Origin of the sequence: Burkholderia sp. MSMB1588 (assembly GCF_001546925.1) — a bacterium.
In the GTDB taxonomy this organism is placed as follows: domain Bacteria; phylum Pseudomonadota; class Gammaproteobacteria; order Burkholderiales; family Burkholderiaceae; genus Burkholderia; species Burkholderia humptydooensis.
The window spans coordinates 687674-745344 of sequence record NZ_CM003770.1; the positions used below are offsets into that span (position 1 = coordinate 687674).

Consider the following 57671-nt stretch of genomic DNA (forward strand, 5'->3'; position numbering starts at 1 on the left):
CGCATCGGGTTGACGTTCGAGCGCGTCGGCCGCGCGCTCCGTTCTTTTACGGCGCAATCGTATGAAGTATAGAAACAATCGCGGGCGCTGAGGGAAACCTTGATGCGGACGGGGAAATCCGCGATGCGAGGGCGCGTGCGGCGGGCGGCCGCCCGCGCGATCGTCGCGTCGCGCTTCGCGAACCGCACGCCGCGAATCGAACATCGCGAATCGCACACCGCGCGAGCCGGATCAGAACTTGTGCCGAATCCCGACGATCGCGAGCTCCTGCGAATCGGTGCCCGAGTTCGCGCCATACGAGCCGACGGACGCCTGCGCGTCGATCACCGAGCCGTTCGCGCCGAGCGTGTGGCCGCTCGCCTTCTGATAGCCGAACAGCGCATAGAGATCGGTGCGCTTCGACAGTGCGTAGCCCGCGCCGAGGTTCACCTGGTGATAGTGCGCGGAAGCCGGCCCGGTCAGCGACGTGTAGTTGTAGCCGACGCCCGCGCGCAGCGCCGGCGAGAACTGATAGTTGAAGAACGCGGAGCCGCTGTTGAATTTCGCGGTGTCGTTGAACGCCGACAGCGAATCGCGGCCGTACTGCGTGTTCGAATACGCGAGGCCGAACGTCGCCGAGCCGAGCGCATACTGGCCGCCGACGCGCACGATCTGAACCGACTTCGCGCTCGCGAAGCCCTGGTTGATCACCGTGTTGAACAGCGTATCGGAGCTGCCCGTCCAAGTGCGCACGCCGTTCGTCGCGGTGGCGCCGCCGTCGGCGTACAGGTAGCCGGCGCCGAGCGACAGCGGCCCGTTCGCGTAGCTCGCCGCGAAGCTGTACGTGCGGCCGCTGCCCGTCGCGCCCGCGACGCCGCCGAAACCGTACAGCGCCTCGAACTGGAAGCCGGACAGCACGGGGCTCGTGTACTTCACCGAGTTGCTGACGCGCAGGCTGTTGTCGTAGTTGTCGAGATCGCCCGGCGTCGCGAACACGCCGCCGAAGTAGTTGTCCTCGGTGAGCCCTTGCACGAGGTCGACGACCGGATCGTACTGGCGGCCGAGCGTAATGGTGCCCCACGTGTTGCTCGCGAGGCCGACGATCGCCTTGCGGCCGAACTCGCGATTGCCGTTCTGCACGCCGGTGCCGAGATTGAAGCCGTTTTCGAGCTGGAACAGCGCGGCGAGGCCGCCGCCCAGATCCTCGGTGCCTTTCAGGCCCCAGCGGCTGCCGGACAGATTGCCGCTGCTGAACTTGAAGAGCGACGACTGATTGCGGCCGTCGGTTCCCTGGACGTTGTGCACGTACGCGATGCCCGCATCGACGATCCCGTACAGCGTGACGCTGCTTTGCGCGTGCGCGCCGGCGGACAGCAGGAGGCCTGCCGGCACGGCGAGCGCCGCGAGATGCTTCGTTTGCTTCATGTGGTGGTTTTCCTCGTAGTCGACTTGTTGTTCGAATCGCTGAACGATACGGACAGGACGACGAATCGAAAACCAATTAATTCTGCGATGGTTATGATGGGCGAACGCGCGGCAGAAACGAACGACAGGACTGGTTCCTCACTCACGGTTTGCACCGAGCTCAGCACGCCGAGCGTGTGAAGGAACCGACGTCGTTTCACTCTTGTACGTCCTGTTCTCGTGATGCGGCCGCGCGCCCGCCGGCGTCCGCACGCTCATTCATTCGCCGCGACGCCACGCTCGCGCGGCTCGCGCCCCGGCTCGGCGGCCCGTCGCCCGAGCGACGCGACCGCCTGAAACGCGATCGGCGCGAACGCGAGCCCGAACAGCGTCGCGGCGAGCACGCCGCCGAACGCGCCCGTGCCGATCGAGCGGCGGCTCTCGGCGCCCGCGCCCGTCGCGGTCACGAGCGGCACGACGCCGAGCACGAACGCCATCGACGTCATCACGATCGGCCTGAAGCGCGCCGCGGCCGCGTCGATCACCGCCTCGCGCAGCGCGACGCCGCGCGCATGCTGATCGCGCGCGAACTGCACGATCAGGATCGCGTTCTTCGCCGACAGCCCGATCACCGTGATCATCGCGACCTTGAAATACACGTCGTTCGGCATCCCGCGCAACTGCACGGCCGCCACCGCGCCGATCACGCCGAGCGGCACGACGGTCAGCACCGACAGCGGAATCGTCCAGCTCTCGTACAGCGCGGCGAGCGCCATGAACACCGCGAGCGCCGACAGCCCGATCAGGAGCGGCGTCTGCCGCGCGGCGACGGTTTCCTCGCGCGCCGCGTCCACCCAGTCGTAGCCGACGCCCGTCGGCAGGCTCGCGGCGAGCCGCTCCAGGTCGGCCATCGCCGCGCCGAGGCTGTATCCGTTCGCCGGACGGCCGGCGATATCGAGCGACGGATAGCCGTCGAAGCGGCTCAGCGCGACGGGCCCGACGCTCCAGCGCCGCGACGCGATCGCCGACAGCGGCACCATGTCGCCCGTCCTGTTCGGCACGGCGAGCGCCATCAACTGATCGTCGGAGCTGCGCGCGCCGGCGTCCGCCTCGATGATCACGCGCCGCATCCGCCCCGCCGCCGGAAAATCGTCGACGTAGTTCGAGCCGAACAACCCGCCGAGCAGGCCCGCGATCCGCTCGAACGGCACGCCGAACGCGTACGCCTTCGCGCGGTCGACGTCGAGCTCGACGCGCGGCGCGTCCGGCAGATCCTCGGCGTGCACGGACGCAAGCGCCGGATCGGCCTTCGCCGCATCGGCGAGGCGCTCGCGCGCCGCCTTCAGCGCGTCGATGCCGATGCCGCCGCGATCCTCGAGCCGCAGCGTGAAGCCGTCCGCATGCCCGATGCCGGGCACCGACGGCGGCAGCGACGCATCGACGTCGCCGTCGCGAATCCGCGCGAACGCGCCGTTCAGCCGGTCGCGCAGCGCGGCGGCGTCGATGCCGCGCTGCGCCCAGTCCTTCAGCTCGACGAACGCCATCGCGACGTTCTGCCCGCTGCCCGCGAAGCTCCAGCCGATCACGCTCGTCACGTTCGCGACGGCGGGCTGCGCGTGCAGGATCGCCTCGACCCGCTCGACGACCGCCATCGTGCGCGCCTGCGTCGCGCCCGCCGGTAGCTGGATCATCACCTGCAGTTGCCCCTGATCCTCGGTGGGCAGGAAGCCGTTCGGCATCGCCCAGTAAAGCAGCGCGCCGCCGGCGAGCAGCACCGCGTAGATCGCGGCCATCGGGCCGATGCGCGCGACCGTGCGCGCGGTGAGCGAGCGATAGCCCGCCGACGCGCGCGCGAAGCCCGCCGCGAAGCGGTCCGCGGCCCACGCGCCGAGCCCGCGCACGCCGCGCGGCCGCCCGATCCGCGCCGGCGCGCCGCCGGGCGGCAGCGGCTTGAGCAGGTTCGCGCACAGCGCGGGCGTGAGCGACAGCGCCATGAACGACGACACGAGCATCGACGCGATCATCGCAACGGAGAACTGCCGATAGATCCCGCCGACGCCGCCCGGAAAGAACGCCATCGGCACGAACACCGCGGTCAGCACCGCCGTCACGCCGACGATCGCGCCGACGATGCGCTTCATCGCGCGGCGCGTCGCCTCGCGCGGCGGCACGCGCTCCTCCTCCATCACGCGATGCACGCTCTCGACGACGACGATCGCATCGTCGACCAGAATGCCGATCGCGAGCACGAGGCCGAACATCGTGAACACGTTGATCGACAGCCCGAACGCCCACATCGCGACGAACGCGCCCATCAGCGTGACGGGAATCACGATCGTCGGCACGAGCGTGCAGCGCAGGTCGCGCAGGAACAGCCACATCACGAAGAACACGAGGACGATCGCCTCGACGAGCGTGAGCACCACTTCGTCGATCGCGATCCGGACGAAATGCGCGCCGTCGAACGGGATGTCGACCGCGATGCCGGGCGGCAGCCGCTTCGACAATTCGGCGAGGCGCGCGCGGATCGCGTTCGACGTTTCGAGCGCGTTGCCGCGCGGGCCGAGCTGGATGCCGACCGTCGCGGCCGTCTTGCCGTTCAGCCGCGACGAGAACGAATAGTCGTCGCGGCCGAGCTCGACGCGCGCGACGTCCGCGAGCCGCACGACGGAGCCGTCCGGCTTCGACTTCAGCACGATCTGGCCGAACTCGGCGGGCGACGCGAGCTGGCCTTTCACGATCACCGCCGCGCTCGTCTGCTGTCCGGCCGCGAACGGCGCATCGCCGATCGCGCCCGCCGTCACCGCCGCGTTCTGCGCGGCGACGGCCGCGATCACGTCGTCGGCGCCGAGCCCGTACTCGCGCAGCTTCACCGGATCGAGCCAGATCCGCAGCGCCTCGTCGGCGTCCCACAACTGCGCGGAGCCGACGCCCGGCGCGCGCTTGAGCTCGCGCAGCACGTAGCGGCTCAGGTAGTCGCTCAATTGCGCGGAATCGCGCGTGCCGTCGGTCGACGTCAGCGCGACGAGCATCAGGAACGTGTTCGCCGCCTTGAACACGCCGATGCCCTGCTGGACGACCTGCTGCGGCAGCCGCGGCTCGACCTGCTTGAGCCGGTTCTGCACGTCGACGAGCGCGAGGTCCGGATCGGTGCCGGGCGCGAACGTCACGTCGATTTCGAGGTCGCCGTGGCCGTCGCTGCTGGTTTCGTCATAGAGCAGGCCGTCCGCGCCGTCGAGGCTCTCCTCGATGATGCTGCCGACGTCGCCGTCGACCGTCTCCGTCGATGCGCCGGGATACGTCGCGTTGATCACGATCCGCGGCGGCGCGAGGCGCGGATACTGCGCGACCGGCAGTTGCGGGATCGCGAGCAAGCCCGCGACGACGATCGCGAGCGCGACGATCCACGCGAAGACGGGGCGGTCGATGAAGAACGACGGCATGCGCGCGGCCCCGTCAGCGCGACGCGAACGGCGGCGCGTCGGCAAGCGGCGCCATGTGCGGCACGTCCGCCACTTCGCCGCCGCGGATCGCGTAGCCGCGCGAGCGGCCCTCTTCGACGAAGCCGAAGCGGCGATACGGTGCGATCGCGCGCTCCATCGCCCTACAGCGTCAGCTCGAACGACCGGACAAGCAGGCCCGGCAGCTTCGCGCCGCCCGTCGGGCGCTCGCTCCACGACTGATCGTTCAGCAGCAGTTCAGGCGCCGCGCCGAGTTGCTCGAGCTCGGCGCCGAGCAGGCGGTACACGCTGTCGTCGAAGCGCATCGCATCGACCGGCGCGACGATCCTGCCGCGCTCGACCCAGAACGTCGCGAAGCGCGTCATCCCGGTGATCCGTCCGTTCATCTTGTCCGAGAAATTCAGATACCAGAGATTGCCGATGTAGAGGCCCGTGTCGAGCGCCGCGAGCACGTCGGCATCGGCGAGCGCGCCGCCCGCGAGCGCGAGCGTCTCCGGCATTTCGTCCGCGGCCGCGCCGTTCGGGCTCAGGCCGTGCTCGCGCGCGGTGCGCGCGCTGACGAGCCGCCCGACGCTGCGCCCTTCGGCGACGAGCGGCACGCTGTCGCGCCGATAGCCGTCCGCGTTGAACGCGGGCGCCACGCCCAGCGAAAAATCCTCGGCGATCGTCACGCGCGGATCGAGCGCCGCCTCGCCCGCGTGCAGCCGATGCAGGCTGCTGCGCGCGCTCGCGTTCGCGCGCGCGGAAAAACCGTCCCAGCCGAGCAGCCCGACGATCTCGGCCACCGCGGCCGGCGCGAGATACGCGCGATAGCGGCCGGGCGCGAGCGCCTTCGGCGCGCGGCCGAGCACCGGCAAGCGCGCGGCGGCCTCTTCGATCTTGTGCGCGAACGCCGCGTCGCTCCACGCGTCGCCCGCGTGGACGGTCTTGATCGCGCGGCCGCTCGCGTCGTACAGCGACCAGCGGAAATCGAAATTCTCGACCTCGTACCAGCCGCGGCTGCCCGTCGACGACGCGAAGCCGCGCACGAGCGAGCCGCCCGCGTAGAAGCCGACGAAATCGAGCCCGCGCGCGGCATCGGCGACGACGTGCGCGAGCGAGTCGGGGGCCGGCAGGCGGCCGCTGCGGCGAACCGATTGCCGCCACGCCGACGTGTCGAACAACAGATGCGGATCGTCGGGCGCGCCGCGCAGGCTCTCGCGCAGCGTCGCGAGCGCTTCGGCGAGCTCGGGCGCGTCCGTCGCCGGATCGCCGCTCGCCGTCTGCGTGAACGACGCCTGCCGCGCGCCCGCCACGAGCCGCACGCCGAGCTTGCCCTGCACGACGCGCCCCGTCTGGCGAATCCTGCCCGCGTTGAAGCGGATGAAATCGGACGTCTCGCCGGCGAACCACAGCAGCACCGTCTCGCCCGGCTGCTTCAGCCGCTCGGCCTCGTCGGCGAGCCGCGCGAAATGCGCATGCCAATCGATCGGGGCCGCGCGCCCCCGCTTCGCGAAGTCGGTCATCACGCGCCTCCGAACACGTCGACGTCGGCGAACACGCACGCGGGCGACGCGTGGCCGACACGGATAATCTGCGCCGGCTCGCCCTTGCCGCAATACGGCGTGCCATGCACGCCGAACGTGCTCTCGTCGCCGACCGCGCGCAGGCTGCGCCAGAAGCTCGCGGAAATGCCGCGGTAGTTCGGCCGCTTGACGACCTGCGTCAGCTCGCCGTTCTCGATCAGTTGTCCGAACTCGCAGCCGAACTGGAATTTGTTGCGATTGTCGTCGATCGACCACGACGTGTTCGTGCGCATCAGGATGCCGCGCTCGATGCCCGCGACGAGCTCGCCGAACGCGTGCGCGCCGGGCTCGACATTCAGGTTCGCCATCCGGTCGATCGGCGGCCGGTTCCAGCTCGACGCGCGCGCGTTCGCGACGCCCGGCAACCCCGCGCGCGCCTGCGACAGCGCGCCGCCGAGCGGCCGCTCGAGCACGCCGCCGCGGATCAGGTATTGTTTGCGCGCGGCGCTGCCGTCGTCGTCGAACGCATACGATGCCGCCTCGCCGGGCAGCGCGGGATCGAACGTCACGTTCAGCAGCGGCGAGCCGTACTGGTACGAGCCGAACATCTCCGGCTTCACGAAGCTCCAGCCGGCGAAGTTGCGCTCGTCGCCGAGAATGCGGTCGAGCTCGAGCGGATGGCCGATCGATTCGTGGATCTGCAGCATCATCTGGTCCGGCATCAGCAGCAGATCGCGGCGGCCGGTCGGGCAGTTCGGCGCGGCGAGCAGTTGCAGCGCCTCGTCGGCGACGCGCGCGCCCGCGCCTTCGAAGCCGTAGCGCGCGAGCACGTCGACGCCGCCCTGCGCGAGCGTGCCCGCGTTGCCGAGCGTGCGCACCTGCGTGTCGCCGCGCGCGTGCGCGACGACGCTCAATTGCGGCATCACGTGGCGAAAGCGCTGCTCGATGCGCACGCCGTCGCTCGTCATGTAGAGCTGGTCGGTCTGCACGAGCATCACGGCGGCGGTGCGCTCGACGATCCGCGCGTCGACGGCCGCCGCCGCGCATTCGCGTGCGAGGCGCTCGATCCATTCGGCGCGGGCCGGCAACGCATCGTCCGCATGCGGCGACACGTAGCCGCCGCTCGCGTCCGGCCGCGCAACGGCGCGATGGTCGATCAGCGACAGCGCCGCGCTCGCCTTCGCGCGCGCGGCGGCCGCGTCGAGCGCCGCCTGCAGGCCAGCCGGCGACAGATCGGCCGTCGCCGCGTAACCCGCGCCCGCGCCGGACCACGCGATCAGCATCGCGCCGCGATCGCGCGCGCTCGAAAGCGGCTGCGCGACATCGTTGCGCACCGCATGCTCGTCGATCCGTTCGTCGACGACGCGCAGCGACCAGAATCCGGCGTCGCTGCGCAAGTGTCGGGCGGCCTGCGCCCAGCGTTCGTCAATCATCTGCCCTCTCCCGCGGGCTGCGCCGCGCCGTCATCATCGAAGACGCAAGCAGCGATCGCGTGTACGGATGCGACGGCGCGTCCAGCACGTCCAGCGTGTCGCCCGCCTCGACCACGCGCCCCTCCTTCATCACGAGCACCCGATGGGCCATCGCCCGCATCACCGCCAGGTCGTGCGTGATGAACAGGTAGCTGAGTTTGTACTTTTTTTGCAGATTCGTCAGCAGATTCAACACCTGTTTCTGGATCGACACGTCGAGCGCGCTCGTCGGCTCGTCGAGCACGAGCAGCTCCGGCTCGACCGCGAGCGCGCGCGCGATCGCGATCCGCTGCCGCTGGCCGCCGGAAAACTCGTGCGGATAGCGCAGCATCGCGTCGCCCGGCAGACCGACTTCCTGCAACAGCCCGGCGATCCGCGCGCGCCTCGCCTCGCCGGCGATCTCCGGCCGATGCACGGCAAGCCCCTCGCCGACGATCTGCTCGATCGTCATCCGCGGCGACAGCGAGCCGAACGGGTCCTGGAACACGACCTGCATTCGCCGGTACAGATCGCGCCGGCCGCGCGCCGTGCGCAGCGCATCGAGCGGCCGCCCGTCGATCTCGATCCCGCCCGCCGCCGGCCGCTGCAGCCCGAGCACGGCCGACGCGAGCGTCGACTTGCCCGACCCCGATTCGCCGACGATGCCGATCGTCTCGCCGCGGCGCAGCGCGAACTGCGCATCGTGCACCGCGCGAAACGTCGTCTTGCCGAACAGCGCGCGCCAGCCCTTCGGCGCGATCCGGTAATCGACCGCGAGCGACCTGACGTCGAGGATCGTCCGCGCGGCCGGCGCGACGGCTTCGATCGCGCGCCGCGGCTCGCTGTCGAGCAGCCGCTGCGTGTACGGATGCTGCGGATTCGCGAACAGCGCGCCGGTGTCGCCCGTCTCGACGAGCACGCCGTGCTCCATCACGGCGACGCGCTGCGCGAAGCGCCGCACGAGGTTCAGATCGTGCGTGATGAGGAGCACCGCCATGCCGCGCGCCGCCGCCTCCTGCTCCTGCAGCGCGATCAGCAGATCGACGATCTGCTCGCGCACCGTCACGTCGAGCGCGGTCGTGGGCTCGTCGGCGAGCAGCAGGCGCGGCCGGCACGCGAGCGCCATCGCGATCATCGCGCGCTGCCGCTGGCCGCCCGATAGCTGATGCGGAAAACTGTCGATCCTTCGTTCGGGCTCCGGAATGCCGGTGCGCGTCAGCAGCTCGATGCCGCGCGCGCGCGCCTCGCCCGGCCGCAGCCCTTCGTGCAGCCGCAGGCTCTCGGCGATCTGCTTGCCGATCGTGTAGAGCGGATTGAGCGCCGTCATCGGCTCCTGGAACACCATCGCGATGTCCGCGCCGCGGATGCCGCGCATCTGCTGCTCGGTCTTCGTCAACAGGTCTTCGCCGTCGAACAGCATCCGGCCGGACAGCGTCGCGTGCTGCACGAGCCGCAGGATCGACAGCGCGGTGACGCTCTTGCCCGAACCCGATTCGCCGACGAGCGCGACCCGCTCGCCGCGCGCGATCGACAGGCTCAGCTCGCGCACCGCGATCTTCTCGCCGAACGCCGCGCAGAAGCGATCGATTTCGAGGAGCGGCCGGGTCATCGCGGGCCTCCGCCGAACGCCGAGCCGCGCGTGCGCGTATCGAGCGCGTTGCGCAGCGCGTCGCCCATGAACGTGAGCAGCAGCAGCGTGACGACGAGCGCCGCGAACGCCGACATCGAGATCCACCATGCGTCGAGATTGTTCTTGCCCTGCTGCAGCAGCTCGCCGAGGCTCGGCGTGGGCGGCGGCACGCCGAGGCCGAGGAAATCGAGGCTCGTCAGCGACAGGATCGCCGCGCTCATCCGGAACGGCAGGAACGTGATGACGGGCGTCAGGCTGTTCGGCAGCACGTGACGCCAGATGATCTGCCCGTTCGTGAGCCCCATCGTGCGCGCGGCCCTCACGTAGTCGAGCGCGCGGTTGCGCAGGAACTCGGCGCGCACGTAATCGGACAGCACGAGCCAGCCGAACATCGACAGCAGGATGAACAGCAGCCACAGCGTCGGCTCGAAGATCGCCGCGAAGATGATCAGCAGGTACAAGTCGGGCAGCGCGCTCCAGATCTCGATCAGGCGCTGCCCGATCAGATCGGTGCGGCCGCCGTAGAAGCCCTGCAGCGCGCCCGTCAGCACGCCGATCGCGACGCCCGACACCGTCAGCGCGATCGCCATCAGCACCGACAGCCTGAAGCCGTACAGCAGCCTCGACAGCACGTCGCGGCCGAACTGGTCGGTGCCGAGCCAGTTGCTCGCCGACGGCGGCGCCGGATACGGGCGCGACGCGAAATAATCGATCGTGTCGTAGCGGTAGCGGTTCGGCGGATAGATCGCGAAATTGCCGTTCGATTCGATCTTCGCGCGGATGTACGGATCGAGATAGTTCGTCTTCGCCGGGAAATCGCCGCCGAAGCGCGTCTCCGGGTAGTCCTTCACGATCGGAAAATAGTAGCGCCCCGCGTAGCGGACGACGAGCGGGCGATCGTTGGACAGCACGTCGGCGAACAGGCTGACCGCGAACAGCGCGGCGAAGATCACGAGGCTCCAGTAGCCGAGCCGCTGGCTGCGAAACCGCAGCCACGTGCGCCGCCACGGCGACGGCGACGCCGCGCACGCGGCGCACGCGGGATCAGCGGTCCACGCTGTGGAATTGGATGCGGGGGTCGACGAGGACATAGCAGACGTCAGCGATGAGTTTGGTGACGAGACCGATCAGCGTGAACAGGAACAGCGAGCCGAGCACGACCGGATAGTCGCGGCGGATCACCGAGTCGTAAGACAGTTGCCCCATGCCGTCGAGCGAGAACAGCGTCTCGATCAGCAGGTTGCCGTTCAGGAACGCACCGACGAACGCGGCGGGCAGGCCGGTGACGAGCGGAATCGCCGCGTTGCGCAGCACGTGCTTCCAGAGCACGTCGCGCTCGGGCGCGCCCTTCGCGCGCGCGGTCAGCACGTATTGCCGGCCGATCTCTTCGAGGAACGTGTTCTTCGTCAGGATCGTGACGATCGCGAAATTGCCGACCACCGACGCGGTGACGGGCAGCACGATGTGCCACAGATAATCGAGCGCCTTGCCGAGCGCGGTGAGCTCGTCGAAGTTGTCCGACGTGAGGCCGCGCATCGGAAACACCTGCCAGAACGTGCCGCCGCCGAACAGCATCAGCAGCAGCACGCCGAGCACGAAGCCGGGAATCGCGTAGCCGGCGAGCACGAGCACGCTCGTCACGGTATCGAAGCGCGAGCCGTTGCGCACGGCCTTCGCGATGCCGAGCGGCACCGAGATCAGATACGTGAGGATCACCGTCCAGAGCCCGAGCGTGATCGACACGGGCAGCTTCGAGCGGATCACGTCCCACACGCTCGCATGCGCGTAGTACGACTGACCGAGATCGAACGTCGCGTAGCTCTCGAGCATCAGCGCGTAGCGCGTGAGCGGCGGCTTGTCGAAGCCGAACTGCTTCTTGATCTGCTCGATCTGCTGCGGATCGACGCCCTGGCTGCCGTGATAGCCGCCGCCCGCGCCGCCCGCCTCGCCGCCGCGCGCGGTGCCGTGGCGCAGTTGCGTCAGCACCTGCTCGACCGGGCCGCCCGGCACGAACTGCGTGACGACGAACGTGATCGTCACGACCCCGACGAGCGTCGGCACCATCAACAGCAATCGTCTGACTATGTAAGCAAGCATCGTCGCTCCCCGCTACGCGGCCGGGCCCGGCTTCGACGCGGCTGCGCCGCTCGCCGGCTGCTTCCGGAACCAGTAGTCGATGATCCAGTCCTCGTATTGATAGGATGCCGGAATGACGGACGGATGCCCGTACGTCGTCTTGTAGGCGATCCGCGCGTTCGGCAGGTAGTACTGCGGCACGAGGATGTACAGGTTGATCAGCACGCGGTCGAGCGCGTGCGTCGCCGTTTGCAGATCGTCGAGCGTATCCGCCGCGAGCGCCGCGCGAATCAGCGCGTCGACCGCCTTCGAGCGCACGCCCGGATAATTCTCGGAGCCGACTTCTGACGCCGCCGCGCTGCCGAAGCGGCGCACGAGCTCCGCGCCGGGAATCGTGACGGGCGGATAGATGAACGTCGTCATGTCGTACTGGAAGTTGTCGAGGCGCTTCTGATACAGCGCGCTGTCGATCTCGTGCATGTACGCGCGGATGCCGAGCATGCCGAGCGCCTGGATGTACGGCAGGATCAGCCGGTCCATGCCGGGCTCGTCGTCCATGATCTCGATCGTCATCGGCGCGCCGCTCGCGTCGCGCAGCGCGCCGTCGCGATAATGCCAGCCGGCCTGCGCGAGCAGATCACGCGCCAGCTTCAGGTTCGCGCGCAGCGAGCCGGGCGGCAGCGTCGTCGGCTGCCTGACCATCGGGCCGAACACTTCGGGCGGCAGCTCCGCGCGGAACGGCTCCAGCAGCGCGCGCTCCTTGTCGCTCGGCAACCCGGACGCGCCGAACGGGCTCGCTTCCCAGAAGCTGTTCGTGCGGCGGTACTGGCCGTAGAACATCATCCGGTTCATCCAGTCGTAGTCGAACGCGAGCGCGAGTGCGTGACGCACGCGCACGTCGCGGAACTTCGGCTCGCGCATGTTGATGAGGAAACCCTGCATCTGCGCGGGGCCGTCCGCGAACTCGCCCTTCTTCAGCATGCCGTTGCGGAAGTTCTTGCCGACGTAGCGGCGCGCCCACTGCGTCGAGCTGTATTCCATCCGCACGTCGACGTCGCCCGCCTTGAACGCCTCGAGCATCGTGTATTGATCGAGGTACAGCTTGAACGACACGCGCGCGAAGCGGAACATCCCGCGCCGCGCCGGCAGATCGGCCGCCCAGTATTGCGGATCGCGCGCATAGACGATCTGCTTGTCGTTCTTGCGCTGCTCGATCCGGTACGCGCCGCTTGCGATCGGCGGAACGTTCACGATCTGGTCGAACGGCGGCCGCGTGCCGTCCGGCCGCTGCCCCCATTTCGGCGAGAACACCGGCAGATCGCCCGCGATCAGCGGCGCCGCGCGCTCGGGGCGCTTGAAATCGAAGCGGACCGTCAGCCGGTCGATCACCGTCGCGCGCTTGATGATCGCGAATTGCGCGTTGACGAGCGGCGACGCCTGCGGGCTCGTCAGCGTATCGAACGAATACTTGACGTCGGCCGCCGTGATCGGATCGCCGTTCGAGAAGCGTGCGGCCGGATTGATGTGGAACGTCGCCGAGCCGCGGTCGGGCGCGACGTCCACGTTGTCCGCGATCAGCGGATATTCGGAGGCGAGCTCGTCCCAGCTACGCTGCATCAGCGTGTCGAACATCAGGTTCTGGATGTCCGGCGCGGGCGAGCCGCGCACGAGGAACGGGTTCAGCGAATCGTAGCTCTGCGCTTCGTTGTAGTTCTCGAAATTCAGCACGCCGCCGTTCGGCGCGTCGGGGGCCGCATAGTCGAAGTGCGTGAAGCCCGGCGGATACTTCGGCTCGCCGTATTGCGCGAGCGCCGTCGCGGCAACCGCGCTCGACGGCGCAGCGGCGCAGGCGGCGAACGCCGCGCACACGACGGCCGCGATTCGCGCGGTCGCCCGCACGCGCGTCGCGAAGCGCGCGACGGTCGGCAAACGCAACTTCATGGGTCTCATCGTCACCTGCGTATGATCGCATCGGCATCGCGCCGATGCGGAGTCAATTCGAGCGGCGCGCACGGCGCAAGGCGCGCTTCGCGGCTGACGCCGCGCGTGCGGTTCGCATCATCGCGATTCATGGCCAAGCCGTCGCCGCCCGGCATCGGGCAAAAAGAGGCCGCTCCAAAGGGGTGGTTAGGGAAGCGGAGCGGCCCGTCGAATGCCGAAGGACGATGCGGGGCGGCGTCAGAACCGGTACGTCGCGCCGACCTGGATCACGCGGCCGTAGTACATGTACAGCGACTGGTCGTAGCCGTTCTGGTTGAGCGCGTTTTGCCAGACCGGATCGAACGGCGGCGCACGGTCGAAGATGTTGTTGATCCCGCCGTACAGCGTCCAGTTCTTGAAGCCGGTGTAGCTCGCGTACAGGTTGAACTGGCTGTACGACCCGACGTGATCCGCCGCCTGCGTCGGCGCGGCTACGCCGAGCGCCTGCGCGTACGGCCCCGTGAATTCCCAGCTCAGCGTCGCATTCCACTTGCGATACGCCCAGTTCAGCGACGTATTGCCCTTCCAGCGCGGAATGCTCGCGCCGAACGGCTGCGTGATCGCGAAGTTGTTGCCCGCCGAATCGACGGTCGCCGCGCCCGGAAAGCCGATGTTGAAGTGATGCACATACGCCCAGTCCGCCGACAGCGTGAACGTGCCGTACTTCGTCGGCAGCGCCTGGCGGAACGTCATCTCGAAGCCGTCGGTTTCGAGCGTGCCGAGGTTCTGGTACGGCAGCACGACGTACGTGATCTGCCCCGTCACCGGATCGCGCACGACCTGCGACGGGTTGTTGGCCGCGACGACCGAGTTCAGGCTCGCCTGGCCGATCACGTTGTCGATGAAGATCTTGTAGAAATCGAAGCCGAAGTCCGTGTAGCGCGTGGGCGAAGCCTGGAAGCCGATGTTGATGTTGCGCGTGCGCTCGGGCTGCAGGCTCGTGTTGCCGGTCTGCAGCGTGTTGATGAGCGAGTTGCCGTACGTTTGCAGGCCGATGTTCTGCGAAGGCGTGTTCTCGACGAACGTCGGCGCGCGGAAGCCGCGATTGTACGAGCCGTACATCGTGAATTCCTTGATCGGCTGATAGCGCAGCGCGAAGCGGGGCGAGAACGCGCCGCCGAAGTCGCTGTAATGGTCGTAGCGGCCCGACTGGCTGAACGTCAGGTTCTTGATGATCGGGATGTCGAACTGATAGTAGACCGCCGCGACGTTGCGCGAACCGCTCACCGATTGGGTGAGCGGATTCAGGACCTGCCCGCTCAATGCCTCGGAACCCTGGCCGATGAACTCGCTTTCATGCAGGAACTGCGCACCGAGGCCGAAGCCGACGTCGCCCGTGGGCAGCTTGAACAGGTTCGGCGTCGACAGCGTCGCGTCGAGCGCATCGAGCTTCGATACGCCCAGGTTGCTCGTCTTCATGTACAGGCCGTTGAACGCGTTCGGCGTCGCCGACGGATTCGCGAAGTTGAGCGTGCCGTTCTGATAGATGTCGTTGACGACGGATGCGTTCAGCACGTTGTTGAACGTGTTGGACACGACGCTCTGCGAGTGCGTGTACGCGGCCGACCAATCCCAGTCGCCGTACGGCAGCGCGAACGAACCCTTGACGCCCGTCGCGGCGCGCCAGAAGTTCGAGCTCGTCCGGTCGGACGCCGCTGCCGGGAACGTATACGCAAGCGGCGTGTCGACGCCGAACGGGTTGTACGGATTGCTCGCCGGCACGACCGAATTGAACTGGCTCAGCTTGCCGGTCGCCGGATTGAGCACGAGGCTCGGCGTCGTCGGGCTGCCCACCGTCAGCACGCCGTTGTTCTGCACCGTCGTGTTGTTGCTTTCCCACAGATCGGCGAACGCGGTCGTCTTGTCGTCGATCTTGAAATCAGCATGCACCTTCGCGCTCAGGCGCTCGGTCCACGGCGCGATCGACGTCGACTCCGCCGAGTTGAAGCCGCACACCGTGCCGCCCATGCCGGCGCCCGCGCTCAGATAGTTGCTCGCGGCGGGTCGCACGGCGCCGCCGAACGGGCAATTGCTCAGCGCCTGCGCGGTCGCGCCGCCGTTGGTCTGCCAGAACGAAGGCGCGAGCAGCGACAGGCCGCCCGCGCGGTTCGTGAAGTCCTGGTTCTTCGTCGTGTCGCGATCGGCGATCGTGAAGCCGTTCGACTTGTAGTAGCTCGCGGCCGCCGTGATGTTGAAGCGGTCCGAGTTCAGATTGCCGAAGCCGCCGAGAATGCTGAACTTCGTCGTGCCGTCGCCGCCTTGCGTCGCGCCGGAGTAGCTGCCGTCGAGTTGCAGCCCCTGGTAATTGTGCTTCGTGATGATGTTGACGACGCCCGCGATCGCGTCCGAGCCGTACTGCGATACGGCGCCCGTCTTCACGATCTCGATGCGGTCGATGATGTTCAGGGGGAGCGTGTTGAGGTCGAAGAACGTATCGGTGCCGTTCGACGCGAACGCGTACGGCGCGACGCGCTGGCCGTCGACCATCACGAGCGAATATTTTTCGCTCAGGCCGCGCAGCGCGATGCCCGCGCCGCCCGCCGCGAAGCCGTTCGTCTGCCCTTCGCTCCAGCTACTCGCGGAGTTCGCCGACACGCCGCGCAGGAAGTCCGCAACGTTCGTGTAGCCGCTGTCCTGAATGTCCTTCGCGGTGACGGTCTGGACTTGCTGGAAGCCGACCTTGTCGGCGCTTCGAATCAGCGAGCCCGTCACTTCGAAGCGCTTGATCTGTGCGACGCCCGGCTGCGCTTCCGGCGCGGCGGGCGGCGTGCCCGTCGCGGCCGCGCCGGAAGCGGGCACGGGCGCGGCCGCGGCAGGCGCGGAGACGGCCCCCGTCGCGCTCGCCGCGCTCGCCGCGCCCGTCGCGCCAGTCGCCGCGTCCGCCTGAGCGAGCGCGATGCCCGAGCCCTGTGCAGGCGCCGCGGCGGCGCCCGGCGCCGGCTGGCTCTGCGCGAACGCGGGCGCCGCCAGCGTGGCAGTCAGCGCCAGTTCGGCCCAGACGATCCGCTTGATCGCCGACGCCAATATTCTTTGCTTCATCTTTCCCCTCTCACTCGTCAGTAAGACCCCACCCGTTGCGCGCGGCAATCTCTTGAACTCCGCGCCCGACTCGCGGCGCTCGCGCGCCGCCCCCGCTGCTGCCCGACTGCCCGCCGGACGCCGCCAACCGATCGACGCGCCTGCGTCGTCACGATCTTTTCGCTTCTTTTCAATTTGTTAGGTTCCCGAAATTTCCACGATGAATGAAACCGCTTTGCATCGGCGTTTCCTTTCATCACGACATCAGGAATCCATCCGTATTGCTTCGGGAACCGCCCGGCACGCTCAGAACAACCGGGGCGTCCCCACCCAAACCACCAGCGCCTCGCTGTCGCCGCCGTTGCGCCATGCATGCGGCGTCGTCGATTCGTAATGCGCGGTATCGCCCGCCGCCAGCGTGAACGTCGCGCGCTCGAGCGTCAGCTCGACGAGGCCGCTCACCACATACAGGAACTCCTCGCCCGCATGCGTCGTGACCTCCGAAACCGGCTGCCCGGCCGGCATCCGGACGAGAATCGCATCGAGCTGCCGGCCGTCGACGAGGTTCGTCAGACGCGCGAACGCGTTCGTCGAATTCGCGAGGCTGAAGTACCGGAGCGCCTCGTTGCGGCATACCGATCGCGCCTCCGTCGGCGCATCGACGAAGTACTGCATCGTCACGCCGAGCGCGCGAGCGATGCCGACGAGCGACGTGATCGACGGCGTCGCGCGTCCGCGCTCGACCTGCGACAGAAACGGCTTCGATAGGCCGGCCGCCGCCGCTGCTTCGTCGAGCGTGAGCCCGAGCCGCTGCCGCAGCGCCCGCATCTTGTTGCCGATCGAGGCTGCGACTACTGCCGATTCGTCGAGTGGCAAAACCATGACAAGGCACAATCCCGCGATCAAGAATCGTTTGTGTTGAGGAAGCCGGCGCCTGCAACGCGCACGCGCCACGCGATACGACACCGTTCGTTTCGCCGATCAGCAAAGCCGCTCCTTTCCCGTGATTCATCGACAGCCGCCATTTCCCGCGCTTCGCGAGGCAGCACGCGCGCGGCCGCTACCTCGACGCGACGAGCGCCCACAATCGCGCGAGATCCGCCGAACCGTCGCTGCCTCGCACGCTGCGGAAAGTCTGCACGGCGCGCGCCTTGTCGCCCGCGACGTAATACGCCTCGCCGAGCCGCAGCCGCGCTTCGTCGACGTGCTCGATGCCGCCCTTCGCAAGCGCTGCCTCCATCGCCGCGATGCCTTGCTTCGTCTGCCCGGCGAACACGAGATTCATCCCTGCGTCGATCGGTGCGACGGGATTCGCGCTGTCGGCCGGCGACTGCGCGCGCTTCGCCGCGAGCGCCTGCAGCCGCTTCTCGCGATCCGCGCCCGCATCGCGCCCGAGCACGCCGGACGCAAAGCCCTGGTCGATCACCTGCTTCGCTTCCGCCGCCGCGCCCGCGACGAGCGCGAGCTGCGTCATCTCCATGTACGCGTCGGCGCCGTTCAACACGCCCGTCGCGCGCCGCAAGCGGTACATGTCGAGGTCGAGCGACGACAGATAGCCGGGCTTGTCGCGAATCGAACGGAACAGTTCGTCCCAATACGCCGGATTCGGGTGATACGCTACGAGCTTTTCGAGCGACGCCCGATAGGCCGCCCCGTCCTTCATCTTCTGCGCGCACGTGCCGAGCATCTGCAACTGCGCTTCGTCGGGCGCGCGCCCGGCGCGCGCCTGCGCCTCGACGCCCGGCTTGAGCTGGCCCACCACCGCCGCGCAGTCGTTCGACAGGTAGTACGACTGAACGAGCAGCGTGCGCATGTCGGGATCGCCGCCCCCCGCCTTCAGATAGCGCTGCGCGATCCTGATCGCCTGCGGGTAGTTCCGCTGCTGGAAGTAGACGCCTGCGAGCGCCGCCGTCGTGCGCTGCTCGTCGTCCTTCGACAGCCGCCCGGAACCGAGCACCGCCTCGTACGCCTGGATCGCCGCGCCGGCATCGCCCGCCGCCATCGCGGCCGCGCCGCGCATCTGCTCGACCATGTAGGTCTCGTATGGCGTCTTGTTCGGCACCGCCGCGGCCTGCGCGATCTTGCCGAGCGCGTCGCGGTACTTGTGCGCGCGATACAGGTCCTGCGCGGCACTGAGCGGCCGCGCGACGTCCGGGCGCAGCGATTCGGCGGCCGCCGCCGCGCCGAACGGCGCGGCAAGGACGCAGCAGCCTCCGAGCGCGGCCGCCAGCACGGCGCACTTCAACCATCGTTGGATCATGGGAAACGCTCGCTTCGTTATTGCATGTACTGCTCGTTGCCGATCAGCCCGATCTTCGTCGCCCCGATGCGCTGCGCGGACGCGAGCACCGCGGCGACGTCCCTGTACGGCACGAGCTTGTTCGGCCGCAGATGGATCTCCGCCTGCACCGGCTCGGCCGCGACCTGCGCGAGCTTCGCCTCGAGCGCCGCACGGTTCGGCACGAGCGCGCCGTTCCAGGTCGTCGTGCCGTCGAAATCGATGTCGATCTGCACGATCTCGGGCTGCGTCGCAGGCGGCGGCGGATTGCCGATCGGCAGATTCATCTTGATCGAATGCATCTGGATCGGGATCGTGATGATCAACATGATCAGCAGCACGAGCATCACGTCGATGAGCGGCGTCGTGTTGATGTCGACCATCACGTCCGGCTCGCCGCCGCCACCGCCTGAAGATACGTTCATTCCCATCGTCGCCTCCTAGCCGCCGCGCGCGGGCGGTTCCGTGATGAACGAGACTTTCGCGATGCCGGCCCGCTCGCACGCGGTGATCACGCGGCCGATGAACTCGTAGCGCGTGCTCTGATCGCCGCGCACGTGCACGTCCGGCTGAGGATTGATTGCCGACACCGTCTTCAGCTTCGACAGCAGCGTCGGCGCATCGACGAGCGTCTCGTTCCAGAAGACGTCGCCGTCGCGATTGACCGCGATCTCGACGCTCTTCGGGGTGGTCTGCAGCGGCTGGATCGCCTCCTTCGGCAACTGCAGTTGGATCGTGTGCGTGACGACCGGAATCGTGATCAGGAAGATGATCAGCAGCACCAGCATCACGTCGACGAGCGGCGTCGTGTTGATATTGGAGATCACTTCGTCGTTATCGTCCTGCCCGACGCTCATGGCCATGGCGCACCTCGCTTCAGCGGACGAGCGACGCGGCCTGCACGTTCGCGCGCGGCAAGCGCTTGCCGCCTGCGAGCAGCACCGTGTGCAGTTGCGCGCCGAAGTTGCGCACGCGCTCCATCACCGACTTGTTGCGACGCACGAGGAAGTTGTAGCCGAGCACCGCGGGCACCGCGACCGCCAGGCCGATCGCGGTCATGATCAGCGCCTCGCCCACCGGCCCGGCGACCTTGTCGATCGACGCCTGGCCCGCGATGCCGATTGCCGTCAGCGCGTGATAGATGCCCCACACGGTGCCGAACAGCCCGACGAACGGCGCCGTCGAGCCCACCGTGCCGAGAAACGCGAGTCCGTCCTGCAAGCGATTCGATACGTTCGTGATCGCGCGCTCGACCGACACGTCGATCCACGTATTGCGGTCGACCGCTTCGAGCAGCGCTTCGTCGTGATGCTCGCCCGCCTCGATCGCGGTTTCGGCGATGAAGCGGAACGGCGACGCCTCGTCGAGCCGCTTCGCGCCTTCGGCGAGCGACGGCGCGCTCCACAGCTGCTCGTCGGCGACCTTCGCGCGGCGGTACGCGCGCAGTTGCTCGAGGAACTTGGTGATCATGATGTACCAGCTACCCATCGACATCACGACGAGCAGCAACAGCACGAAGCGCGCGACGAAATCGCCGTTCTTCCACAGCGCGCCGAGGCCGTACGGATTCTCGACTGCTTCGGTCGCGGCCGGCGCGGGCGGCGGCGCCGGCTGCTCCGCGCCGCTCGCCGTCTGCGGCGCCGCTGCCGCGGACACCGCGGCCGCCGCGCCGCTCGCCTGCGCGAAAGCCTGCTGCGGCGCGACAAGCGCGTCAGCCGCGGCGACGGAGATCAACATGCTTGCCGCCAGAGCGGCCAGTGAACGCTTGGTCATACCCCACTCCAAATTTTTTCGTTGAACTGACTAACAAGGTTCGAACCTGATTCCGGCCGGCCCGCGCACGGGCTCAGTTCAGGTTGAACGAGAATGGAACCTGCACGCGCACCGGCTGCCCCTGCGCCAAGCACTTGAACTGCCTGACCGCATTGAACGCCGCACGATCGAGCACCGGGTCCGCCGATTGCGCGACGCGTTCATTCGTGATGTGACCTTGCGCGTCGACGACGAATTCGATCGTCACGTCGCCCGTGACGTTGTTTTCCTGGGCTTCCTTCGGATACTGCATCGACGCGCGAATCTGGTCCGAATTCGGGCACACGACGCCCACTTCATGGCTGACGGCCTTCGCGGGCGCCGGCGGCGCGGCCACGGGCGCCTGGACGGCGGGCGCGGACGGCACGGGCGCCGCCTGATGCGTGATCGTCGGCTGGGGCGGCGCCTGCACCGGCACTTCCGGCGGCGGCACGAACGGCGGAGGCGGCGGCGCGAACTTCGGCGGCGGCAGCTTGACGGTCGGCATGGGCGGCGGGGGCGGCGGCTTCACCGGCTCGATGATGCGCGTCTCGATCGGATGCTGGATGACCTGCACGACCTTCGTCGCGAGGCCGTTGAGGAGCGCATAGACCAGCACGACGTGCAGCGCGAGCACGATCGCGAGGCCGCCGAAGCGCCGGGCGGGGTTCTGCTGCTTGTTGCCGAATTCGCGCACGCGACCGAGCCGGGCGAGTCCGTCGTTTGAAACAGCCAAGCCATCGTCGACTTTCATACCCACTTCCCCCAAAGCACGATTCGTCCGGCCATCCGGCCGCGGCGCAGCGCACCGGATCCGTCATTCGCCCTTTACCCGAAATCTTTCAATTTGCTTTGGAATCCAAATTATCAGATTCGGTATGCGGCGCGAATTCGATCGATATGACGCTATTGATTTATTCCCTGTCAGCCGGATGCCCGATTTCGCTGTTTCAGCACCACCTTTCAGACAGCCTTGCGTCAACCGGATGCTTGCACACCATTCGTCAGACAAAATGCACGGTCTTCACCTTCTTCAGGCAGCCTGTCTGCAAAGGTCTGTCTTGGGTGCAGAAGATAGCAAGGAAAAAATTTTGCCGTCAAACTTTATTTGATGTGCCCACACAAAATTTGGAGCATTTATTCGAAATACAATTTAGTAAGCCATTTGAATTGAAACCGTCGACAAAGTAATTGTTTTGTATGGCGATGATATTCGATTATCTGATAAGCAGCGCTATTCGCTTGTTTGGTGCACTGCAAAGCGAATCTTCCTTTTTTGGTGCATCTCTGCATTTCGATCATTTCCCGTGCGATTGCAACGCCTCGCCTGTCTTTCATCTCTTCAAGTTGATTCGTATCTCTAATCAATTCATCGAGGCAGGCGGCCCGGAAGATCTGCGTCGCCCGTTCGAACCGCCGTCACGCACGCGCCGCGCGCCGTCAAATCGACTGGACGATTCTTCCGCTAGAATGCGCTCGGCGACATGCGCGGCGCCCCAACGACAACCACGAGCCGCCCGCCGACATGAGCCAATCCCGGCGATGGAAACCAGATGAGACTCGCGCGCGACATCATTGCAGGCGGCGCGCCGCCGACCGCACAGACAACCGACGCCGCGCACGCGCGCGCGCCCCGTCGCGCCTGCGCGACGCGCGCACCGATGAGCGGACGCCTGCCGCGATGAGACTGAAAATCAAGATCTTCCTGCTCGCGATCGTGCCCTTCCTCGTGACGATCGCGGCGATCGGCCTCGGCGTGCGGCAGCAGGCAACCGTGCTCGCGCGCACGCAGCACGCGACGATCGAAGCCGCGTATCTGTCGAGCAAGGAAATCGAACTCAGGCATTACGTCGACCTCGCGACGAGCGCCATTGCCCCGCTGTACGAAGCGGGCCGCGCGAACGCGCGCGACGACGCGCTGCTGCGCCAGCAAGCGCTCGCGATGCTGCAAAGAATGGAATTCGGCCCCGACGGCTACTTCTTCGTGTACGACCTGCACGGCAATTCGCTGATGCATCCGCGCGAGCCCGAGCGGGTCGGACACAATTACTGGACGCTGCGCGATCCGCAGGGCTCGCTGACGATTCAGCAGTTGATTGCGGCCGCGTCGCGCGGCGGCGGCTACGTGCGCTATGTCTGGCAGCGCCCGTCGACGGGCAAGCTCGCGCCGAAGCTCGGCTACGTCGTTTCGCTGCCGCGCTGGGGCTGGATGGTCGGCACCGGCATCTATCTCGACGATGTCGGCACCGCGCTCGCGCGGGTCGACGCGCGCGCGTCGGCGAACATCGAGCGCACGATGACGTGGCTGAGCGCGATCGCGCTCGCGGGCGCCGCGGTCATCGCGCTGTGCGCGCTCGTGCTGAACGTGAGCGAGTCGCGCAGCGCCGACGCGAAGCTCAAGCGCCTCGCGCAACAGGTCGTCGAATCGCAGGAGCAGGAGCGCGCGCGTCTTGCACGCGAGCTGCACGACGGGATCAGCCAGATGATGGTGTCGGCGAAGCTGATGTTCGAATCGGCGCTCGAGCGCTTCGCACGCCTGCCGGCGCGCGAGAACGCGGCGGAAGCCGCGCTGTCGAAAGGCATTGCGCGGCTCGGCGACACGCTGCGCGAAGTGCGCCGCATCTCGCACGCGCTGCGTCCGACGATGCTCGACGATCTTGGCCTCGCGGCCGCGCTCGATCAACTGGTGCGTGAGCTCGGCGCGGAAACCGGCGTCGAGCTCGGCTTCACGCAGGTCGAGCACAGCGGCGCGCCGCCGCTGCCCGCGCCCGTGAAAACGGCGCTCTTTCGCATCGCGCAGGAAGCGCTGACGAACATCCTGCGCCACGCGCACGCAACGCGCGCGGCCGTCACGCTCGAACTCTCGTCGCGCGAAGCCGCGCTGACGATCGCCGACAACGGCTGCGGCTTCGACGCCGGGCGCGCGCAAGCGGACGCGCGCGGCGGCGTCGGCCTGCGCAACATGCGCGAGCGGCTCGACGCGCTCGGCGGCACGCTCGCGATCAGCTCGCAGGTGGGCCATACCGTCGTCGCCGCGCGCGTGCCGCTGTCCGGCGCAGACTCAACAGGAACCACGCGATGACCACTGCCTCTTCCACGCCCCGCACCGCGCGCCTCTTGCTCGTCGACGATCATCCGCTCGTGCGCGACGGCCTGAAGATGCGCCTCGAGGCGGCGCCCGGCCTCGCCGTCGTCGGCGAAGCGGGCAATGCGGACGAGGCGCTCGCGCTCGCCGAATCGCTCACGCCCGATCTCGCGCTGATGGATATCGGCATGCAGGGCATGAACGGAATCGCGCTCGCCGGCGTCTTTCACGCGCGCTTTCCGGCGATTCGCGTGCTGATGCTGTCGATGCACGACAACGTCGAATACGTAACGCAGGCGGTGCGCGCGGGCGCGAGCGGCTATCTGCTGAAGGATTCGCCCGCGACCGAGATCGTGCGCGCGATCGGCGCGGTGCTCGCCGGACAGACGTTCTTCAGCGAGGGAATTGCCGCCAGAATGATTCATGCGCGCGCGGAAGCATCGCCGCTCGATCGGCTCACGCCGCGCGAGCGCGACATCCTCGATGCGCTCGCGCAAGGGTTGTCGAGCAAGCAGATCGCGCAGCGCAACGGCCTGTCGGTACGCACGGTCGAGACGCATCGGCTGAACCTGAAGCGCAAGCTCGACATCGAGGGGCAGGCGGAACTGATCAAGTTCGCGGTCGAGCATCGCAGGCGGTAGACGCCGCGCCGCAACGCAAAAGGGCGCCGAGGCGCCCTTTTGCATGACGAATGCGCAACCCGCCGGCGCGCTCAGTTCGCGCGCGCGTTGTGCTTCGTCAGGAATGCGATCAGGCCGTCGATGCCGCCCTGAGAGAGCTGCGCCTTGAACTGCCCCTGGTAGACCTGGATCAGCCACGCGCCCGACATGTCGATGTCGTAGATCCTCCAGTCGTTGCCGATCTTGCCGAGCCGGTAGCCGACCGACTGGCTGTCGCCCGGCGTCGTCACCGTCGAGCGAACGAGCGCGTCGGCGCCGCCCGCGCCCGCCGCCTTGAACGTGAACTTCGCGTCCTGGCTGCCGAGCTGCGCAAGCGATGCCGCGTACGTGCGCGTCATCAGAATCCGGAATTGCTTGTACAGCTCCTGCTGCTGCTGCGGGCTCGCCTGCTTCCATGCGTCGCCGACGGCGATGCGCGTCGTGCGCTCGAAATTCGTCGCGGGCAGGAAACGCGCTTCGACGATCTGCGTGATCTTCGCCATATCGCCGCTGCGCGCGACGGGATCCGCCCTCATCGCGCCGACGGTGCCCTCGACGGCGTTCTTGACCACCTCGACGGGCGCAGTTTGGGCGAATGCCGAAACGGACACGACGGCCGCGGCCACAAAAGCAAACAGATGACGTTTCATGCGTGTATCGAACCAGGAGGAAAACATGCCGGACGCGGCGAGGCGCCGGCGCAGACAGAACAGTATACCGAGCTTGGCGCGCTCGCGCGGCGCCGTGACGGTCTGTTACCGAATAGTCGAAATATTTACGATGCAGCGGGCGGACCGCGACGCGCACTCGCCTTGCCGTCGCCGGCCGGGCACCCCTTCGCCAGGCGACGACGCGCGAGACTCACGCGTCGAGGCAGCAGGACAGGCTCATCTCGAAGTAGCGGAAACTGCGCTCGATGCCGGCCGCGACGTCGCGCACCTGCTCCGTGCTCGGCGATTGACCGAGAATCGTCGCGACGATGTCGAGCGCTTCCCACGGATGCTTGTCGTCGTAGCTCGAATGCAGCTTCAGCCAGCGCATCGCGCGGCCGCGCACCGCTTCGGGAAAGCCCATCTCGTAGACGTCCGAGCGGCACAGGTCCGCGCTCCATTCGCCCGTCACGCCTTCGATCGCATAGTTGGTCGCCGCGACGCTCGCCGCGAGCGTATCCGCGCTGCTGCTCTTCCAGCACCAGTGGCTGAGCGCGAGCGCGGCGGGCGGACTGCCGCCGTCGATCAGTTGCCGGCGCGGCACGCCGCTCGCTTCCGCCCAGTTCACCCAGTGCTCGACGTGATTCAGCTCGACACGGATGTTGCGGATCAGATAGCGGCGCGCCTTCTCTTCGCCGGACGAGTTCGTGCCGTTCGCCTTCAGCAGGTTCATCGACATGTACTTCGGAAACTGCTCGACGACGGGCCAGCCGTTCACGAAGAACGCGGCGAGCTGCCGCGGCGCGAGGCGGCCGTCGCGCATCAGCGAGAATACTTCGTGAAAGCGCACGCGGTCGCGCGCCGCGCGCACCGTGCCGACCACGTCCTGTAGCCAGTGCGGATAGCTCCCGATATCCATCAACTCGCCGTCGCGTTCAAAAGGGATATGCAATTTCCTCTCCTTGGATAAAGTCATCGGACCACGTCAATAGCCGCCCTCGCGCCACGGCGAAGGCTGTGCAAAGAAATATCCCTGGCAGAAGTCGATGCCGAGCTCGCGCAACATCCCGAGCTCGGCCTCGGACTCGACATGCTCGGCGACGGTGCTGCAACGCATCGAGTGCGCGACTTCGTTGATCGCGCTGACGACGCCGTAGCTCACCCGGTCCGACATCATGTTCGACACGAACTCGCCGTCGATCTTCAGATAATCGATCGGCAAGCTGCGCAGATAGCGAAACGACGACATGCCCGCGCCGAAATCGTCGAGCGCGAAGCGGCAGCCGATCGCGCGCAGCTCGCCCATGAAGCGCGACGCGAGCTCGAGATTCTTCACGGCGATCGTTTCGGTGATCTCGAAGCAGATCACCGAAGGCTCGAGACCGGAGCTCACCAGCTCGGCGATCACGAATTCGAGAAAGCGCTCGTCGGAGATCGACGCCCCCGACAGGTTCACGTTGTACTCGTGGTACTCGCGCGCGGGCAGCGCGCTCAGCTTGCGGAACACCGTGCGGATCACCCAGCGGTCGATGAGCCCCATCAGCCCGTAGCGCTCGGCGGCCGGCAGGAACGCGGCGGGCGAGATGTCGCGGCCCGCGTTGTCCGTCATCCGCAGCAGCACCTCCGCGCGCCCGGGCGTCTGCGAATCCGGGCATGTGTGGACGATCGGCTGCAGGTACAGGCGGAAGCCGTCGGCTTCGAGCGCGGTCTTGATCCGGCGGCTCCACTGCACGTCGCCGACGTGGCGCGCCTGCTGCAGATCGCTCGGGTCCGCGAGCTGGATGCGGTTGCGCCCGCGCTCCTTCGCGATGTAGCACGCGATGTCGGCGAGCTTGACGGCCATCTCGAGACTGCACGGCGCGCGGCAGAGCTCGAGCACGCCGATGCTGACGCTCACCGTGAAGCGCTCGCCTTCCCACAGGAACACGAAATCCTCGAGGCTGCGGCGCAGCCGCTCCGCCTTGTTCTTCGACGGCCACGAACCCGCGCCGCGCGGCAGCAGCACGCCGAACTCGTCGCCGCCAAGCCGCGCGAGCACGTCGTCGTCGTCGAGGCAGCTCTGGAAGCGCTGCGTGACTTCGCGCAGCATCGCGTCGCCCGCCGCGTGGCCGCAGGTATCGTTGATCTCCTTGAAGCGGTCGAGATCGAGCATCAGCAGCATCGAGTCGGCGCGGTCCTTGCCGGACGTCGTGTCGGCGAGCGCGATCTCGAGCCGCCGCTCGAACTCGACGCGGTTCACGAGCCCCGTCAGCACGTCGTGCGTCGCCTGCCACGCGAGGCTTTCGAGGAACTGCTGCTCGCGCGTCATGTTGCGCAGGATCAGCACGTAGCCGATGTGGCCGTGCATGCGGTCGCCCATCTCCGAAATCGTTGTCTGCACAACGATCTTGGAATGATCGCGGCGCAGCAGATGCACCTCGCGCTTGATCGGCGTGCGCTCGTCGCGCGCCCAGAATTCGTCGACGATGTCGACCGCCTGCCCAGTCTCCTTGTCGAGCAGCATCAGCACGCTCGACACCGGCGCGCCGACGCACGCGGCGGCCGAATAGCCGAGCAGTTGCTCGGCCGCGTTGTTGATGAAATCGACGTTCTTCGCGAGCCCGACCGTGATCACCGCCTCCGCGACCGAGCTCAGCGCCGCCTCGGCGAACGCCTCGCTGCGATCGAGCGCGTACTGGATCGACAGCCGCTGCAACGCGGCCTTGCGCGCCCAGACGAGCGCGAGATACATCAGGAACATCGACGCGACGAAGTAGCAGACGAGCAGCAGCGCGACGCTCGAGCGGAATTCGTCGCTGAACGCCTTCGAGAAGCGGTCGGGCAGGCCGGACACGCGCTCGTTGATTTCCCACGCGCGGTATTCGAGCGCCTTCACACGCGGATCGCCGCGATGGCCGCTGCTGACGAGCGCGTGCAACTGGCTCGCGACGTTGCGGAACTCGGCGAGCTCGACGTCCGCCTGCATCCAGCACTGCAGCGCATAGTTGATCTTCGCGACCCAACTGAGCGCGGGCAGCAGCAGCGCGGCCGCCGTCGCGTCGGCCGGGTCGATGCCGCTCGCGATGATCGCCTCGCGCGCGCTCGCGCGATCGGGCGGCTTGCGCTGCAACGCGGTGCGCGCGATGCTCAGGCGATACGGCTTGTCGATCGCGGCTTCGTAGAGCTTGTACGCGCGCTCGTCGCCCGTCTCGGCGTAGCGGATCAGATAGATGACCGCATCCTTCTGCGATTTCGACCACGTGCTCTCGCCGCCGATGTAGACCCTGAGGAACGACACCACGGCGAGACTCACGATCACGACGCACACGAGCACCGACACCATCAGCAGGATCGGCCAGACGTCGAGCGCCGGCCTCAGTTCGGCCGCCTGGCCACCCCCGTCGTTCAAGCCGAGCACCTGTTCGCGCATGCTGGAAGTCCCATTCATCGTCCACCTTGCCTGAGCCCCGCCGCCGCGCCGCTTCGTCGCGGCGGTCTCGTATTCCCCCGGCGCGCGCAAACGCCGGAAACGAACCGGCGGCGGCCCGTTGCCGGCCCGCCGCCAGATGCTCGAAGCGTGGCCTGTCACGCTGTCGCTCGTATGGATCGTGCGTAGACTGGCCATTTTGCGCGCATTCGTCTGCTCGTCGCGTTACATATGAAGCGTTTGCTTCATGAATGCGCGTGCGCCGCCGCCCGCGCAAGCGGCGGCGCAATCGTCGGACAATCATACGACGCGCGGCGCGCCGCCGCTCAACCTTCTTTCAAACGCCCTGCAATTTCAGCCGGTTCGCATGCGTGCGCAGCACCGCGACCGGATCGGCCGCATACGCGCCCCGGATGCCGAGCAACTGATTGATCTCGTCGAAGTGGTTCCACTTGTAATCGGTCGAGATCACCGTTCCGTACAACGAACTGCAGGTCGACGTGAAGCCGTCGTTCAGCCCCGCCTGCCTGAGCGCCATGACGTTGCCGGCCGTCAGGAACACGAGCGTCGACGGGTCGAGCACGTTGGCCGGATCGATGAGCGGGACCGTGCTCCTGTCGAGCGCGCCCGTCGTCAGGCCGAGCACCGTGATCGGCTGGTACGCGCTGCCGCTCCACGAATACAGCAGGTGCACGTTGCCGCCGACCGTCTCGCTCGGCGCGCCCGTCGCGCATGCGCCCGGCGCGCCGAGGCCCGCGCTCGGGAACTGCGCGTTGAACTGCGTCGCATACGGCGTGCTGAGCGCGTTCAGCGCGGCGATCGCGTCCTGATTCGTGTTGTGCGTGTGGCTCGTCAGGATTCCGAAGATGTTCAGCAACTGGCCGAAGATCGGCGTCGCCAGGCCGGTCGGGTCGAGACTCAGCGCGCCGAGCACGAAGTCGGCGAACGGCGAGCCGCGATGCGGCGTCGCGATCGACGTCACCGATGCGACGAGATCCGGCGCAACCGCCGCGACGTAGCGCGACGTCAGTCCGCCCTGGCTGTGGCCGATCAGGTTCACCTTCTGCGCGCCGGTGACGGCGAGCACCTGCTTCACGTACGCGAGCAGTTGCTCGCCGCGCCCGTTCGGGCCGAGGTCGCTCTGGAACCCGGACAGATCGGCGACGAACACGGTCGCGCCATGCCGCTGCAGGTCGGACTGCATTCCGTACCAGTACGGGACGACGCCGAAGTAATCGTCAGTGCCCGTCAGCCCGTGGACGAGAATGATCGGGTAGCGCGTCGCCGCGTAGTCGTCGACCGCGCCCGTCGCGGCATCCGCGTGCGCCGCCGGCGCGCCGAACGCGCACATCGCGGCGACGATCGCGGCCGCCCATGCATTTGCCAGTTTCTTCGCTGCGACCCGCGCCGTCGCCGCGGCGCATCTCGACATCGACTTCATACCGATTCCCCTGTGTATTGCGTTACTCGAACGATGCCGCCCGCCCGTGCGCGTCGATCGCCGCGATCGCGACGCCGAACGAACCGCCCGGCGGCTCACCACCCCAAACAGAATCCGCGCACGTCCGCGCCCCGATCCTCCATCGCGATCGCGGCGCGCCATCCCGCGCCGAGCGCGATGTCGGCAACCGCCCAGCGCACGCCGTCGCTCACGCATTCGTCGCGCGCGGCCCGCCGCGCGGGCCAAGGCATCTCCAGCTCCCGCGGATCGCGCCGCAGGCCCGCGCCGTGCGCCTTCAGCAGCGCCTCCTTGCGCGTCCAGAGCTGCAACAGCAGCCGCATTTGCGCATGCTTCGGCGTGCGCGCGAACACGTCGCGCTCGCGTTCGCCGAGACTGGCCGCCGCGAGCGCGTCGGCGTCGAGCTTACGGCCGAGCGATTCGAGATCGCAGCCGACCCGCTTCTTCGCGACCGCCATCAGCACTGCGCCGCTCGCGTGGCTTACGCTGAATTCGAGATCGCGGCCGAACAGCACCGGCTTGCCGCCCGGCTCGACGTCGAACACGAGCCGCGCCGGATCGGCATCCAGGTACTCGCCGAGCACGACCCGCAGCATCGCCCGCGCGAACACGAACAGCTCGCGATGCGCGCCGTACCTGAGCCTCGCCGCGCGCTCGCGTTCGCTGAACGACAGGCAATCGCGCTTCAGGTACGACCCCGCTTCGTCCGCGCGGGCGCGCCACACGTGCACCTCGCCGCGCATCAGCCGCTCCGTGAGCGCCGCCGACGGCCGCGCGACGCTGAACCGCAGCGCCGCCGTATCGTCGCGCGGCATCGCGTGCGGCAATCCTTCCACCCTCATTTGTCAGTCAACCTAAGTGTTTCAAACGCTCGCCGGCCACGCCGGCCGCATGCCCCGCCCCGCGCCGTCCCGCGCCGCTCGTCAGGCAGCCGCCGCCGCGACGCGGCTTTGCCACCAGATGAACAGCGGCGCGCCGACGATCTCGAGTACGGTAAAGCCGATGAACGGAGCAAACGGTGCGCCGAGCGACACGAGTGAGATCAGACGGCCGAATCCGCCGGCGAAGATCATCGTCCACAGCGCGCGGAACAGCACGCCGTTGCGCTCGATGTTCGGGATCGTCCAGAACGCGCCGAGGCCGAGCCCGAACCAGACGCCCGCGTAGAAGCGCAGGTTGCTGTCGAGCGTCGCGTCGGCGGGCAGCGCGACGCCGAGCGATGCGTACAGCGGATCGTGGATGCCCAGCATGCCGAGCGTGCCGGTCGCGACCGGCACGGCCGCGAGAATCGCGGTGACGATTTGCAGGATGCGTTTGCTCATTGTAGGGTGGCCCTTGTTATTGGACGATCGGCGACGTCCTATTGATAAAAAATGCCCAGCGCCTGCACGCTGCTCGCCTCGGGCATCGCGCCGAAGCGGCTCCACGAAGGTCCGGTCTGCCGCAGGAACTGCACGGCGACGTCGAACTTGTCGAAGCGCCGCCGCAGCTCCAGCCAGTACTGCTGCCCCGCGCCGGGATCGAGCTGCGCGAAGCCCGTCAGGTCGAGACGCCGCACGAACACGTTGCGCCACGCCACCATCAGGAACACCCCGTGCCGCGACGGCAGCTCCTGCGCGGCGATCGACGTGCGCACCGCGCGCGCCCACGCATACGGATCGCTCGCCTGCAGCGCGCGCCACTGCGCAGCGGATGCGCCGCCGCTGTTGCCCTGCAGCTCCGCCGTCAGCGACAGGTCGATCGGCAGCGTCCACGTGAAGCCCACCGCCGAGCGCGTGCGAAATGCGCGATCGCGGTTGCCGCCGCCCGTCGCCGAGCCGATCAGCGACGGCCGCCAGCCGCCCGTCCATTCCGCATACGCGACGACCGCGTTGCCGAGCAGCACGCTCAGATTCTGCCCGAACTGCGGCGATTGTCCGCTCTCGCCGTACAGGACCCATTGCGGCTGGATCGCGGGCGCGATCCGCTGGCTGCCGACGAGCATCCAGCGATCGACGCCGTTCGTGCGCTGCAGGTCCGACGACGCGAACGGATCGCCCGGCACGCTGCGGCTCGCTAGCCGCGGCGACAGCATCAGCGCGATCGAGCCCGAATCCCAGACGCGCTGCGCGCGCACGGCGACGCTGCCGAGCCGGTTCGTGTGCCGGCTGTCGGGATCGGGCGGCACGTCGAGGCTCACCGCGCCCGCCTTGAAGAAATCGGTCGGGTTGTAGCCGATCGCCGCGCCGATGCGCTCGTTGATCCGGCCCGCGTCGATCGCCAGCAGCGGCGACGGCTTCCAGCTCGCATACGCCTCCTTCACGAGCGTCACGTCGCGGTGCGACGCCGCGCCGGACGACAGCGGATCGAACCGGTCGAACCGCATCGCAAAATTCACGCCCAGCGTCGGCGTCAGCGCGTGCTCGAACTGGAATTCCACCGACAACTGATTGCGCCATGACGACGCAGCGTCGCGTCCGTCGCTCCAGCGAACGGCGTCCTGCACGCTGAACTTCCACGGGCGCGCCGTTTCCGGCACCGCGACGGGCGTCGCGTCCGCGAGGTCGAGCGCCGCGTTCGTCGCGTCGTTCGCCGCGGCCGCGTCGCCCGCCGCCGCGGCGCGCAGCGGCATGGCCGCCGCGGCCGCGCAAATCAGGATCGCCAACGATCTGCGCGTCATTGCGCCTGGAAGCGGGGCAGGTAGTCGCGCTGCAACCATGCGTCCGGAATGTCGCGCCACGCGTAGCCGGAAAAGCGCATCACCGTGACCCAGTTCGGATCGAGACCGTCGATGATCACGGTTTCGGTCGGACGCTCGACGCCGAGCTCGGCCGTATAGCGCCGATAGAACGCGCTCTTCAGCAGCCGGTCGCTTTCCGAATAGAACTTCGCCTTCACCGGCCGGCTGTTCGATGCATCGAGCCACATCTCGATCCGGTGGTACGTGAGGCCCTGCGCGTTGCCCGTCAACGAAAGCTTGTAGCAATGCCGCGTCTGCCGGTCGCCGTCCATCACGTCCTCGGCGCCTTTGAGCTCCGCCCGGTAATCGTGCGCGAGATTGACGGTCACGACGTCGCCGTTCGCGGCCTGCCCGAGCAGGCGCTGGTCCGGGGAGATGCGGATGCTCGCCTGGTTCGCCGGATCGTAGAACCACAGATCGTTGCCGTTCTTCAGCATCAGCTTGCCCGTGTCGCGCGCGGGCGCGACGAAGCGCACCAGCGTGCGGAACGCGCCGCCCGGCGCATCGGGCTTCGAGTAGATCGACAGCGTGTTGCCGTCGACCTGCTTGCCGGAGCGGTATTCGGTAAGCGTCGCGGTCAGCACGAACGACTTCGCCGGCGTGCGGATCGCGTCGCTTTCCGCGAGCAGCTTCTGCGGATCGGGCGCTGTCTGCGCGTGCGCAAGCGCCGCCGCGCAAAGGCTCATGCCGATCCACCATTGACGAAACAAGCGACGCACGCCACACCTCCCGATCGATTCGATCTTTCGTTGTTCAAACTGAAAACTTCCACCGCTCACGCGTAACGCAGCGCGTCGACGATCGACAGCCGCGCCGCGTGGCGCGCGGGCAGCCACGCCGACAAGCCGGCGACGAACGCGAGCCCGACGAATGTCAGCGCGATGAGGCGCCATTCGCCCCACACGCGCACCGTCAGCGCGACCGAATCGATCCGCGCGGGCGGCGTCCATGCGAGGCCGCTGTGGTTGACCGCGAATGCGAGCGCGAGCGCGACGAGCACGCCGATCGACGCGCCGACGACGCCGAGCAGCGCGCCTTCGCAGACAAACAGCGCCTGGATGCCGCCGCGGCGCATGCCCATCGAGCGCAGTGTGCCGATCTCGACGGTTCGCTCGAGGATCGCCGTGCTCATCGTGTTGCTGACGACGAACAGCACGATCGCGCCGATCAGCACGAACACGAAGCCGAAGATCATCGAGAACATCCGGTTCGTCTGGTCGTAGAACGGGTTCAGCGCGGCGAAGTCCAGCACGTCGAGCGGCTGGCCCTCGAAGCGGCCGCCGAACAGCTCGTCGATCCGCGCGCGCGCGGCGGGCAGTTGCGCGGTGTGCCGAAGCTGGATCTCGATCGCCGTCACGCGCGGCGCGTCGCCGCCGTAGACGAGCCGCTGCGCGCGCGGCAGATGCATCGCGAGATAAACGTCGTCGAGTTCCTTCACGCCCTGCTGCTCGGCCTTCGCGACCGTGAAGCCGCCGACGTTCGGCGCGCCGTATGCGTTCGCGGCGAGCACTTCGATGTGCGTCGCGCTTGCGCGCTCGTCTTTCTGCTCCCTCTTTCGCGCGCCCGCCTCGGCTGCGGCGAGCGCGAGCACGTCGTCCGGCGCGTCGGCGCCCGGCGCATCGGCGGCCTGCGCGCCGGGCGCCGCGTCCGAAGCCGTCGCGGCTTCCTTCGCGATGTCGCCGTCGCCGCAATCGGGCACGCGCAGCGGCGCGCACAGATGCAGCACGCGCGCGACGCCATTGCCCACGATCGCCGCATCGGGCGCGGTGCCGACGAGCGGATACGGCTTCGGCGCCAACGGAAAGCCGTAGTCGTTCCATTGCTGCATCCGGTTCTGCTCGTCGGCGATCGCGCCCTGCGCGAGCACCGTGCGCGACACGCCCGCCTCGAAATTGCCCGCGATCCCGCCGAACTGCAGCGTCGGCGTGATCACCGCGATCATCGGCGCGAGCACCGGATCGTCGCGCAGCCGCGCGATCAGCCGCGCGTAGCCGCCGATCCCGTATGCGACCGGATTGCCGCTGCCGTACTGGAAATAGCCGTGGCGCTGGATCTGCAAATGGCCGCTGCGCCGCACGAAATCGGTCTGCAATCCGAACGTGATGTCCTTGCTGAAGCCGCCGAACAGCAGCACCGCGCAAACGCCGACGATCATCGCGAGCAGCGTGGTGATCGAGCGCCGCCGGTTTCGCTGCAGGTTGCGCAGCGCCAACATGAACGTATGCATCAGCTTTGCGCCTCCTGCGCGATGCGGCGCTCGACGATGCGCCCGTCGCGGATCTGCACCACGTCGTCGGCCGCGTCCAGCACCTGGGGATCGTGCGACGACACGATGAACGACACGCCGCTCTCGCGCTGCATCTCGTGCATCAGCGCGATGATCGCGCGGCCCGTGACGCTGTCGAGGTTCGCGGTCGGCTCGTCGGCGAGCACGAGCGACGGCCCCGCCGCGAGCGCGCGCGCGATCGCGACGCGCTGGCGCTGGCCGCCCGATAGCTGGCTCGGCCGGTGCGCGCCCTTGCCGGCGAGGCCCACTGCGTCGAGCAGATACGCGACGCGCTCCGCGCGCTCGCGCGCCGGCGTGCGCGCCATCAGCAGCGGATATTCGACGTTCTCGTACGCGGACAGCACGGGCAGCAGGTTGAACGACTGGAACACGTGCCCGACCTCGCGCGCGCGGAAGTCGGACAGCGCATCGTCGGACAGCGTCGCGGTGTCCTCGCCGGCCACGACGACGCGCCCCGCATCCGGCCGATCGATGCAGCCGATCATGTTGAGCAGCGTCGTCTTGCCGCTGCCGGACGGGCCGCTCAGCACGGTGAAGCGGTTCGCGTCGATGTCGACCGACACGCCGGCGAGGCCGGTCACTTTCACGCTGTCGAGCAGGTAGGTCTTGCTGACGTTCTCGACGGAGACGAGCGCCATCACGCGTCTCCCGTCCGCACGCGCGCGGCCGTGGCCGTGGCCGGCGCTTGCGCCGCGGACGCGACGGCCACGGGCCGCGCGTGCCGCGACGCGGCGCGCGAATCGGGCAGCGCGCGAATCAGCCGCTTCAGTTGCAGCCGGTACGCGAAGTGCTCGACTTCGATCACGTGCCGCTGCGTGTCGCTGAAATGAATCCCGCCGTTCCAGTTCGAGCGGTCGCGGCCGATCAGCCGGTCGAGCCGCGCGGCCTTGCGCGGCGCGGCGTCGCGCGCGCGCAGGTAGCGCGCGACGAGCTGCGCCTGATAGTCCATCAGCGGCCAGTTGCCGGTCGACGTCTGGAACAGGCCGATGAAGAACAGGTTCGGATGCGCGCGATCGAAGATGTTCAGATACAGGCGCGGCTGCATCTTGTCCCATTGCAGATACGACTGGTCGAGAAACGGGAAGCTCAACTGGAAACCAGTCGCGTAGACAATCGCGTCGATCTGCTCCTCGCTGCCGTCCGAGAACGCGACGCGGTCGCCCTTCAGCTCGACGACGTCCGGCTTCGCGACGAGATCGCCGTGCCCCAGGTGGTAGAACAGCGTCGAATTGATGATGAAGTGCGCCTCGAACAGCTTGTGATCCGGCTTCGGCAGCCCGTAGTCTTCCGGCTGGCCGGCCGTCGTCAGGCGCAGCAGGCGCTCGCCGAAAAAGCGCCGCGCCCACAGCGGCATGCGCAGCTTCAGCGGCCATTCGGCCCAGCGATCGGCAGGAATCCCGAACAGGAATTTCGGCCAGTAGAAGTAGCCGCGCCGCGTGCTGTGAAACACCGCGCTCGCGTGATGGACCGCCTCCACCGCGATGTCGCAGCCCGAATTGCCCGCGCCGACCACGAGCACGCGCTTGCCTTTCAGCGCGTCGGGGGTCTTGTACAGCGCCGAATGCAGTTGCAGCCCGTCGAAGCGGCCCGGATAGTCGGGCACCTGCGGCTTCGACAGATGCCCGTTGCAGACGAATACGCCCTTGTAATGCCGCACCTCGTGGCCGTCGAGCTCGACGCGCCACGCGCCGCCTTGCGCGAGCGGCGCGACTTCGAGCACGGTCCGGTTGAACTCCGCGTGCCCGTAGACGCCGAAGCGGCGTGCGTAGTCGCGCAGGTAGGCGAGCGCCTGATCGCCGCGCGCGTAGGTCGGGTAATCGGCGGGCATCGGGTAGTCCGTGTATTCGGAGAACTCACGCGAGCTGATCATGTGCACCGATTGGTAGATCGCGCTGCACGGCTTGCCGTAATACCAGGTGCCGCCGATGTCGTCCTCGCGCTCGATCAGGTCGAACGCGATGCCCTGCTCGCGCAGGTTCTTCGCGGTCGCGATGCCGGCCGCGCCGCCGCCGATGATGCAGTAGCGGTCGCCGCAATCGCGGATCGCCGGGGCCGCGGCCGTCGCGGCCGTCGGCGCGGCCGGGTTCGTCGTGGTGTTCGTCGTCGTCATCGTTGCCGTTCCTCCACTTGTGCGCTCGCACGTCATGCCGTCAGCGGACCGGCGAGCGCGCCCGTTTCGGTCTGCATCGCTTGCGCGGCGTCGCCGTCGACGCGCGTGTCGTCGATACGCAGCAGCACGTAGCCGCGCGCGTCGAGCACCGCGAAGCGGCCGGTCGCGTACTCGACGACGCCATCGGCCGACGCCGCCGGCAGGCGCGCGAGCTTCGCGCCGCCGATCCGCCACACGGCCGGCGCGTCGGTCTGCGCGGCGCCCCATTCGGCGAGCAGCACGCGCAGCACGTGCTCGACGTGATTGACGGGCAGGCGCAGCTCGAGCGGCAACGGCAGCGTCCACAGGCTCAGCACCGCGGCGGGCGGCACGCGGCCGATCCGCACGATGCCGGCCGACGCGTCGTCCGGCACGCTCCAGTCGCCCGCCGGCAGCAGCTCGCCGCTCCATGCGGCATGCGGCGCGCTCGTGAGCGGCGCCGGCTCGGGCGTCGCGCCGGGCGCCCGTGCGTACGCGGCGCCGATCTGCTCCGGCTGCGGCCGGTAGACGAGCGTCATGCTGAGCAGCTCGGCCCGCGTGCGCGCGTCGCTGCACCGCACGTCGACGCACCAGACGTCGCCGATCATGTAGCCGGCCGCCTCGCTGCCGATCTCCACGCCCGCGCCGCCCGCCGGCACCGCCGGCAGCGCGTCGAGCCGCAGCACGACGTTCGCCATCTCGCTCAGCTCGCGCGGCTCGCCCGTCGGCGGCATCACCCAGTCGCCGACCGCGCACGCGTGCTCGAGCACGAGCGACGCGGGCACCACCGCGCGCCCGTTGAAGCGGAACGCATGCGCGTACGGCGTGACGGCCGGATCGATCGCATAGCGCCCCTCGAAGCGCTTGAACGGCCGAAAGCGCACCGGCTCGCCGACGTGATGCCGGCGCGTGACGAGCTCGCCGATGTTCGGCAGCTCGCGGATCGGCTGGAAGCCCTTGATCTGCACGGGCGTCGGCGCGCGGCCGACCGCCCCCATGAACATCACCTCGCCGCTGCCCGGCGAAGCCAGTTCGCGCAGCCAGTGCCGCACGCCCTCGTCGACGTTCATCGGGCTCACGTAGCGCTGCGTGACCGCGAAGTTCGTGATCATCCCGACGCCTTCCCACGTCGGCCACACGAGCGTCTTCACGCCGCATGCGGGAGAGAGCGCGTGCTGCGCGGCCCAGAGGCCGAGGCGCGCGAGCGCTTCGTTCGCGGCCGCGTAGTCGGTCTCGCCCGTCATCCCGCCCCAGCGGCCCGTCAGCGAGCCGACGTTGCAGAACTGCGCGAGCCGCGGCCGCGTGCGCACCGCATCGCACAGATTCGCGAAGCCCAGCACCTTCGTGCGGACCGTGCGCGCGAAATCGTCGGCGCGCTTCCGGATCAGGCGTACCGGCTCGTCGACGCCCGCGTTGTGGATCACGATCCGCAGCGAATCGCCGAGCTCGTCGCACAGCGCGCGCACGGCCGCGCGGTCGGTCACGTCGCACACCCGGTAATGGACCGGCAGGCCGAGCGCGGCCATCTCGTCGAGCGCCGTCTTCAGCTCGCGCCGGCGCTTGAGCCGCTGCAGCGACGCGCGGATCGCCTTCGGCGGATGCTCGGGCGTCGCCGCACGCAACTGTTCGAGGCCGTAGCGCTTGAAGCCTTCTTCGTCGAGCGTCATCCACGGCTCGCCGCCGTCGGGCGGCGTCTCGCGCCCGGTGACGATCACCGTGCAGCCGTGGCGCTCGGCGAGCGCGCGCGCACACAACAGGCCGATCCCGCGCGCGCCGCCCGAGAACAGCACGGCGTCGCCCGGCCCGAGCGCCGAGCGCGCGTCGACGGCGAGCGGCGGCAGTTCGTTGCGCTTCGCGTGCAGCGTGTAGCGCACGCCGTTGCGATAGCCGACCTCGAACAGGCCCCAGCGATACAGCTCGTTGACGACGAGCCGGTCGACGCGGCCCGTCTCGTCGGGCGCGATGTCGAGCACGCGCACGTTGCAGTTCGGCAGCTCCTGCGGCAGCGTCTTCGCGAGCCCCGCCCACAGGCCGCCGAGCGGCTGCGCGCCGGCGTCGGCGCCATAGCCCATCTGCCCGTCCATCCATGTGAGCGCGACATAGAAGAGCCGCGACGTGTCGTCCTCCGCCGCCCAGTCGCCGTAGCACGCCTTCAGCAGCTCGACCGTGCGACGCATCGGCGCTTCCCACGCGCTCGCGTCGTCGAGCGCGAACGGCGCTTCGAGCCCGAGATCGACGATGCCGTCGAGCGGCCCCGCTTCGTTGACGAAAACCCGCGCCGCTTCCGCGTGGTCGGCGTTCGCGGCGGGCGCGAACACCGACACCTTCGCGCACGTTCGCGCAAGCGCCGCCGCGACGCGCTCGACCGTGCCGCCGCGCCCGTTGACGAGCGCGATGCGCCTGCCGCTCAACGCGGGCGAAGGCTCGTCGGGCACCGGATCGACGGGCACGGGCCGCCACGTGAAGCGCCACGCGGGCACGCTGTGGGCGCTCGCGTCGGTGTCGGTGCCGGCGGCGGGCAGCGCCGTGGCGGGCGAAGTCGCGAGCGACAGTGTCGCGGCGTCGCCCGGTTCGTGCTGCCGGGCGGCCTCGCGCGCGGCGGCGACAGCCGCGCCGCCTCCATGCGCGGCGTCGAGCGCGAGCGCCTCCTGCGCGGCGCCGGCGGCGCGCGCGCCGAGCCCGCGCGCCGCCGCCATCGGACACGCGGCGCCAGCCGCCGCAACCGTATCGCCGAGCGGCCGCAGCGCGCGCGCGGACTCGTGCTCGCGCACGCGCGCGAGATGGCTCTGCTGCCGCTCGCGCGGCTTCACGATCAGACGGATGCCGTGCACCGGCCGCAGCGAGATCGTCGCGCCGAGCTCGATCGGGTGGCCGGGCAGCGCGTTCAGATCGAAGTGCTGCGCGACCACCGCGACGAGCACGCGCATCTGCAGGAGCGCGGTCTGGAAGCCGATGCACTTGCGCATCCCGCCGCCGAACGGGAAGTAGACGAAGCGATGGCGCGCCGGCGCATCGCTCGCGAAGTTCTCGGGATCGAACGCGTCCGGATTGCGCCAGAACGCCGGATGGCGATGCGTGACGTAAGGCGACATGAAGACCGACGAGCGCGCGGGAATCCGGTAGCCGCCGATCTCGTCGTCTTCGACGAGATCGCGCGTGAAGCCCCAGATCGGCGGATAGACGCGCAGCACCTCGTCGACGACCTGCGACAGGTACGGCAATTGTTCGAAGTCCTGCACGGTGGGCGCGCGGCCGCCGAGGCGCGCGTCGAGCTCGTCGCGCAACTGGCGCAGCACGGCCGGATGCTGCGCGAGCGCGTACAGCGCCCACGCGAGGCCCGCGCCCGTCGTCTCGTGGCCTGCGAGGAACACGGTCATCACTTCGTCGTGCACTTCCTGCTGCGTCATCGGCGCGCCGGTGTCCGGATCGCGCGCGTTCAGGAGCAGCGAGATCACGTCGCTCGGCTCGCAGCGCGCCTCGCGGTGATCGGCGATGATCTTCGCGATGATCGCATCGATCGCGCGGCGCGCGTGCGCGATCCGGCGGTTGAAGCGCGTCGGCGCCCAGCGCGGGATGAAGTCGTTCATGTCGCCCTGCGGCATCATCGCTTCGATCCCGAAGCGCACCGCCGGGCCGACCGCCTCCGCGTGCGACGACACGTCGGTGTTGAACACCATCAGCCCGAGCATCCGGAGGCTCAGGTGCATCATCTCTTCGACGACGTCGACCGCCTTGCCGGGCGGCAGCGCGCTCCAGCGATGCGCGAGCGCGAGCGCCGCGTCGCCGACCGCGGCCGTGTGCGCATCGACCTGCTTCTTGTGAAAGAGCGGCTGCACCGCGCGGCGGTGACGCCGCCAGAATTCGCCGTCGGTCGTGAGCAGGCCGTCGCCGAAGAACATCTTGAAGTTGTCGTAGAAGCGCCCGCGCACGTAGTTGCGGTGATTCTCCTGCAGCACGTACTGGATGTGATCCGGATGCGCGAGCGCGTGCGTGACGAACGGGCCGAGCCGGTTGCGCGCGACGTCGCCGTATTGCTGGTGCAGCCGCAGCAGCATCGTGATCGGATTGCGCTTGTACGCGGCGAGGTTGCCCATCACGAGGCTGCCGCGCGGCCCCGGCGCCTGGCGGTACTTGCTCATGCCGTCTCCCGCTCGGTTGCGAGGCGCGCGGCGAGCGCGTCGACCTCGGCCTTCGTCGCATATGCGAGCGTCGTGCGGTGCACGTAGCCGATCACGACGCCCGACACGTCGCTCATCTCCATCAGCATCCGGCCGTCGGGGCGCACCGCCGCGAAGCGGTTGCCGCCGTGCGCGCCTTCGAGCGCGAACGCGCGGGGCGTCGCGTACAGATCGATCCGGTCGTAGCGGCGCGCAAGCTCGCAGTCGTTGCCGCCTTCGTACAGATCGATCCGGCCGATCGACACCGGCGCGGCGAGCGGAATGTAGTCGTTCGCGACGTAGTTCAGCACCGCGACGCGCGCGAGGCCGTCGAGCATGATGCTCGGGACGACGAAACGCGAGAACACGGGGTCGTCGGCGCCGACGTTCAACTGGTAGCGCGCGGCCTTGCCCGTTGCGGTAACGCCCGTGTCCGCCGTCGACACGAACATGCCCGTCAGCCGCACGGGCGCCGATTCGAAGTGGTACGGATCGGCAACCGGCGTGCGCGGCTCGTCCGGCCGCATCGGCCAGACGGGCCCGTTCGGATGGCGCGGCGCGACGAGCGCCTTGATCTCGAAGTGCAGCTTGTCCTGGACGAGCACCTGCCCGTTCGGCGCGAGCACGTCGCCCGTGATCCGCACCTGCACGACCGCCGCTTCGCCGTCGCGGCCGACGACCTGCGCGTGGATGCGCTTCGTGCTCGGCCGCTGCGCGTCGTACACGCGCAGGAAGTGGCGGAACGCGGCGTCGCGGAAGCCGACGACGCGCAGCCCCGGCAGCAGCTTCATAGCCGCTTCGGCCGCGAGCTCGGGCACGAACGTGCCGGGCAGCGTCGCGAAACGATTCACGACGTGGTGCTGCAGGTACGCGTCGGTGCGCAGATCGAAGATGCGCTCGAACGTCACGCTGTCGCTCGTGCGGCGCACTTCGCGGCCGAGATAGAAGTCGTGGCTCGGCAGCGGCGCGATGCGCTCGCGCGGCGGTGCCGGGGGCGACGGCGGCTGCGCGGACTGCTCCGTTCGCGCTTGCAGCGCGGACGCCGGCGCGTCGAAGAACGTCGGCAGATGCGCCTCGATCGCGCGCCGCTCGGCATCGCCCAGATGCACGGAGCTCGCCGCGCGCTCGGTCAGGTTGATCTCGCGCAGGAAGTGATGGATGCCCTCGTTGGTCCGCATGCTCGTGAAGAGCCCGCTCTTCTCGAGGAACGCGCGCGTGACGGGATTCGCACCGAGCCCGACCGAGCGCCACAGCGTCCAGCCGATCGTGAACTCGTCGCGCGCGAGCGCCGCGCGATGGTACGCGGCCTGCGTGTTGAGGAAATCGTTGCCCGATGCGTAGTCGGTCTCGCCCGCCTGGCCCGTCAGGCCGATGAACGAGCCGAAGTTGCACCACGCGCGCGGCTGCGCGGCGCCGAACGCGTCGCGCACGTTCCAGTAGCCGCGAATCTTGATGTCGCGCACCGCGACGAAATCGTCGAACGATTTCACGTTGACCGACGCGGAGCGGTTCAGGCCCGCCGCGTTGACGACCAGATCGATCGGCTGGCCGGCCGCGGCAATCCGCTCGACCGCCGCGCGCACGCTGTCCGCGTCGAGCACGTCGGCGCACAGGTAGAACACCTTGTTCGGGCCGCAGTACGACTTCATCACGTCGATGTTGCGGCGCGCGGCGCGGGCCTCGACCTGGCGATCGAACGCCTTGATGATCGCGGGCAGCGGCAGGCCCGGATTGAGCGCCTTCTGCTCGCGGATGTAATCGGGGCGGCGGCGCGCGAACGCTTCGTCGCTGCCGGCGAACACGTCGGGGCCGTAGGCGTCGAGCGCGCTGCTGCCGATCAGATGGATCGTCGGCTGGAAATGCTCGGCAACCGCCTTCATCAGTTCCGCGGTGATCCCGCGCGCACCGCCGAACGCGACGACGACCGAATCGGGCCCGAGCCGCGCGAAGCCGTCGGCGGGCAGCTCGCCCGCGTCGCGCGTCACGCGCGGCGTGAGGCGCCGCCCGCCGCACAGCGCGACGACGGGCAGCAGATGCTGCGCGCCGCTCTCGCGCTCGGCCCGCGCGACGCCGTGCCGGATGTCCGCATCGTCCGTCAGCACCGCGAGCGAGCGCGCATGCGGCAACTCGATCGCGAGCGCCTTCACGAGGCCCGTGAACATCCCCGCATCGGGATGCAGCACGTCGTCCTTCACCGCGTCGAGCAGCAGCGCGATGAACGAGCCCTGCTGCGCGACACCGTCATAGCACTGCTTGAGCGCGAGGAATGCGAGGTCGTGCAGCTTCAGCCGCCCGGACGACGGCGCCGACAGGCGATCCGGCGCGAGCGCGCTCGTTTGCAGCGACGTCAGCAGCCGCACGTGGCGCGTGCCCGACGGAATCAGCCCTTGCAGCGCGGTTTCGCCGAGCGCGTCGACGACGACGAGCCGCGCGCGCGAGAACGCCGTCGCGCGCGTCGACAGCACGAGCAGGTCGGCGGGCAGCATGCCGATGCCGTCGAGCAGCTCGGGCGCATCGGTCACGACGACGCTGCCCGCGGGTAGGTACGCGATCGCACCCGCGCCCGCATGCCACGGCGTCTCCTGCAGATCGATCCGATAGCGGGCGACGCCGAGCGGCTCGCCATCGGCGGCAACGTCGGTCGCTTTCAGCGTCGCGGGAATCGGCACGCGCTTGTCGGGCGACGCGGCGGCGGCGGCATCCACCGCCGCCGCAGGCGTCGACGACATTGCGCCAAGGTGAGAAGAAACGGGAGCCGCCGAGGACGGCACCGAAGACGGCACCGAAGCGCCGCGCGCGCCGGACGCGTCATGCGAGCGCGCGCCGCCGTTGCCGCCGGCAAGCGGCGACGGCGGCGCATGGCGATCGATACGCAAGCCGAAACGCATCCGGTCGCGCGCATTGCCGAGCGCGACCGACGCCGCGGCCGCGCCGCCGACGAGCGCACGCAGCACCGCAAGCGCGCTGTCGGCGCCCGCATACGTGAGCTCGCGGCCGCGCGCATCACGCAACACGAGCGGCGTTGCCGCGGCGGCGTGCGCGAACGCCCGATCGCTCTCGATCCACGCGAGCGCCGGCAGCCCGGCCGCGTCGGCCTGCGCCTTCGTCGTCACCGCGAACAGCACGATCCCTTCGCCGAGCGGCCGATCGAATGCCGGCTGCACTTCGTCGGCCGAGTTGCCGTTGATGCCGCCGACGATCACCATGTCGAGCTCGCCGCTTCTCAGGAAGCGCGATGCCACCTCGAACGCGGCGAGCGTCGACGCATGCCCGGCGTCGACCGTCATGTTCATCCCGTGCAGATCGTGGTAGTTCGCGACGCGCGCCGGAATCACGTTCGGCATCATGCCGGGGAACGAATTCTCGGTCGTCGGCGGCACGAGGCGCCTCGTCTTTTCGGCGACGCGCGCGAGCGCATCGTCGAGCGGCGCGCGCGATGCGTCGTCGAAGCTCGCGCGCACCGCGGCCGCGATGTCGTCGACATAGCAGCGGCTCGCATACAGCGCGGCGTTGCGCGTCGGCCCCATGTGGCCCATCACCACGCCGATCGAGTTCGCATGCGCGCTCCAGTAGTCGCGCAACTGCTCGCGCATGTCGTGCGCGGCGTCGAGCGCCATCAACTGGCAGCGGTCGAGCGCGCGCAGCACCGCGGGCGGCATCCGCACACGGTCGAAGCTCGGCAGCGGATACGCGGGGCCGAAGCTCGCGCCGGGCGCCCCGCCCGCGCCGTTCAGCCACGCGGCGATCGCGTCGCGGCCGTCGAGCCCCGGGAATTTCGCGGACCAGCCGACGATCGCGAGCGGCTCGCGGCTCACGCGCGCGGCAGGCTGCGACGCGCTCAGGTCCGGCCGATACTCGCCGACGATCAGATGGCCGTTCGTGCCGCCGAAGCCGAAGCCCGACACCGCCGCGACGCGCGCCGCATCGGCCTTGCGCGGCCAGTCGACCGCCTGCGTCGGAATCGTGAAGCCGCTCGACTCGATGTCGAATTCCCGCGGCGGCTCGGCGAACCGATGCTGCGGCGGGATGCGGCCGTGCTCGAGCGCGAGCAGCACCTGGATCAGCGAGACGACGCCCGCCGCCCAGCCGGTATGGCCGACGAGCGACTTGTTCGACGTCACGTACACCGGGCGGTCGTGCTTGAGCCCGTCGCGCAGGCTCTGGAACTCGGCGAGGTCGCCCGCGGGCGTGCCCGTCGCGTGCGCGACCACCCAGTCGACCGCTTCCTTGCGCACGCCGGTCTGCCGGTACGCGCGCTCGATCGCGATGCTCTGGCCCGCCGAATTCGGCGCGTAGATCGCCTTGCCCCTGCCGTCCGACGACGAGCCGAACGCCTTCAGCACGCCGAGCACGCGGTCGCCGTCGGCGAGCGCGCGCTTCAGGCGCTTCAGGATCACGACGCCCGCGCCGTCGGCGAACAGCACGCCGTCGCACGCCTTGTCGAGCGGCCGCACTTCGCCGCTCTTCGACAGCCCGTGCAGCTTCGAGAACAGCACCGAGCCGCGCGGCGCGAGCGCGAACGCGCCGCCGCACGCGACGACGTCGTGCTTGCCGGCGAGCAGGCTCTTGATGCCGAGGTCGACCGAATAGAGCGACGACGAGCACGCGGTGTCGACCATCATGTATTCGGCGTCGTCGGGCAGCACGCCGCGCATCGCGTTCAGGCCGACGCGATGCGGGAAATATTCGGACAGCTCGCCCGTGCCGCGCGCATAGCGCGCGCGCAGCACCGCGTCGATCTGCGCGATGCGGCGCTCGCGCTCGTCGGGCGGCGCGCCGGCCTCGTCGAGCGTTTCGCGCAGCCGCGCGCGCATCGCCGCGAGCACCATCCCTTCTTCCAGATGCTGGCTGCCGTCCGCCGTATAGCCGACGACGAACGACGCGCGGTCGCCCGCGCGCACGCGCACGCCGTCGAGCGCCTGGCGCAGCGAATGGCGCAGCCACAGCGTCGTCAGCTCGCCGGGCGCGGCGGCCGCTTCAATCTCGGCGCGCAGCCGCGCTTCGGGCTCGAAATGCTCGATGAACACCGAGCGCGACTGATAGCTCTTGTCTTCCGCCGACGGATCGGTCGAATGGAACGATCGGTAATCCCAACGATCGGGCGGCACGTTGCCGAACAGCTCGGGGCCGTTCAGCAACGCCTGCCAGAACGCCTCCGGGTCGCTCGCGCCGGGCAGTGCGACGCCCATGCCGACGACGGCGATTTCGTCGGTATCGTCGTCGGGCGCGGTTGCCGCGCGAGACGCGTCGATTGGGACGGAAGGCGACGCGCACGCGAATTCCGCCGCCGAGGCCGCCGCCGGAGCCGATGCTGAAGCCGTGGCCGAATCCGCCGGCACCGACGAAGAAACCGCATGCGCCGCCTGCGCCGCGTCGCGCCACTCGCGCCGCGGCGACAGCGCCTCGCTGCACAGCGACAGCCCGCCGTCCGCGACGATCACCTGCCCGGTGATCCAGCGCGCCGCGTCGGACGCGAGAAACAGCACGACGTCCGCGAGATCCTCGGCGGTCGCGAGGCGGCCGAGCGGCGTCGCCGCGATGCTCGAGCGCTTCGTGTTCTCGGGATCGGGAAACTGCGCAGCCACGTCGCCATCGATCAGCGTCGACGACGCGCCGTTCACACGAATGCCGAGGCTCGCGTACTCGACGGCCAGATAGCGCGTCAGCGATTCGAGCGCGGCCTTCGCGGTGCCGACGACGAGATAGTTCGCCGGCACGAGCGTCGCGCCCACCGACGACACGTTGACGATCGCGCCGCCGCCCGCGCGCGCCATCAGCCGCGCCGCGCGGCGCGCGCACCAGAACGCGCCCTTCAGATTGGTGTCGAGCGCGCGGTCGAAGTGCGCGGCCTCGATGTCGTCGACGCTCAGCAGCGCGCCCGACGCCGCGTTGTTCACGAGAATGTCGAGCTTGCCGTACTTCGCTTCGATTTCGTCGAACATCCGCTCGACCTGCGCCGGCTGCGCGACCGACGCGCGCACGACGTCGACCGTCGCGCCGAGCGCGCGCAGCTCGGCCGCGGTCTCTTTCGACGCGTCGAGCGAATGAAAGAAATTCACGATGACGTGCGCGCCCTCTTCGGCAAAGCGGCGGCAGATCGCCCTGCCGACGTTCTTTGCCCCGCCCGTCACCAGAACCCGTTTCCCCAACAGATAGGAATTCGACATAAATCGCAGTGGTCAGGATTACCAAACATTCGGAAGAGACTCTCCGTCTGATCCGGCCCTCTCCTCTCGTTATTCTCGTGGCGCGCGGTGCGTGCGCGGCGCTTCAGCTCGTGACGAGCGCCGCCTCGCCTTGATGCTCGTAGACGAAATCGACGATCTGGCCCATCGCCTTGAAATCGCCGGCGCGGAAATTCGCCGGCAGCGGCGGCAACCCGTAGCGCGCGCTGATCCGCTGGATGATTTCCGTCTGCTTGACCGAATCGATGCCGAGCTCCGCTTCGAGCTCGACCGTCTCGGTGAACACCTCGACCGGGTATTCCATCGCCTCCGCGTAGATCGCGACGAGCTCGGCGAAGAGCCGATCGCGCGGCACCCGCGCGGATGCGGCGGCCGCAACCGGCACGGCCGCTGCTTGCGCGACCGGCGCAACGGGTGCCGCAGCCGGCGGGACGCCCGTCGCGGCCGCGGGCGCGAACCCGGCCGCCACGCCGCGATCGGTCACGATTTGCGGCGCGGGCGTCGCTTGCAGCCCGCGCGCGTCGAAGAACCGCTTGAGCTCGCCCTTGATCTTGTCGACGATTCCAGGACCGCTGTTGCGCCAGAACTCGTCGAAATCGAGTTGCAGATTGCTTGCGCGAATGTCGTCGTTCATGACACTACCCCCATTGAAATATGCGAGAACGTTCTCCAGGCCGGCGAGTTCGCCTTCCGCGCTCGACGCGCCCGGAAAGGTCTTGGCGGCGCCGGGCCCCAGCGCGCGCACCGAGATCCTGCTGAGCGCGTTCAGCGCCCCGCACTCGACGAACGCGCCGACGCCGGCGGCTTTCAGTCTTGCGACCCCATCTCCGAACCGGACCGGCAGCACGAGATGGCGCGCGAGACACGCGCCGAGATCGTCGGCCGCCGCGTAATGGCGATTCAATATCGGTGAATAAACCGGATATTCAAGCGCTTTGTTTTTATAGGCTTTCAGACGTCGCCCAAATTCGATTCGCGCATTTTCCAGATCGTCATGATGAAATGCGTAAGGCGAATTCAATATTTGCGCGGAGATATTGTTTCGAGCGCAATAGGCGCAGAATTCGTCGACGTATTCGCGCGCGCCGGACACGACGGTCTGCGACGCGTGATTTTCGACCGCGGTCCGCACGCGCCCCGCGCGGCCGTCGGGCACGCCGCGAAAGCACGCGGCGAGATGCGCGCGCACCGCGTCGGGCGACGCGGACACGGCCGCCATCCGGCCATCGGCGGGCGCGGCTTCACGCAATGCGTCGATCCGGTCGCAAACGATGTCGGCGCCTTCGTCGATCGAGAACGCGCCGGCGCACGTGAGCGCGGCGATCTCGCCGAAGCTGTGGCCGACGAGCACGTCGGGCCGCGCGCCGTGCACGCGCAGCGCCTCGAAGCATGAGACGGACGTCGCATAGATCGCGAGCTGCAGCAGATCCGGCGCGTGCCGCAGCAGATCCTCGACGCCGATGTGCCCGTCCCACATGGTCGCGAGCAGCGGGCGGCGCAACCGCCGCACCGAGACGGCGTCGATCGCCTGCATGGCCTGCCGCACCACGGGATACGCGCCGCTCAATGCCCGCGTCGCGCCCGCATAGAACGCGCCTTGCCCGGGAAACAGAAATGCCACTTGCGCCATGAGATTGCCTTTGCCCACCACCAATGCCGAACGGCCCGATGTCGATCGGTCGAGCGTCTCCCCAGCCTCCTGGTGAATATTTATTCGATTACGCATCGCGGCGGCGATATGCAATCCTTAAATCCATTAACGAATTGGCGTAAAGTAACATATACGCTTACACACCTATGTTCGCCAAACTACACATCTTCTGTGCGCATTTATGCGTCGAATGCACATGACATCGCGCTGCGCCTGCTCGAACCAAAGTCAAAGTCGCGACAATATTTGTTAAATATCTTGAATTAACCGACTGAAAATCGATATTCGCGCGCGGCGCTCCGGATTGGCGGCCGTCATGAACGAATCGGCGCGGATCGCGGGCCGCAACGCACCCGTCGCCTTCCCCGCGGCGACACATCACTCCCCGTTTTTTCGCACGCATCCCAGCCCTCGCATTCCCGCCCTATTTCACAACAATCCGGCGGGGATTCCCCCGCGCCGGAACCCAGCCGACTCTGAAACCCGCGCGCCGGTATACTTGGACACTTTGCCTTTCCGCAGCCCCCAACCCGCCGCCTCATGCTGACTTCCGTCCTCGTCCGACTCGTCGCCTGGTCGGTGCGGCGCCCTATCTGGGTCGTCGTGCTGTCGCTCGCCGCCGCCGCGCTCAGCAGCGTCTACGTCGCACACCATTTCAAGATCAACACCGACATCAGCAAGCTCGTCGAGAACGACCCGGAATGGGCCGCGCTCGGCCATGCGATCGACGACGCGTTCCCGCAGCGCAGCCAGACGATCCTCGCCGTCGTCGAAGCGCCCGCGCCCGAATTCGCCGCCGCCGCCGCCGACGCGCTCGCCGAAGGGCTGCGCCGCGAAGCCGAAGCGGGCCGCATCGGCCAGGTATCGGAGCCTGCGGGCGGCCCGCTCTTCGAGCACGACGGGCTGCTGTTCCTGCCCGAGCAGGACGTCGCGACGACGACCGCGCAGCTCGCGGGCGCGCGGCCGCTCGTCAACGTGCTCGCGAAGGACCCGAGCATCGCGGGCCTCGCGACGACGCTGTCGACGACGCTCGGCGTGCCGCTGCAATCGGGCCAGGTCAAGCTCTCGGGAATGGCGAAGCTGCTGTCGCGCAGCGCGGCGACCGTCGACGACGTGCTCGCCGGCAAGCGGGCCGCGTTCTCGTGGCGCGCGCTCGTCGATGCCGACGCGGCCCGCGAGCCCGCGCGCGCGTTCGTGACCGTGCAGCCCGTCGTCAACTACGGCGTGCTGAAGGCGGGCGAGCAGGCGTCGCGCACGATCCGCGCGACCGCGCAGGCGCTCAGGCTCGACGAGCGCTTCGGCGCGGCCGTGCGGCTGACGGGCGAGCAGCCGCTCGCCGACGAGGAGTTCGCATCGGTCCAGGACGGCGCGGCCGTCAACGGCATCGCGACGCTCGCGATCGTGCTCGCGATCCTGTGGATCGCGCTGCGCTCGAAGCGGATGATCGCGTCGGTGTTCGTCACGCTGTTCGCCGGCCTCGTCGTCACGGCCGCGCTTGGGCTGATGATGGTCGGCTCGCTGAACATGATCTCGGTCGCGTTCATGGTGCTGTTCGTCGGCCTCGGCGTCGATTTCGCGATCCAGTACGGCGTCAAGTATCGCGAGGAGCGGCACCGCGATCCGAATCTCGAGCACGCGCTCATCGGCGCCGCGCATGCGATGGGCATGCCGCTCACGCTCGCCACGGCGGCCGTCGCCGCGAGCTTCTTCTCGTTCCTGCCGACCGCGTACCGCGGCGTGTCCGAGCTCGGCCTGATCGCGGGCGTCGGGATGTTCGTCGCGCTCTTCACCACGCTCACGCTGCTGCCCGCGCTGCTCAGGCTGCTCGCGCCGCCCGGCGAGCGCAAGGCGCCCGGCTTTCCCCGCCTCGCGCCCGTCGACGACTATCTCGACCATCATCGCAAGCCGATCCTGATCGGCACGCTCGCCATCGTGATCGGCGCGCTGCCGCTCCTCGCGCATCTGCATTTCGATTTCAATCCGCTGCATCTGAAGGACCCGCATAGCGAATCGATGGCGACGCTGCTCGCGCTGAAGGATTCGCCTGAGGCGTCGGTCAACGACGTGTCGCTGCTCGCGCCGTCGCTCGCGGCCGCGAACGCCGCCGCGAAGCGCCTCGACGCGCTGCCCGAGGTCGGCCGCACGACGACGCTGTCGACGTTCATCCCCGACGCGCAGCCGCAAAAGCTCGCGACGATCGCCACGGCCGCGCGCGAGCTGCTGCCCGCGCTCACGCAACCGGCCGCGGCGCCCGTGCCCGACGCGCAGCGCGTCGCGGCGCTCAAGCGCGCATCGAACCTGCTCGAATACGCGTCCGAAGACTACCCGGGCCCAGGCGCGGCGGCCGCGAAGCACCTGTCGGAATCGCTCGCGAAGCTCGCCGCCGCCGATGCGGCGACGCGCGACCGCGCGGAGCACGCGTTCTCCGCGCCGCTGAAGATCGCGCTGAACCAGCTCGCGATGCTGCTGCAGCCCTCGGAGATCACGCGCGAGAACCTGCCGCCGCAGATCGTGCGCGACTGGATCGCGCCGGACGGCCGCGCGCTCGTGCAGATCTCGCCGAAGGTGCCGAAGGGCGTCGATCCGGGCGACGACGCGACGCTGCGCCGTTTCGCGAAGGCCGTGAAGGCGGCCGAGCCCGGCGCGATCGGCGGCCCGATCTCGATCCTGCATTCGGCGGATACGATCATCCGCGCGTTCCTGCAGGCGGCCGCGCTGTCCGTCGTGTCGATCACGGTGCTGCTATGGATCACGCTGCGCCGCTTCGGCGACGTGCTGCGCACGCTCGTGCCGCTCCTCGTGTCGGGCGTCGTGACGCTCGAGCTGTGCGTGCTGCTCGGGATGCCGCTCAATTTCGCGAACATCATCGCGCTGCCGCTGATGCTCGGCGTCGGCGTCGCGTTCAAGGTGTATTTCGTGATGGCGTGGCGCGCGGGCCAGACGGGCCTGCTGCAGTCGAGCCTCACGCACGCGGTGCTGTTCAGCGCCGCGACGACGGCCACCGCGTTCGGCAGCCTGTGGCTGTCGCATCATCCGGGCACGGCGAGCATGGGGCGGCTGCTCGCGCTCGCGCTGTCGTGCACGCTGATCGGCGCCGTCGTGTTCCAGCCCGTGCTGATGGGCAAGCCGCGCACGAAGCGCGTGACGAATCAATCGCAAGGAATCGATGAATAAGATGCGAACCACCGCGTCGGCGCTCGCCGTCTGCCTGCTTGCGAGCGGCTGCGCGACCGGCCCCAACCGGCACCCGGGCGACCCGCTCGAGCCGATGAACCGCGCCGTTTTCAAGTTCAACGACACGGTCGACACGGCGATCGCCGTGCCGATCGCGAAGGGCTATCAAAAAGTGACGCCGACGCCGCTGCGCACGGCAATCAGCAATTTCTTCTCGAACCTCGGCGACCTCGGCAACATCGCGAACAACCTGCTGCAGCTCCGGATCACCGATGCGACGCAGGACGTGATGCGCGTGGCGATGAACTCGGTGTTCGGCGTCGCCGGGCTGATCGACGTCGCGTCGCTCGCCGGGCTGCCGAAGCATCACCAGGACTTCGGCCTCACGCTCGCGCGCTGGGGCGTGCCGTCCGGCCCGTATCTGGTGCTGCCGGTCTTCGGGCCGAGCTCGTTTCGCGACGGCGTCGGCCGCGCGGTCGACGTCCGCTTCAATCTGCTGAACTACATCGAGCCTGCCGCACGCAATCCGATGTACATCGCGCAGTTCATCAGCGCGCGCTCGGATCTGCTCGGCGCGACCGATCTGCTGCAACAGGCGGCGCTCGACAAATACTCGTTCGTGCGCGACGCGTACGTGCAGCAGCGCCGCGCGCTCACGTATCACGGCGGCGGCGAGGAGGAATCGCTGCCGAACTACAACGAACCCGGCGGCGAGCCGGCGGGCGGCAAGGGCGGCAGCGCGCCGGGCGGCTTGCCGCAATACGAGGACCCGGGCGAGGGCGCGGGCGGCATGCCGCCGGGCGACGCCGGCGCGAGCGGCGCGGCCGCGGCGCCGGCGGCGGCATCCGCCGCGGCGCCCGCCCCCGCATCGGCGGCTGCGCCTTCGCCGGTTGCGCCGGTTGCGCCGGTTGAACCAGCCGCGCCGGTCGTGCCAGCTTCCGCGCCGGCGGCGAATTCTCCGTCGTCGACGAACTGACACCCGCCCCGCCTACCGACAACGGTGGCCGTTTCGCTTCCGCAACGGCCGCCGTTGTCTCGTCCGGGTCGGGCGCGCGCATTGCCCGCCTCGACGCGGCTTCGTCGTTCCTCCCGTCACTCCGCGAACGGCAACGCCGCCTGCCCATCGGCGCGCATGTCGAACACGTTCAGCGTCATCGCGACGAGCGCGTAATAGCCGAGCAGCGCGACGAGATTCACGACCACCTGATGCCCGAACCGCGCGACCGCCGCGTCGTACGTCGCATCCGACACGCGCTTCGTCTCGTACAGCTCGGTCGAAAAGCGGAAGATCAGCGCGTCGTCGGCATCGTCGAACGTTGGGGCCGCGCCGGCCCGGATCGCTTCGGCGACGGCGGCGGGCACGCCCGCATCGAGCGCGATCGGGTGGTGGATGTGCCATTCCGCCTGCGAGCGCCAGCGCGCCGCCGTCACGAGGATCGCGAGCTCCGACAGCCGCAGCGGCAGCCCCGTCCGATACCGGCAGAACGCGCCGAGCCGCTGCGCATGCCGTGCGAGCTCGGGGCTCGCGATCCAGCCGAGAAACGGCCCGTTCAGGTTGCCGCGCGGCCCGCTCAGGATCTCGTCGAGCACGGCGTTCTGCTCGCCGGTCGCGGTGTCGCGATTGAATTCAGGAAGCCTCATCTTCGTTTTCGTCATGTCGATCACCGATGGCAAGGATGCGCGAGCGGGCGCGCATCAACGCGCCGCCGCGCCGATCGAAGCGAGCGCCGCATCGATCGCGTCGCCGAGCCGCCCGACGATCGTGTCGATCTGCGGCGCGGTGCAGATGAACGGCGGCGCGAGCAGGATATGATCGCCGAGATGGCCGTCGACGGTGCCGCCCATCGGATACACCATCAGCCCGCGCTGCATCGCCTCGCGCTTGACGATCGCATTCAGCTTCAGCTTCGGATCGAACGGCGCTTTCGTGCCGCGCTCGCGCACGAGCTCGACGCCGACGAAGAGCCCGCGGCCGCGCACGTCGCCAATGTGCGGATGATCGGCCGAGCGCGCGCGCAGCAACGCGCGCAACTGCTCGCCGCGCGCCTTCACGTTGTCGAGCAGCCGGTCCTCGGCGATCACGCGCTGCACTTCGAGCGCGGCCGCACACGCGCTCGCGTGGCCGATGTACGTGTGGCCATGCTGAAAGAAGCCCGAGCCGTCGACGATCGTCCGGTAGATCGCGTCGCTCACGAGCGTCGCGCCGATCGGCTGATAGCCCGCGCCGAGCCCTTTCGCGATCGTCAGGATGTCGGGCGCGACGCCGTCCTCTTCGCACGCGAACAGATAGCCGGTGCGGCCCATCCCCGACATGATCTCGTCGAGGATCAGCAGCACGCCGTACTTGTCGCACACCGCGCGGATCTTGCGGAAATAGTCGCGCACGGGCGGCACCGCGCCCGCCGTCGCGCCGACGACGGTTTCCGCGACGAACGCCGCAACCGTGTCCGGCCCAAGTTCGAGAATCCTGCTTTCGAGCTCGTCGGCCAGGCGCTGCGCGAACGCCTCCTCGGTTTCGTCCGCACGCTGCTCGCGATACGCGTAGCACGGGCTCACGTGATGCGCTTCGATCAGAAGCGGCAGGAACGGTTCGCGCCGCCACGCGTTGCCGCCGATCGCGAGCGCGCCGAGCGTGTTGCCGTGATAGCTCTGCCGGCGCGCGATGAAATGCCGGCGCGCGGGCTCGCCCTTTTCGACGAAGAACTGGCGCGCGAGCTTCAACGCGGCCTCGATCGCTTCCGACCCGCCTGATACGAAATACACGTGCTCGAGCCCGGCGGGCGCAGCCGCGACGAGCCGGTCCGCGAGCGCCTCCGCCGGCTGCGTCGTGAAGAACGACGTGTGCGCGTACGGCAGTTGCTGCGCCTGCCGCTTGATCGCGTCGATCACGCGCTGATTGCTGTGCCCGAGGCACGACACGGCGGCGCCGCCGCATGCGTCGATATAGCGCTTGCCGGTCGAATCGACGATCTCGATGCCGTCGCCCGCGACCGCAACCGGCAGATTCGCGCGCGGCGCGCGGTGAAATACGGTGGTCATGCGTGTCCTTGTTCCTGTCGATGCGCCGACGGACGCTGCGCGTCCCGCGGCACGAATTGCTGAAATCGCACCGAGCCCTGCTCGCGCACCTCGAACGCGACGCCGTCGTCGCCGATCGAGAACAACGCGGTCGCAAGCGTGTTCTCGTCGTCCGGATCGTGCGGATCATCGCGATAGATCGGCAGGCCGTCGCCCGCGCGATCGGCGAGCACGCGCCACAGCGCGGCCGCGTCGGCCGCGCCGCCGAGCGGCGGCAGCAGTTGCGCGAGCCGCGCTTGCCGATCGGCTGACGACGCGGTGACGATCTGCGCCTCGGCGTCGCAACCCGGATGGATCAGATGGTTCGCATGGCCGTACACGCCGTCGACGTCGAGCACCGACGTGCGCATGACGCTCGCCTCGACGCTGACGACGCGCGCATCGCCCGCGCAGCCGAGCGTGTGATGGAAACCGCTCGCGCGCGGCGCGCCGCGCAGCACGCGCAGCGCATCGTCGAGCGATGCGGCGTCGAGCACCGCACGCGCGAGGATCATCCGCGGCACGCCCGCCGCTGGCCGTCGAACGCGCACGTTGTTGATCGTCTGCACGAGCCCCGCGCGATTCGCCGCGAACGTATGGCCCGGCAGCGAGCCCGGATAGTAGAAGCTGACGAAGCCCGGCTTGCCGTCGGGCCGCACGTCGACGAGCATGCACTTGCCGCGCAGATGCGGATCGCCGTCTTCGTTGTGCGCGATCGTCCGCTCGCGCGGCGTGCGCACCGCGAGCGTCGTGCAGCCGTCGGGCGCATTGTGGATCAGCTCGCCGCGGCAGTTCCAGACGAACACGTCCTGCGCATGCCAGCCGAGGCCGGCGGCAATCCCGTCGAGCTCGGCGACGAGCGCCGGAAACGCCGCCTCGGCCGCGCGGCGCAGCGCGGCGACGAACGGATGGCCGCGCCAGCGCGCGACCGCGCGCCACGCGCCGCTCTGCGCGAAGTACGCATCCATTGCCGGCCGGGCGAGCTCGCCGAGCTGCCGGCCGATGTCATGCGGCGAACCCGTCACGACGACGGGCGTAAGAAACTTCATCGGTTGTCCTGATCACGAAACATGTTTGAGAAAATCCTTCAGGCGCGGCGTCGGCGGCTGATCGATCAGCGCCTTCGGATCGCCGTCCTCGGCAATGCCGCCCTGATCCATGAACAGCAGGCGCGTGCCGACCTGCTTCGCGAAGCCGATCTCGTGCGTGACGACGATCATCGTCATCCCTTCGTTCGCGAGATCGCGCATCACCTTCAGCACCTCGTGGCGCAGCTCGGGATCGAGCGCCGACGTCGGCTCGTCGAACAGCATCAGCTTCGGCTTGATCGCAAGCGCGCGCGCGATCGCGACGCGCTGCTGCTGGCCGCCCGACAGCTCGGACGGATAGTGGTTCGCGCGCGCCTCGAGGCCGACTTTCGCGAGCAGCGCCATCGCCTGATCGCGCGCCTGCGCGCGCGACGCGCCGCGCACCTGGATCGGCCCGAACATCACGTTCTCGAGCGCGGTCATCTGCGGAAACAGATTGAACTGCTGGAACACCATGCCCGCTTCGAGCCGGATGTTGTGGATCACCGCGGCCTTGCCCTTCACGCTCTGCCCGTCTACGAGCAGATCGCCGCCCGTGATCTTCTCGAGGGCGTTGATGCAACGGAGCATTGTCGACTTGCCCGAGCCCGACGGGCCGACCACGACCACCACCTCGCCCGCGTCGATGCGCAGGTTGATGTCCTTCAGCACCGGCACGTGGCCGAAGCTCTTCGACACGTTGCGGAATTCGACCATGCTCATAGGATGCGCATCCTTTTCTCGACGAAGCGAAGCGTGAGCGTCATCACGCCGGTGAGCACGAGATAGATCGCGGCGACCGCGGTCCAGATCTCGACCGCCTGGAAATTGCCGGCGATGATCTCCTGGCCCTTGCGCGTCAGCTCGCCGACGCCGATCACGATGAACAGCGACGTGTCCTTCAGGCTGACGATGCATTGATTGCCGAGCGGCGGAATGAGCCGCCGGAACGCGAGCGGCCCGACGATCTTCACGAGCACGCGCGGCATCGACAGCCCCATCGCGAGTCCGGCTTCGGTCAATCCTTTAGGAATGGAAAGCAGTGCGCCGCGCACGACTTCGGCAAGATACGCACCCGAGTTCAGCGTGATCGCGACGATCGCGGCCGTCAGGCCGTCGATGCGGATGTGCGCGAGCAGCGGCAGCGCGAAATAGAGAAACATCACCTGCACGACGATGGGCGTGCCGCGAATCAGCTCGATGTACACCTGCGCGAGCACGTTCAGCACGACGGGGCCGTACGCGCGAAACATGCCCGCGATCATGCCGACGAGAAAACCGCCCGCCAGCCCGAAGAATGCGATGAAAACCGTGAGCCGCACACCGTCCATCAGGTCCGGCAGCGCAGCCCATATCGCTGACCAATCGAATTGCACATTCAGCTCCCGATAACGTTCCGATCGACGCGGCGCCG

Annotated in this window: 38 protein-coding genes and 1 pseudogene; 4 read left to right on the top strand and 35 right to left on the bottom strand. The window is 68.6% G+C overall.

Features of this window, described 5'->3' with window-relative positions; genetic code table 11:
- Positions 1–231: 231 nt before the first annotated feature.
- The 16 genes and pseudogenes from WS92_RS02890 to WS92_RS02970 form a co-directional block, all read right to left on the bottom strand.
- Complete coding sequence (locus WS92_RS02890) at positions 232–1404, bottom strand: porin (RefSeq protein WP_059934501.1); 1173 nt, start codon at positions 1402–1404, stop codon at positions 232–234.
- A 254-nt stretch (positions 1405–1658) separates the two neighbouring features.
- The gene (locus WS92_RS02900) at positions 1659–4826 is read right to left on the bottom strand and encodes a multidrug efflux RND transporter permease subunit (protein WP_059934502.1); all 3168 of its coding nucleotides are present in this window, start codon (positions 4824–4826) and stop codon (positions 1659–1661) included.
- Between the two features lie 13 nt (positions 4827–4839).
- Positions 4840–4977 (bottom strand): annotated as a pseudogene (locus WS92_RS02905) (GNAT family acetyltransferase); the annotation flags it as partial.
- Between the two features lie 10 nt (positions 4978–4987).
- A complete protein-coding gene (locus WS92_RS02910) occupies positions 4988–6349 on the bottom strand; it encodes a metallopeptidase TldD-related protein (RefSeq protein WP_015603667.1) in 1362 nt (453 codons plus the stop codon).
- On the bottom strand, positions 6349–7782 hold the full coding sequence (locus WS92_RS02915) for a TldD/PmbA family protein (RefSeq protein ID WP_009917052.1): 1434 nt from the start codon (positions 7780–7782) through the stop codon (positions 6349–6351). Before WS92_RS02915 ends, WS92_RS02910 begins: the two co-directional genes overlap by 1 nt.
- Positions 7775–9409, bottom strand: a complete 1635-nt coding sequence (locus WS92_RS02920) for an ABC transporter ATP-binding protein (protein WP_006028306.1) — start codon at positions 9407–9409, stop codon at positions 7775–7777. The genes WS92_RS02915 and WS92_RS02920 overlap by 8 nt, the downstream gene beginning before the upstream one ends.
- Entirely contained in the window at positions 9406–10521 is a 1116-nt protein-coding gene (locus WS92_RS02925; protein ID WP_059934504.1) for an ABC transporter permease, read from the bottom strand. Before WS92_RS02925 ends, WS92_RS02920 begins: the two co-directional genes overlap by 4 nt.
- Positions 10475–11527, bottom strand: coding sequence for a microcin C ABC transporter permease YejB (locus tag WS92_RS02930; RefSeq protein WP_015603386.1), 1053 nt, complete (start codon positions 11525–11527; stop codon positions 10475–10477). Before WS92_RS02930 ends, WS92_RS02925 begins: the two co-directional genes overlap by 47 nt.
- 12 nt (positions 11528–11539) lie before the next feature.
- Positions 11540–13447, bottom strand: a complete 1908-nt coding sequence (locus tag WS92_RS02935) for an extracellular solute-binding protein (protein WP_015603594.1) — start codon at positions 13445–13447, stop codon at positions 11540–11542.
- A 237-nt stretch (positions 13448–13684) separates the two neighbouring features.
- Positions 13685–16525, bottom strand: coding sequence for a TonB-dependent receptor (locus WS92_RS02940; RefSeq protein ID WP_059934505.1), 2841 nt, complete (start codon positions 16523–16525; stop codon positions 13685–13687).
- Between the two features lie 285 nt (positions 16526–16810).
- Positions 16811–17386, bottom strand: coding sequence for a helix-turn-helix domain-containing protein (locus WS92_RS02945; protein WP_006028311.1), 576 nt, complete (start codon positions 17384–17386; stop codon positions 16811–16813).
- A gap of 178 nt (positions 17387–17564) precedes the next feature.
- Positions 17565–18764 (bottom strand): tetratricopeptide repeat protein, encoded by a 1200-nt coding sequence (locus WS92_RS02950; RefSeq protein WP_006028312.1) that lies wholly within the window; start codon positions 18762–18764, stop codon positions 17565–17567.
- Positions 18765–18781: 17 nt separating this feature from the next.
- On the bottom strand, positions 18782–19213 hold the full coding sequence (locus WS92_RS02955) for an ExbD/TolR family protein (RefSeq protein ID WP_015602703.1): 432 nt from the start codon (positions 19211–19213) through the stop codon (positions 18782–18784).
- A gap of 9 nt (positions 19214–19222) precedes the next feature.
- A complete protein-coding gene (locus tag WS92_RS02960) occupies positions 19223–19645 on the bottom strand; it encodes an ExbD/TolR family protein (protein WP_059934506.1) in 423 nt (140 codons plus the stop codon).
- 13 nt (positions 19646–19658) lie between these two features.
- A complete protein-coding gene (locus WS92_RS02965) occupies positions 19659–20555 on the bottom strand; it encodes a MotA/TolQ/ExbB proton channel family protein (protein ID WP_015602754.1) in 897 nt (298 codons plus the stop codon).
- Positions 20556–20628: 73 nt separating this feature from the next.
- Positions 20629–21327 carry an energy transducer TonB gene (locus WS92_RS02970; RefSeq protein ID WP_059934507.1) on the bottom strand — a complete coding sequence of 233 codons (699 nt, stop codon included), beginning with the start codon at positions 21325–21327 and terminating at the stop codon, positions 20629–20631.
- Between the two features lie 927 nt (positions 21328–22254).
- On the opposite strand from WS92_RS02970, the gene WS92_RS02975 reads away from it, so the two are divergent.
- Both WS92_RS02975 and WS92_RS02980 read left to right on the top strand, forming a co-directional pair.
- Positions 22255–23655 carry a cache domain-containing protein gene (locus WS92_RS02975; protein ID WP_059934508.1) on the top strand — a complete coding sequence of 467 codons (1401 nt, stop codon included), beginning with the start codon at positions 22255–22257 and terminating at the stop codon, positions 23653–23655.
- Positions 23652–24299 carry a response regulator gene (locus tag WS92_RS02980; RefSeq protein ID WP_059934509.1) on the top strand — a complete coding sequence of 216 codons (648 nt, stop codon included), beginning with the start codon at positions 23652–23654 and terminating at the stop codon, positions 24297–24299. Before WS92_RS02975 ends, WS92_RS02980 begins: the two co-directional genes overlap by 4 nt.
- Positions 24300–24370: 71 nt before the next feature.
- On the opposite strand, the gene WS92_RS02985 is transcribed toward WS92_RS02980, so the two are convergent.
- From WS92_RS02985 to WS92_RS03050, 14 genes are all read right to left on the bottom strand, one after another.
- Positions 24371–24967 (bottom strand): MlaC/ttg2D family ABC transporter substrate-binding protein, encoded by a 597-nt coding sequence (locus WS92_RS02985; protein WP_006028319.1) that lies wholly within the window; start codon positions 24965–24967, stop codon positions 24371–24373.
- Positions 24968–25178: 211 nt separating this feature from the next.
- Complete coding sequence (locus tag WS92_RS02990) at positions 25179–25919, bottom strand: iron-containing redox enzyme family protein (RefSeq protein ID WP_009916121.1); 741 nt, start codon at positions 25917–25919, stop codon at positions 25179–25181.
- Positions 25920–25952: 33 nt separating this feature from the next.
- The gene (locus tag WS92_RS02995; protein ID WP_059934510.1) at positions 25953–28571 is read right to left on the bottom strand and encodes a putative bifunctional diguanylate cyclase/phosphodiesterase; all 2619 of its coding nucleotides are present in this window, start codon (positions 28569–28571) and stop codon (positions 25953–25955) included.
- Positions 28572–28710: 139 nt separating this feature from the next.
- On the bottom strand, positions 28711–29805 hold the full coding sequence (locus tag WS92_RS03000) for a triacylglycerol lipase (protein ID WP_231756003.1): 1095 nt from the start codon (positions 29803–29805) through the stop codon (positions 28711–28713).
- A gap of 104 nt (positions 29806–29909) precedes the next feature.
- Positions 29910–30674 (bottom strand): 4'-phosphopantetheinyl transferase family protein, encoded by a 765-nt coding sequence (locus WS92_RS03005; protein ID WP_059934512.1) that lies wholly within the window; start codon positions 30672–30674, stop codon positions 29910–29912.
- Positions 30675–30755: 81 nt separating this feature from the next.
- Positions 30756–31154, bottom strand: a complete 399-nt coding sequence (locus WS92_RS03010; RefSeq protein ID WP_006028324.1) for a DUF4345 domain-containing protein — start codon at positions 31152–31154, stop codon at positions 30756–30758.
- A 38-nt stretch (positions 31155–31192) separates the two neighbouring features.
- Positions 31193–32491 carry a hypothetical protein gene (locus tag WS92_RS03015; protein ID WP_059934513.1) on the bottom strand — a complete coding sequence of 433 codons (1299 nt, stop codon included), beginning with the start codon at positions 32489–32491 and terminating at the stop codon, positions 31193–31195.
- Positions 32488–33270, bottom strand: coding sequence for an outer membrane lipoprotein-sorting protein (locus WS92_RS03020; RefSeq protein WP_059934514.1), 783 nt, complete (start codon positions 33268–33270; stop codon positions 32488–32490). Before WS92_RS03020 ends, WS92_RS03015 begins: the two co-directional genes overlap by 4 nt.
- A 56-nt stretch (positions 33271–33326) precedes the next feature.
- Positions 33327–34778, bottom strand: a complete 1452-nt coding sequence (locus tag WS92_RS03025; protein ID WP_059934515.1) for an ABC transporter permease — start codon at positions 34776–34778, stop codon at positions 33327–33329.
- A complete protein-coding gene (locus WS92_RS03030) occupies positions 34778–35476 on the bottom strand; it encodes an ABC transporter ATP-binding protein (protein WP_059934516.1) in 699 nt (232 codons plus the stop codon). The genes WS92_RS03025 and WS92_RS03030 overlap by 1 nt, the downstream gene beginning before the upstream one ends.
- Entirely contained in the window at positions 35476–36948 is a 1473-nt protein-coding gene (locus tag WS92_RS03035; RefSeq protein ID WP_059934517.1) for a flavin-containing monooxygenase, read from the bottom strand. Before WS92_RS03035 ends, WS92_RS03030 begins: the two co-directional genes overlap by 1 nt.
- Before the next feature lie 32 nt (positions 36949–36980).
- Entirely contained in the window at positions 36981–41105 is a 4125-nt protein-coding gene (locus WS92_RS03040; protein WP_059934518.1) for a cytochrome P450, read from the bottom strand.
- Positions 41102–47290, bottom strand: coding sequence for an SDR family oxidoreductase (locus tag WS92_RS03045; RefSeq protein WP_059934519.1), 6189 nt, complete (start codon positions 47288–47290; stop codon positions 41102–41104). Before WS92_RS03045 ends, WS92_RS03040 begins: the two co-directional genes overlap by 4 nt.
- A gap of 103 nt (positions 47291–47393) precedes the next feature.
- Positions 47394–48962: an acyltransferase domain-containing protein gene (locus WS92_RS03050; protein ID WP_171845181.1), complete on the bottom strand. Its 1569-nt coding sequence runs from the start codon at positions 48960–48962 to the stop codon at positions 47394–47396.
- Positions 48963–49499: 537 nt separating this feature from the next.
- Here WS92_RS03050 and WS92_RS03055 point away from each other — a divergent pair.
- Both WS92_RS03055 and WS92_RS03060 read left to right on the top strand, forming a co-directional pair.
- Complete coding sequence (locus WS92_RS03055) at positions 49500–52133, top strand: hopanoid transporter HpnN (RefSeq protein ID WP_059934520.1); 2634 nt, start codon at positions 49500–49502, stop codon at positions 52131–52133.
- A gap of 1 nt (position 52134) precedes the next feature.
- Entirely contained in the window at positions 52135–53109 is a 975-nt protein-coding gene (locus WS92_RS03060) for an MlaA family lipoprotein (protein ID WP_059934521.1), read from the top strand.
- A 116-nt stretch (positions 53110–53225) separates the two neighbouring features.
- On the opposite strand, the gene WS92_RS03065 is transcribed toward WS92_RS03060, so the two are convergent.
- The 5 genes from WS92_RS03065 to glnP are packed head-to-tail and all read right to left on the bottom strand — an operon-like array spanning position 53226 to position 57633.
- Positions 53226–53789, bottom strand: a complete 564-nt coding sequence (locus WS92_RS03065; RefSeq protein WP_059934522.1) for a carboxymuconolactone decarboxylase family protein — start codon at positions 53787–53789, stop codon at positions 53226–53228.
- A 39-nt stretch (positions 53790–53828) separates the two neighbouring features.
- Positions 53829–55172 carry an aspartate aminotransferase family protein gene (locus tag WS92_RS03070; protein ID WP_006028336.1) on the bottom strand — a complete coding sequence of 448 codons (1344 nt, stop codon included), beginning with the start codon at positions 55170–55172 and terminating at the stop codon, positions 53829–53831.
- The gene (locus WS92_RS03075; protein WP_059934523.1) at positions 55169–56239 is read right to left on the bottom strand and encodes a C45 family autoproteolytic acyltransferase/hydrolase; all 1071 of its coding nucleotides are present in this window, start codon (positions 56237–56239) and stop codon (positions 55169–55171) included. The genes WS92_RS03070 and WS92_RS03075 overlap by 4 nt, the downstream gene beginning before the upstream one ends.
- A 12-nt stretch (positions 56240–56251) precedes the next feature.
- On the bottom strand, positions 56252–56980 hold the full coding sequence (gene glnQ / locus WS92_RS03080; protein WP_006028338.1) for a glutamine ABC transporter ATP-binding protein GlnQ: 729 nt from the start codon (positions 56978–56980) through the stop codon (positions 56252–56254).
- Positions 56977–57633: a glutamine ABC transporter permease GlnP gene (glnP, locus tag WS92_RS03085; RefSeq protein WP_015603682.1), complete on the bottom strand. Its 657-nt coding sequence runs from the start codon at positions 57631–57633 to the stop codon at positions 56977–56979. The genes glnQ and glnP overlap by 4 nt, the downstream gene beginning before the upstream one ends.
- Between the last annotated feature and the right edge of the window lie 38 nt (positions 57634–57671).

What these genes read in the sequence shown, in the direction of transcription:
- WS92_RS02890 (WP_059934501.1), bottom strand. Translation starts at nt 1,404, where the DNA reads ATGAAGCAAACGAAGCATCTCGCGGCGCTCGCCGTGCCGGCAGGCCTC.
- WS92_RS02900 (WP_059934502.1), bottom strand. Translation starts at nt 4,826, where the DNA reads ATGCCGTCGTTCTTCATCGACCGCCCCGTCTTCGCGTGGATCGTCGCG.
- WS92_RS02910 (WP_015603667.1), bottom strand. Translation starts at nt 6,349, where the DNA reads ATGACCGACTTCGCGAAGCGGGGGCGCGCGGCCCCGATCGATTGGCAT.
- WS92_RS02915 (WP_009917052.1), bottom strand. Translation starts at nt 7,782, where the DNA reads ATGATTGACGAACGCTGGGCGCAGGCCGCCCGACACTTGCGCAGCGAC.
- WS92_RS02920 (WP_006028306.1), bottom strand. Translation starts at nt 9,409, where the DNA reads ATGACCCGGCCGCTCCTCGAAATCGATCGCTTCTGCGCGGCGTTCGGC.
- WS92_RS02925 (WP_059934504.1), bottom strand. Translation starts at nt 10,521, where the DNA reads ATGTCCTCGTCGACCCCCGCATCCAATTCCACAGCGTGGACCGCTGAT.
- WS92_RS02930 (WP_015603386.1), bottom strand. Translation starts at nt 11,527, where the DNA reads ATGCTTGCTTACATAGTCAGACGATTGCTGTTGATGGTGCCGACGCTC.
- WS92_RS02935 (WP_015603594.1), bottom strand. Translation starts at nt 13,447, where the DNA reads ATGAAGTTGCGTTTGCCGACCGTCGCGCGCTTCGCGACGCGCGTGCGG.
- WS92_RS02940 (WP_059934505.1), bottom strand. Translation starts at nt 16,525, where the DNA reads ATGAAGCAAAGAATATTGGCGTCGGCGATCAAGCGGATCGTCTGGGCC.
- WS92_RS02945 (WP_006028311.1), bottom strand. Translation starts at nt 17,386, where the DNA reads ATGGTTTTGCCACTCGACGAATCGGCAGTAGTCGCAGCCTCGATCGGC.
- WS92_RS02950 (WP_006028312.1), bottom strand. Translation starts at nt 18,764, where the DNA reads ATGATCCAACGATGGTTGAAGTGCGCCGTGCTGGCGGCCGCGCTCGGA.
- WS92_RS02955 (WP_015602703.1), bottom strand. Translation starts at nt 19,213, where the DNA reads ATGGGAATGAACGTATCTTCAGGCGGTGGCGGCGGCGAGCCGGACGTG.
- WS92_RS02960 (WP_059934506.1), bottom strand. Translation starts at nt 19,645, where the DNA reads ATGGCCATGAGCGTCGGGCAGGACGATAACGACGAAGTGATCTCCAAT.
- WS92_RS02965 (WP_015602754.1), bottom strand. Translation starts at nt 20,555, where the DNA reads ATGACCAAGCGTTCACTGGCCGCTCTGGCGGCAAGCATGTTGATCTCC.
- WS92_RS02970 (WP_059934507.1), bottom strand. Translation starts at nt 21,327, where the DNA reads ATGAAAGTCGACGATGGCTTGGCTGTTTCAAACGACGGACTCGCCCGG.
- WS92_RS02975 (WP_059934508.1), top strand. Translation starts at nt 22,255, where the DNA reads ATGAGACTGAAAATCAAGATCTTCCTGCTCGCGATCGTGCCCTTCCTC.
- WS92_RS02980 (WP_059934509.1), top strand. Translation starts at nt 23,652, where the DNA reads ATGACCACTGCCTCTTCCACGCCCCGCACCGCGCGCCTCTTGCTCGTC.
- WS92_RS02985 (WP_006028319.1), bottom strand. Translation starts at nt 24,967, where the DNA reads ATGAAACGTCATCTGTTTGCTTTTGTGGCCGCGGCCGTCGTGTCCGTT.
- WS92_RS02995 (WP_059934510.1), bottom strand. Translation starts at nt 28,571, where the DNA reads ATGGCCAGTCTACGCACGATCCATACGAGCGACAGCGTGACAGGCCAC.
- WS92_RS03000 (WP_231756003.1), bottom strand. Translation starts at nt 29,805, where the DNA reads ATGTCGAGATGCGCCGCGGCGACGGCGCGGGTCGCAGCGAAGAAACTG.
- WS92_RS03005 (WP_059934512.1), bottom strand. Translation starts at nt 30,674, where the DNA reads ATGAGGGTGGAAGGATTGCCGCACGCGATGCCGCGCGACGATACGGCG.
- WS92_RS03010 (WP_006028324.1), bottom strand. Translation starts at nt 31,154, where the DNA reads ATGAGCAAACGCATCCTGCAAATCGTCACCGCGATTCTCGCGGCCGTG.
- WS92_RS03015 (WP_059934513.1), bottom strand. Translation starts at nt 32,491, where the DNA reads ATGACGCGCAGATCGTTGGCGATCCTGATTTGCGCGGCCGCGGCGGCC.
- WS92_RS03025 (WP_059934515.1), bottom strand. Translation starts at nt 34,778, where the DNA reads ATGCATACGTTCATGTTGGCGCTGCGCAACCTGCAGCGAAACCGGCGG.
- WS92_RS03030 (WP_059934516.1), bottom strand. Translation starts at nt 35,476, where the DNA reads ATGGCGCTCGTCTCCGTCGAGAACGTCAGCAAGACCTACCTGCTCGAC.
- WS92_RS03035 (WP_059934517.1), bottom strand. Translation starts at nt 36,948, where the DNA reads ATGACGACGACGAACACCACGACGAACCCGGCCGCGCCGACGGCCGCG.
- WS92_RS03040 (WP_059934518.1), bottom strand. Translation starts at nt 41,105, where the DNA reads ATGAGCAAGTACCGCCAGGCGCCGGGGCCGCGCGGCAGCCTCGTGATG.
- WS92_RS03045 (WP_059934519.1), bottom strand. Translation starts at nt 47,290, where the DNA reads ATGTCGAATTCCTATCTGTTGGGGAAACGGGTTCTGGTGACGGGCGGG.
- WS92_RS03055 (WP_059934520.1), top strand. Translation starts at nt 49,500, where the DNA reads ATGCTGACTTCCGTCCTCGTCCGACTCGTCGCCTGGTCGGTGCGGCGC.
- WS92_RS03060 (WP_059934521.1), top strand. Translation starts at nt 52,135, where the DNA reads ATGCGAACCACCGCGTCGGCGCTCGCCGTCTGCCTGCTTGCGAGCGGC.
- WS92_RS03065 (WP_059934522.1), bottom strand. Translation starts at nt 53,789, where the DNA reads ATGACGAAAACGAAGATGAGGCTTCCTGAATTCAATCGCGACACCGCG.
- WS92_RS03070 (WP_006028336.1), bottom strand. Translation starts at nt 55,172, where the DNA reads ATGACCACCGTATTTCACCGCGCGCCGCGCGCGAATCTGCCGGTTGCG.
- WS92_RS03075 (WP_059934523.1), bottom strand. Translation starts at nt 56,239, where the DNA reads ATGAAGTTTCTTACGCCCGTCGTCGTGACGGGTTCGCCGCATGACATC.
- glnQ (WP_006028338.1), bottom strand. Translation starts at nt 56,980, where the DNA reads ATGAGCATGGTCGAATTCCGCAACGTGTCGAAGAGCTTCGGCCACGTG.